General features: G+C 58.4%; 69 protein-coding genes, 2 tRNA genes and 1 pseudogene (2 of these 72 cut by a window edge). 39 read left to right on the top strand and 33 right to left on the bottom strand.

Features of this window, described 5'->3' with window-relative positions; genetic code table 11:
* From M5G18_RS13345 to M5G18_RS13330, 4 genes are all read left to right on the top strand, one after another.
* Nucleotides 1-487: the 3' portion of a 2OG-Fe dioxygenase family protein gene (locus M5G18_RS13345; RefSeq protein ID WP_273897960.1), read on the top strand. Its footprint begins 260 nt before the window's first position; 487 of the gene's 747 nt are visible here — the last part of the coding sequence; the start codon falls outside the window, past its left edge; the stop codon is at nucleotides 485-487.
* Nucleotides 488-566: 79 nt separating this feature from the next.
* Nucleotides 567-944, top strand: coding sequence for a GNAT family N-acetyltransferase (locus M5G18_RS13340; protein ID WP_007952618.1), 378 nt, complete (start codon nucleotides 567-569; stop codon nucleotides 942-944).
* Complete coding sequence (locus M5G18_RS13335; RefSeq protein WP_085608636.1) at nucleotides 941-1,657, top strand: AzlC family ABC transporter permease; 717 nt, start codon at nucleotides 941-943, stop codon at nucleotides 1,655-1,657. Before M5G18_RS13340 ends, M5G18_RS13335 begins: the two co-directional genes overlap by 4 nt.
* Entirely contained in the window at nucleotides 1,636-1,953 is a 318-nt protein-coding gene (locus M5G18_RS13330) for an AzlD domain-containing protein (RefSeq protein ID WP_007952614.1), read from the top strand. The genes M5G18_RS13335 and M5G18_RS13330 overlap by 22 nt, the downstream gene beginning before the upstream one ends.
* On the opposite strand, the gene M5G18_RS13325 is transcribed toward M5G18_RS13330, so the two are convergent.
* Nucleotides 1,870-2,796, bottom strand: a complete 927-nt coding sequence (locus M5G18_RS13325) for a LysR family transcriptional regulator (protein ID WP_085712740.1) — start codon at nucleotides 2,794-2,796, stop codon at nucleotides 1,870-1,872. The two genes, M5G18_RS13330 and M5G18_RS13325, sit on opposite strands and share 84 nt — an antisense overlap.
* A gap of 378 nt (nucleotides 2,797-3,174) precedes the next feature.
* On the opposite strand from M5G18_RS13325, the gene M5G18_RS13320 reads away from it, so the two are divergent.
* Genes M5G18_RS13320 through M5G18_RS13310 form a run of 3 tightly spaced genes read left to right on the top strand, consistent with a single transcriptional unit; the run spans nucleotide 3,175 to nucleotide 4,778 of the window.
* A complete protein-coding gene (locus M5G18_RS13320) occupies nucleotides 3,175-3,393 on the top strand; it encodes a tautomerase family protein (RefSeq protein WP_007952610.1) in 219 nt (72 codons plus the stop codon).
* Entirely contained in the window at nucleotides 3,390-4,034 is a 645-nt protein-coding gene (locus tag M5G18_RS13315) for a DsbA family oxidoreductase (RefSeq protein ID WP_273897964.1), read from the top strand. Before M5G18_RS13320 ends, M5G18_RS13315 begins: the two co-directional genes overlap by 4 nt.
* Before the next feature lie 33 nt (nucleotides 4,035-4,067).
* Complete coding sequence (locus M5G18_RS13310; RefSeq protein WP_273897965.1) at nucleotides 4,068-4,778, top strand: SDR family NAD(P)-dependent oxidoreductase; 711 nt, start codon at nucleotides 4,068-4,070, stop codon at nucleotides 4,776-4,778.
* Between the two features lie 58 nt (nucleotides 4,779-4,836).
* Here M5G18_RS13310 and M5G18_RS13305 read toward each other — a convergent pair whose 3' ends face one another.
* On the bottom strand, nucleotides 4,837-5,103 hold the full coding sequence (locus M5G18_RS13305) for a DUF3077 domain-containing protein (protein ID WP_273897966.1): 267 nt from the start codon (nucleotides 5,101-5,103) through the stop codon (nucleotides 4,837-4,839).
* A 456-nt stretch (nucleotides 5,104-5,559) separates the two neighbouring features.
* On the opposite strand from M5G18_RS13305, the gene M5G18_RS13300 reads away from it, so the two are divergent.
* From M5G18_RS13300 to M5G18_RS13290, 3 genes and pseudogenes are all read left to right on the top strand, one after another.
* Nucleotides 5,560-5,742 carry a type II toxin-antitoxin system HicA family toxin gene (locus M5G18_RS13300; RefSeq protein WP_064384144.1) on the top strand — a complete coding sequence of 61 codons (183 nt, stop codon included), beginning with the start codon at nucleotides 5,560-5,562 and terminating at the stop codon, nucleotides 5,740-5,742.
* 31 nt (nucleotides 5,743-5,773) lie between these two features.
* The gene (locus M5G18_RS13295; protein ID WP_273897969.1) at nucleotides 5,774-6,199 is read left to right on the top strand and encodes a type II toxin-antitoxin system HicB family antitoxin; all 426 of its coding nucleotides are present in this window, start codon (nucleotides 5,774-5,776) and stop codon (nucleotides 6,197-6,199) included.
* A 48-nt stretch (nucleotides 6,200-6,247) separates the two neighbouring features.
* Nucleotides 6,248-6,397, top strand: a pseudogene (locus M5G18_RS13290) (helix-turn-helix domain-containing protein); the annotation flags it as partial.
* A 15-nt stretch (nucleotides 6,398-6,412) separates the two neighbouring features.
* Here the strand turns inward: M5G18_RS13290 and M5G18_RS13285 are convergent.
* The 12 genes from M5G18_RS13285 to M5G18_RS13225 form a co-directional block, all read right to left on the bottom strand.
* Nucleotides 6,413-7,309, bottom strand: a complete 897-nt coding sequence (locus tag M5G18_RS13285) for an AbiTii domain-containing protein (RefSeq protein WP_273897971.1) — start codon at nucleotides 7,307-7,309, stop codon at nucleotides 6,413-6,415.
* A 358-nt stretch (nucleotides 7,310-7,667) separates the two neighbouring features.
* Nucleotides 7,668-8,588, bottom strand: a complete 921-nt coding sequence (locus M5G18_RS13280; protein WP_273897972.1) for a hypothetical protein — start codon at nucleotides 8,586-8,588, stop codon at nucleotides 7,668-7,670.
* Nucleotides 8,551-9,186 carry a hypothetical protein gene (locus M5G18_RS13275; RefSeq protein WP_273897974.1) on the bottom strand — a complete coding sequence of 212 codons (636 nt, stop codon included), beginning with the start codon at nucleotides 9,184-9,186 and terminating at the stop codon, nucleotides 8,551-8,553. Before M5G18_RS13275 ends, M5G18_RS13280 begins: the two co-directional genes overlap by 38 nt.
* A 104-nt stretch (nucleotides 9,187-9,290) precedes the next feature.
* A complete protein-coding gene (locus M5G18_RS13270) occupies nucleotides 9,291-10,091 on the bottom strand; it encodes a TIGR04255 family protein (protein WP_273897977.1) in 801 nt (266 codons plus the stop codon).
* A gap of 266 nt (nucleotides 10,092-10,357) precedes the next feature.
* A complete protein-coding gene (locus M5G18_RS13265) occupies nucleotides 10,358-11,521 on the bottom strand; it encodes a site-specific integrase (protein ID WP_273897978.1) in 1,164 nt (387 codons plus the stop codon).
* A gap of 281 nt (nucleotides 11,522-11,802) precedes the next feature.
* Nucleotides 11,803-12,015, bottom strand: a complete 213-nt coding sequence (locus tag M5G18_RS13255; RefSeq protein ID WP_273897981.1) for a hypothetical protein — start codon at nucleotides 12,013-12,015, stop codon at nucleotides 11,803-11,805.
* Nucleotides 12,012-12,275 (bottom strand): hypothetical protein, encoded by a 264-nt coding sequence (locus tag M5G18_RS13250; protein ID WP_273926130.1) that lies wholly within the window; start codon nucleotides 12,273-12,275, stop codon nucleotides 12,012-12,014. The genes M5G18_RS13255 and M5G18_RS13250 overlap by 4 nt, the downstream gene beginning before the upstream one ends.
* A 58-nt stretch (nucleotides 12,276-12,333) precedes the next feature.
* On the bottom strand, nucleotides 12,334-15,027 hold the full coding sequence (locus M5G18_RS13245) for a toprim domain-containing protein (RefSeq protein ID WP_273926128.1): 2,694 nt from the start codon (nucleotides 15,025-15,027) through the stop codon (nucleotides 12,334-12,336).
* Nucleotides 15,024-15,275 (bottom strand): hypothetical protein, encoded by a 252-nt coding sequence (locus tag M5G18_RS13240; RefSeq protein WP_102685915.1) that lies wholly within the window; start codon nucleotides 15,273-15,275, stop codon nucleotides 15,024-15,026. The genes M5G18_RS13245 and M5G18_RS13240 overlap by 4 nt, the downstream gene beginning before the upstream one ends.
* A 76-nt stretch (nucleotides 15,276-15,351) precedes the next feature.
* Nucleotides 15,352-15,717, bottom strand: a complete 366-nt coding sequence (locus M5G18_RS13235) for a hypothetical protein (RefSeq protein WP_273897986.1) — start codon at nucleotides 15,715-15,717, stop codon at nucleotides 15,352-15,354.
* Nucleotides 15,714-16,187 (bottom strand): YmfL family putative regulatory protein, encoded by a 474-nt coding sequence (locus M5G18_RS13230; RefSeq protein WP_273897987.1) that lies wholly within the window; start codon nucleotides 16,185-16,187, stop codon nucleotides 15,714-15,716. The genes M5G18_RS13235 and M5G18_RS13230 overlap by 4 nt, the downstream gene beginning before the upstream one ends.
* 29 nt (nucleotides 16,188-16,216) lie before the next feature.
* Nucleotides 16,217-16,417: a DNA-binding protein gene (locus tag M5G18_RS13225; protein WP_273897988.1), complete on the bottom strand. Its 201-nt coding sequence runs from the start codon at nucleotides 16,415-16,417 to the stop codon at nucleotides 16,217-16,219.
* A gap of 180 nt (nucleotides 16,418-16,597) precedes the next feature.
* On the opposite strand from M5G18_RS13225, the gene M5G18_RS13220 reads away from it, so the two are divergent.
* Together M5G18_RS13220 and M5G18_RS13215 are read left to right on the top strand one after the other, a co-directional pair.
* The gene (locus M5G18_RS13220) at nucleotides 16,598-16,870 is read left to right on the top strand and encodes a transcriptional regulator (RefSeq protein WP_273898039.1); all 273 of its coding nucleotides are present in this window, start codon (nucleotides 16,598-16,600) and stop codon (nucleotides 16,868-16,870) included.
* Nucleotides 16,871-16,972: 102 nt separating this feature from the next.
* On the top strand, nucleotides 16,973-17,158 hold the full coding sequence (locus M5G18_RS13215; protein ID WP_273897989.1) for a hypothetical protein: 186 nt from the start codon (nucleotides 16,973-16,975) through the stop codon (nucleotides 17,156-17,158).
* 56 nt (nucleotides 17,159-17,214) lie between these two features.
* Here the strand turns inward: M5G18_RS13215 and M5G18_RS13210 are convergent, their stop codons facing one another.
* From M5G18_RS13210 to M5G18_RS13200, 3 genes are all read right to left on the bottom strand, one after another.
* Nucleotides 17,215-17,472, bottom strand: coding sequence for an ogr/Delta-like zinc finger family protein (locus tag M5G18_RS13210; protein WP_047293252.1), 258 nt, complete (start codon nucleotides 17,470-17,472; stop codon nucleotides 17,215-17,217).
* A gap of 75 nt (nucleotides 17,473-17,547) precedes the next feature.
* Nucleotides 17,548-18,417: a phage portal protein gene (locus M5G18_RS13205; protein WP_273898040.1), complete on the bottom strand. Its 870-nt coding sequence runs from the start codon at nucleotides 18,415-18,417 to the stop codon at nucleotides 17,548-17,550.
* Nucleotides 18,329-20,371: a terminase large subunit domain-containing protein gene (locus tag M5G18_RS13200; RefSeq protein ID WP_273897994.1), complete on the bottom strand. Its 2,043-nt coding sequence runs from the start codon at nucleotides 20,369-20,371 to the stop codon at nucleotides 18,329-18,331. Before M5G18_RS13200 ends, M5G18_RS13205 begins: the two co-directional genes overlap by 89 nt.
* A gap of 162 nt (nucleotides 20,372-20,533) precedes the next feature.
* On the opposite strand from M5G18_RS13200, the gene M5G18_RS13195 reads away from it, so the two are divergent.
* The 25 genes from M5G18_RS13195 to M5G18_RS13075 all read left to right on the top strand — a co-directional run bounded on the left by M5G18_RS13195 (nucleotide 20,534) and on the right by M5G18_RS13075 (nucleotide 38,481).
* Nucleotides 20,534-21,457, top strand: coding sequence for a GPO family capsid scaffolding protein (locus M5G18_RS13195; RefSeq protein WP_273897995.1), 924 nt, complete (start codon nucleotides 20,534-20,536; stop codon nucleotides 21,455-21,457).
* Nucleotides 21,458-21,459: 2 nt separating this feature from the next.
* Nucleotides 21,460-22,482 carry a phage major capsid protein, P2 family gene (locus tag M5G18_RS13190; RefSeq protein ID WP_273897996.1) on the top strand — a complete coding sequence of 341 codons (1,023 nt, stop codon included), beginning with the start codon at nucleotides 21,460-21,462 and terminating at the stop codon, nucleotides 22,480-22,482.
* Nucleotides 22,479-23,198 carry a phage terminase small subunit gene (gene gpM / locus M5G18_RS13185; protein WP_273897998.1) on the top strand — a complete coding sequence of 240 codons (720 nt, stop codon included), beginning with the start codon at nucleotides 22,479-22,481 and terminating at the stop codon, nucleotides 23,196-23,198. Before M5G18_RS13190 ends, gpM begins: the two co-directional genes overlap by 4 nt.
* Nucleotides 23,199-23,296: 98 nt before the next feature.
* On the top strand, nucleotides 23,297-23,758 hold the full coding sequence (locus M5G18_RS13180) for a head completion/stabilization protein (protein ID WP_025111119.1): 462 nt from the start codon (nucleotides 23,297-23,299) through the stop codon (nucleotides 23,756-23,758).
* A complete protein-coding gene (locus M5G18_RS13175) occupies nucleotides 23,755-24,207 on the top strand; it encodes a phage tail protein (protein ID WP_273898003.1) in 453 nt (150 codons plus the stop codon). The genes M5G18_RS13180 and M5G18_RS13175 overlap by 4 nt, the downstream gene beginning before the upstream one ends.
* Entirely contained in the window at nucleotides 24,194-24,877 is a 684-nt protein-coding gene (locus M5G18_RS13170; RefSeq protein WP_273898004.1) for a phage virion morphogenesis protein, read from the top strand. The genes M5G18_RS13175 and M5G18_RS13170 overlap by 14 nt, the downstream gene beginning before the upstream one ends.
* Nucleotides 24,878-24,888: 11 nt before the next feature.
* A complete protein-coding gene (locus M5G18_RS13165; protein WP_273898006.1) occupies nucleotides 24,889-26,004 on the top strand; it encodes a DUF2586 domain-containing protein in 1,116 nt (371 codons plus the stop codon).
* Nucleotides 26,005-26,010: 6 nt separating this feature from the next.
* Nucleotides 26,011-26,463: a phage protein gene (locus M5G18_RS13160; protein ID WP_025111123.1), complete on the top strand. Its 453-nt coding sequence runs from the start codon at nucleotides 26,011-26,013 to the stop codon at nucleotides 26,461-26,463.
* Nucleotides 26,463-26,675: a TraR/DksA C4-type zinc finger protein gene (locus M5G18_RS13155; protein WP_102685930.1), complete on the top strand. Its 213-nt coding sequence runs from the start codon at nucleotides 26,463-26,465 to the stop codon at nucleotides 26,673-26,675. Before M5G18_RS13160 ends, M5G18_RS13155 begins: the two co-directional genes overlap by 1 nt.
* On the top strand, nucleotides 26,672-26,968 hold the full coding sequence (locus M5G18_RS13150; RefSeq protein ID WP_025111125.1) for a hypothetical protein: 297 nt from the start codon (nucleotides 26,672-26,674) through the stop codon (nucleotides 26,966-26,968). Before M5G18_RS13155 ends, M5G18_RS13150 begins: the two co-directional genes overlap by 4 nt.
* Nucleotides 26,965-27,498, top strand: coding sequence for a lysozyme (locus M5G18_RS13145; protein WP_273898012.1), 534 nt, complete (start codon nucleotides 26,965-26,967; stop codon nucleotides 27,496-27,498). The genes M5G18_RS13150 and M5G18_RS13145 overlap by 4 nt, the downstream gene beginning before the upstream one ends.
* The gene (locus M5G18_RS13140; RefSeq protein ID WP_273898014.1) at nucleotides 27,498-28,013 is read left to right on the top strand and encodes a lysis system i-spanin subunit Rz; all 516 of its coding nucleotides are present in this window, start codon (nucleotides 27,498-27,500) and stop codon (nucleotides 28,011-28,013) included. Before M5G18_RS13145 ends, M5G18_RS13140 begins: the two co-directional genes overlap by 1 nt.
* A complete protein-coding gene (locus M5G18_RS13135) occupies nucleotides 28,010-28,300 on the top strand; it encodes a putative phage tail assembly chaperone (protein WP_273898016.1) in 291 nt (96 codons plus the stop codon). Before M5G18_RS13140 ends, M5G18_RS13135 begins: the two co-directional genes overlap by 4 nt.
* Nucleotides 28,301-28,323: 23 nt before the next feature.
* The gene (locus M5G18_RS13130; RefSeq protein WP_039013052.1) at nucleotides 28,324-28,464 is read left to right on the top strand and encodes a DUF6890 family protein; all 141 of its coding nucleotides are present in this window, start codon (nucleotides 28,324-28,326) and stop codon (nucleotides 28,462-28,464) included.
* Between the two features lie 5 nt (nucleotides 28,465-28,469).
* Nucleotides 28,470-30,455, top strand: a complete 1,986-nt coding sequence (locus M5G18_RS13125; protein ID WP_273898020.1) for a phage tail tape measure protein — start codon at nucleotides 28,470-28,472, stop codon at nucleotides 30,453-30,455.
* Nucleotides 30,452-30,769: a DUF2590 family protein gene (locus M5G18_RS13120; RefSeq protein WP_273898021.1), complete on the top strand. Its 318-nt coding sequence runs from the start codon at nucleotides 30,452-30,454 to the stop codon at nucleotides 30,767-30,769. The genes M5G18_RS13125 and M5G18_RS13120 overlap by 4 nt, the downstream gene beginning before the upstream one ends.
* On the top strand, nucleotides 30,766-31,938 hold the full coding sequence (locus tag M5G18_RS13115; RefSeq protein WP_273898022.1) for a baseplate J/gp47 family protein: 1,173 nt from the start codon (nucleotides 30,766-30,768) through the stop codon (nucleotides 31,936-31,938). Before M5G18_RS13120 ends, M5G18_RS13115 begins: the two co-directional genes overlap by 4 nt.
* On the top strand, nucleotides 31,935-32,459 hold the full coding sequence (locus M5G18_RS13110; RefSeq protein WP_085649253.1) for a phage tail protein: 525 nt from the start codon (nucleotides 31,935-31,937) through the stop codon (nucleotides 32,457-32,459). The genes M5G18_RS13115 and M5G18_RS13110 overlap by 4 nt, the downstream gene beginning before the upstream one ends.
* A 9-nt stretch (nucleotides 32,460-32,468) precedes the next feature.
* Nucleotides 32,469-34,166, top strand: coding sequence for a phage tail-collar fiber domain-containing protein (locus M5G18_RS13105; protein ID WP_273898028.1), 1,698 nt, complete (start codon nucleotides 32,469-32,471; stop codon nucleotides 34,164-34,166).
* A gap of 8 nt (nucleotides 34,167-34,174) precedes the next feature.
* Nucleotides 34,175-34,882: a DUF4376 domain-containing protein gene (locus M5G18_RS13100; RefSeq protein ID WP_273898030.1), complete on the top strand. Its 708-nt coding sequence runs from the start codon at nucleotides 34,175-34,177 to the stop codon at nucleotides 34,880-34,882.
* On the top strand, nucleotides 34,879-35,802 hold the full coding sequence (locus tag M5G18_RS13095; RefSeq protein ID WP_273898032.1) for a hypothetical protein: 924 nt from the start codon (nucleotides 34,879-34,881) through the stop codon (nucleotides 35,800-35,802). The genes M5G18_RS13100 and M5G18_RS13095 overlap by 4 nt, the downstream gene beginning before the upstream one ends.
* A complete protein-coding gene (locus M5G18_RS13090; protein WP_273898033.1) occupies nucleotides 35,799-36,344 on the top strand; it encodes a baseplate complex protein in 546 nt (181 codons plus the stop codon). The genes M5G18_RS13095 and M5G18_RS13090 overlap by 4 nt, the downstream gene beginning before the upstream one ends.
* Complete coding sequence (locus tag M5G18_RS13085) at nucleotides 36,341-37,045, top strand: hypothetical protein (RefSeq protein ID WP_273898034.1); 705 nt, start codon at nucleotides 36,341-36,343, stop codon at nucleotides 37,043-37,045. Before M5G18_RS13090 ends, M5G18_RS13085 begins: the two co-directional genes overlap by 4 nt.
* Nucleotides 37,018-37,989, top strand: a complete 972-nt coding sequence (locus M5G18_RS13080) for a hypothetical protein (RefSeq protein WP_273898035.1) — start codon at nucleotides 37,018-37,020, stop codon at nucleotides 37,987-37,989. The genes M5G18_RS13085 and M5G18_RS13080 overlap by 28 nt, the downstream gene beginning before the upstream one ends.
* 273 nt (nucleotides 37,990-38,262) lie before the next feature.
* Entirely contained in the window at nucleotides 38,263-38,481 is a 219-nt protein-coding gene (locus M5G18_RS13075) for a hypothetical protein (protein WP_273898036.1), read from the top strand.
* A gap of 428 nt (nucleotides 38,482-38,909) precedes the next feature.
* Here the strand turns inward: M5G18_RS13075 and M5G18_RS13070 are convergent, their stop codons facing one another.
* The 10 genes from M5G18_RS13070 to M5G18_RS13025 form a co-directional block, all read right to left on the bottom strand.
* The gene (locus tag M5G18_RS13070) at nucleotides 38,910-39,281 is read right to left on the bottom strand and encodes a hypothetical protein (RefSeq protein ID WP_273898037.1); all 372 of its coding nucleotides are present in this window, start codon (nucleotides 39,279-39,281) and stop codon (nucleotides 38,910-38,912) included.
* A gap of 446 nt (nucleotides 39,282-39,727) precedes the next feature.
* A complete protein-coding gene (locus tag M5G18_RS13065; RefSeq protein WP_273900142.1) occupies nucleotides 39,728-40,174 on the bottom strand; it encodes a hypothetical protein in 447 nt (148 codons plus the stop codon).
* A complete protein-coding gene (locus M5G18_RS13060; protein ID WP_273900141.1) occupies nucleotides 40,171-40,674 on the bottom strand; it encodes a hypothetical protein in 504 nt (167 codons plus the stop codon). The genes M5G18_RS13065 and M5G18_RS13060 overlap by 4 nt, the downstream gene beginning before the upstream one ends.
* A 128-nt stretch (nucleotides 40,675-40,802) precedes the next feature.
* Nucleotides 40,803-40,878: transfer RNA gene (locus tag M5G18_RS13055), tRNA-Thr, on the bottom strand.
* Nucleotides 40,879-40,953: 75 nt separating this feature from the next.
* Nucleotides 40,954-41,790: an FkbM family methyltransferase gene (locus M5G18_RS13050; RefSeq protein ID WP_273900140.1), complete on the bottom strand. Its 837-nt coding sequence runs from the start codon at nucleotides 41,788-41,790 to the stop codon at nucleotides 40,954-40,956.
* Between the two features lie 344 nt (nucleotides 41,791-42,134).
* On the bottom strand, nucleotides 42,135-43,370 hold the full coding sequence (locus M5G18_RS13045) for a methyltransferase (RefSeq protein ID WP_273900139.1): 1,236 nt from the start codon (nucleotides 43,368-43,370) through the stop codon (nucleotides 42,135-42,137).
* On the bottom strand, nucleotides 43,351-44,040 hold the full coding sequence (locus M5G18_RS13040; protein WP_007952568.1) for an ABC transporter permease: 690 nt from the start codon (nucleotides 44,038-44,040) through the stop codon (nucleotides 43,351-43,353). The genes M5G18_RS13045 and M5G18_RS13040 overlap by 20 nt, the downstream gene beginning before the upstream one ends.
* Nucleotides 44,037-44,732, bottom strand: a complete 696-nt coding sequence (locus M5G18_RS13035; RefSeq protein WP_007952567.1) for an ABC transporter permease — start codon at nucleotides 44,730-44,732, stop codon at nucleotides 44,037-44,039. The genes M5G18_RS13040 and M5G18_RS13035 overlap by 4 nt, the downstream gene beginning before the upstream one ends.
* A gap of 78 nt (nucleotides 44,733-44,810) precedes the next feature.
* Nucleotides 44,811-45,560 (bottom strand): ABC transporter substrate-binding protein, encoded by a 750-nt coding sequence (locus M5G18_RS13030; protein WP_039764659.1) that lies wholly within the window; start codon nucleotides 45,558-45,560, stop codon nucleotides 44,811-44,813.
* A gap of 13 nt (nucleotides 45,561-45,573) precedes the next feature.
* Entirely contained in the window at nucleotides 45,574-46,347 is a 774-nt protein-coding gene (locus M5G18_RS13025) for an ABC transporter ATP-binding protein (RefSeq protein ID WP_007897462.1), read from the bottom strand.
* 552 nt (nucleotides 46,348-46,899) lie between these two features.
* On the opposite strand from M5G18_RS13025, the gene gabP reads away from it, so the two are divergent.
* Entirely contained in the window at nucleotides 46,900-48,291 is a 1,392-nt protein-coding gene (gene gabP, locus M5G18_RS13020) for a GABA permease (RefSeq protein WP_273900138.1), read from the top strand.
* A 70-nt stretch (nucleotides 48,292-48,361) separates the two neighbouring features.
* Here the strand turns inward: gabP and M5G18_RS13015 are convergent, their stop codons facing one another.
* Genes M5G18_RS13015 through M5G18_RS13005 form a run of 3 tightly spaced genes read right to left on the bottom strand, consistent with a single transcriptional unit; the run spans nucleotide 48,362 to nucleotide 50,208 of the window.
* Entirely contained in the window at nucleotides 48,362-48,814 is a 453-nt protein-coding gene (locus M5G18_RS13015; protein ID WP_273900137.1) for a hypothetical protein, read from the bottom strand.
* A 6-nt stretch (nucleotides 48,815-48,820) separates the two neighbouring features.
* Complete coding sequence (locus tag M5G18_RS13010) at nucleotides 48,821-49,234, bottom strand: hypothetical protein (RefSeq protein ID WP_273900136.1); 414 nt, start codon at nucleotides 49,232-49,234, stop codon at nucleotides 48,821-48,823.
* A gap of 20 nt (nucleotides 49,235-49,254) precedes the next feature.
* Nucleotides 49,255-50,208, bottom strand: a complete 954-nt coding sequence (locus tag M5G18_RS13005) for an alpha/beta hydrolase family protein (RefSeq protein WP_273900135.1) — start codon at nucleotides 50,206-50,208, stop codon at nucleotides 49,255-49,257.
* Nucleotides 50,209-50,473: 265 nt separating this feature from the next.
* Between M5G18_RS13005 and M5G18_RS13000 the strand changes: the two genes are divergently transcribed.
* Nucleotides 50,474-50,923, top strand: a complete 450-nt coding sequence (locus M5G18_RS13000) for a hypothetical protein (protein WP_011332012.1) — start codon at nucleotides 50,474-50,476, stop codon at nucleotides 50,921-50,923.
* A 5-nt stretch (nucleotides 50,924-50,928) separates the two neighbouring features.
* Here the strand turns inward: M5G18_RS13000 and M5G18_RS12995 are convergent, their stop codons facing one another.
* From M5G18_RS12995 to M5G18_RS12985, 3 genes are all read right to left on the bottom strand, one after another.
* Nucleotides 50,929-51,258, bottom strand: a complete 330-nt coding sequence (locus tag M5G18_RS12995) for a hypothetical protein (protein ID WP_273900134.1) — start codon at nucleotides 51,256-51,258, stop codon at nucleotides 50,929-50,931.
* Nucleotides 51,259-51,394: 136 nt separating this feature from the next.
* Nucleotides 51,395-51,470, bottom strand: a tRNA-Phe gene (locus M5G18_RS12990).
* 103 nt (nucleotides 51,471-51,573) lie between these two features.
* A protein-coding gene (locus tag M5G18_RS12985) for an oxidative damage protection protein (RefSeq protein ID WP_007952551.1) crosses the window boundary here: on the bottom strand, nucleotides 51,574-51,731 show its 3' portion. 115 nt of this gene lie beyond the right edge of the window; 158 of the gene's 273 nt are visible here — the last part of the coding sequence; its start codon lies beyond the right edge, outside the window; its stop codon occupies nucleotides 51,574-51,576.

Genomic DNA, 51,731 nt, shown 5'->3' with positions numbered 1-51,731 from the left:
AAACAATGCCTACGTGGGCGGCGTTGTGCGGCACTTCCAGGACTTCTCCGATGAAGTGATTACTTCGCCGGTGATGCGCAGCCTGATCGACACCGATTTCGAAGTGTACAAAAGCGTGTTGCCGGAAGAGCTGCACGATGAAATCTGGCAGTGCCAGATCCATCAGATCCGCATCGAGATCAAACCCGGCAAACAACTGGAAATCACTCCGGAAGGGATTCACTGCGACGGTTATCCGTTCAGCGGCGTGCACTTCTGGGGCCGCAACAATGTCGAGGGTGCGGAGAGTCGTCTGTACGACATCCACGAGCATCAACTGGCGTCGACCACCTACCAGGAAATCCTCGACACCACTTACTTCCTCGACCGCGACATGCGCCACTACGTGACCCCGGCACGCAACACCCATACCCATGCCATGGCGTACCGGCAGATCCTGGCAATTTCTTTCTCGCGGCCCGGGACCGCTTTCGACATTGTTCGCTAATCAGATTGCCCAAATCGACGGCGTCGAATGCTCGACGCCGGTGGTGCTGCGGCGCGCGACGGCCAAGGACGCGCAGCGCATGGAGCGTTTCTTCCGCCAGTTCGACGAAGTGTCGTTCTGCGAATGGCAGGACGCCAAATGCCTGCGCGGCGTGCTGATCCAGAAAACCACCACGGCGTATCTGGCCTTCGATGTTGAAGGCGAAATCGTCGGCGCGGTGCTGGGTGGCATGCTGGGCAGTCGCGGCACCATCAACCATCTGGCGGTCAGCCTGCGCTATCGCAGCCAGGGTGTCGGCCAGCGACTGGTGGAAGCGGCGTCGGCCGACATGAAACGCGTCGGTGTGCTGCGGATGTTTCTGTTCGTCGACGATGCTAACCTCGCGGGCAAGCGTTTCTGGACGGCCCAGGGTTTTTGCGAACCTCACGGCGAGCGGACATTTGAGAGGGATCTATGAATGAAACATCCGGCAGTGCGCCGCTGATGGTCGACCGTCAGCCATCGCGCACCTTTGCCGAAGCCAGCCCGGTGGTGGCCGGTTACTTCACCGTGTCGTTCGTGTTCGGGCTGATGGCCGTCAACGCCGGGCTGCCGCTGTGGCTTCCGGTGGCAATGTGTCTGTTCGTGTATGCGGGGGCTTCGCAATTCGCTGCGCTGGCGCTGATCAGCAGCGGGGCGTCGCTGACCACCATCGTGCTGACCACGTTTCTGATCAATGCGCGGCACATGCTGATGTCGGTCTACATGGCCAAAGCCCTGCGGGCGCTGGGCCTGAGCCGCATGGAGCGCTGGTGTTACGCCGGCGGCCTGACCGATGAATCGTTCGCCTTCCACAGCGTCAAGCTGGGCACCGGGGCGCCGGTGAATATCCGATATCTGATCGGCTTCAACCTGTTCTGCCACACCTCCTGGGTGATCGGCGGATTGCTCGGCGCCCTGTGCGCGCAGTACGCGTCGCACCTGATCAAATACCAGCTCGATTACGCGCTGACCGCGATGATGCTCTACGTGCTGGTCTCACTGTGCAACACCCGCAACAAACTCATCGCCGCTCTGGCTGCAGTCGTCTGCATGGGCGCACTGAGTCTGGTGGGCAGCTCGCCATTCAACGTTTTCATCGCCACGTTTGTGGGCTGCGGAGTGGGTGTATGCCTGACCAAACGTTCCTGATTCTGGTGGTCGCGCTGATGATGGCCGTGACCTTCCTGCCACGGGCCTTGCCGTTGCAGGTCAACACCGAGCACTGGCCGCCCTTCGTCGCTCGGGCGCTGGAATACCTGCCGGTGGCGATCGTCGCTGCGATCAGCCTGACACCCTTGTTGATCAAGGATCAGCACATACAGCTCGATCGCCCGGAGTTCTATGCAGCGATTCCGACGCTGTTATGTGCGTATTTCAGCAAAAACCTCTTTCTCAGTGTGGCGGTTGGGACGGCTGCGTACATTGCGCTCGGCTCGTTCATGTAGCGGCAGATCGACCACGTCGTTCAACGCCTGGCCGGACAGATCCGGATTGTTCACCGCCAGGCGCACTTCGAGGAAATCCTCGAACCCGGGGAAAATCGTAAGGCCGTTCTTCTGCGCGGCCTCGCGGGAGACCATGCCGACCGCGTCCATCTGGGTGATGAGCGACAGGGTCAGCGTTTCGCTGCAGGAGTAGATCGTCCGCTGACTGTTCTCGTGATTGCCCAGCCCGGCGTCGAGAAAACGCAAAAAGCTGTGGGAATACGGACAATCTTCTGCGGGACGCACCTGAAACTTGTTACCAAGCAACGTCAGCGGATCGTTCTCCTGACCGCAATGTGCACCGACCACCTGCACCTGCACTTCAGGCAGGACAATGCTCGGCAGACCCGGACGCTGCGGGCCGATCAGCACCGCAAGGTCAAAGTCCTCGTTCTTCAGCTTGCTGAGGTTTTCCATCGACTCGGCGTAGCTGAATTCCATCTGGTAGTCGGGAAACACATCGATCAGGCGTCCGATCAATCGCCGGTTGAAGTCCGGGTCCAGCGTGGTGTTCAACGCCACTTTCAACGTGCGCTGTCCCGGCACCTTCAGCGCCTCGACTTTCTCTTCCATCTGCCGCGTGGCAATCAGCACTCGGTCCATATAGGGCGTCAGCTCCGTGCCTTGCGGCGTCAGCGTCAGCCCCTTGTTGGATCGTCTAAACAAGCGGAAACCGAACTGCTCTTCGACCTTGTTCAGCTGTGCGGCCAGGGCCTGCACGGTGAGGCACGAATGCTCGGCTGCGGCCGACAACGAGCCGGTCTGCACGATGCGCATGAGGTTGCGTAAGGTTCTGCTATCCATGGGTAATGCCCTCTGAAGTGGGCTGGGTATTGTTGTGTACGTGACGGCCTGAACGGCGCCATTTGCCGGCTATATTCCTGTACCTGAGCATAGTTGTCGCGCAATTAGTAGCGAATTGATGTCCCCGCCGATGGCTGGAGGCTGACACAGGATCGGGGTTTTTGGTGACGTGGGGGTGATTGGGGTCAAAAAAAGTGCACGGTTTGGGTGCGTCTGCGGATTTTTCAAAGGAATTTTGGCGCGATTTTTACAGGCGATTCATTACACCACCTCACAAATGAAGTACCCCACCCCTACTTTTTCCTCTCCCACCGCACGCCTACATTGAGCTCCAACACCTGACCATCATCCCGAGGGCAGGTCACTGGAGTCGTCGTCATGCCATTTGTCAGCGTACGCATCACCCGCGACGGTGTTACCCGTGAGCAGAAAGCTCAGGTGATCGCCGAAATCACTGAAACCCTGGAACGTGTCCTCAACAAACGCCCGGACCTGACCCACATCGTGATCGAAGAAGTCGACACCGATAACTGGGGCTACGCCGGCATCACCACCACCGAATACCGCCGACAACTGGCGGAACGGGGCCAGTCATGACCCCGACCGTGACCATCGATTTCGTCTCCGACGTGGTGTGCCCCTGGTGCGCACTCGGGGCGACAGCGCTGGAGCAGGCGATCGGCAATCTGGCCGGCGAGGTTTCGGTGGAGCTGACCTACAAGCCCTTCGAACTCAACCCGGACATGCCCGCCGAAGGTGAACCGGCGGTGCAGCACCTGATGCGCAAATACGGCCGCACCGCCGAAGACGTCGCCGCCGGCAAGAAGATGCAGATCGAACGCGGCAAGGCCATCGGTTTCGAGTTCGACCTGGAGAAGCGCACGCATTTCCACAACACCTTCGACGCCCATCGTCTGCTGATGTGGGCGGCGCAGGACGGGCGGCAAGTCGCACTGAAAAAGATCCTGCTGCGCGCTTACTTCCGCGACGGCGACAACCCCAACGATCACCCGACGTTGATCCGTCTGGCGACTGAAGCGGGACTGGATGCGGCGAGGGCCCGCAAGGTGCTGGCCAACGACGAATTCGCCAGCGAAGTGCGGCAACTGCAGTCGTTTCACCGGCTGCACGGGATCAACTCGGTGCCCGCGCTGATCCTGAACGGCAAGCACCTGGTGTCCGGTTCGCAATCGGTCGAGTACTACGAACAAATGCTGAAACAACTGGCTGCGGCCTGATTCAACACCTACTTATTGATTGAGGATTTCATCATGAGCAACTCGAAAAAAACCGTCGTTATCACCGGTGCTTCCCAAGGTCTGGGCGAAGGTATGGTCAAGGCCTTCCGTGAACTGGGCTACAACATCGTCGCCACCTCGCGCTCGATCAAGCCATCGAACGACCCGCAGATCCTGACCATCGCCGGCGACATCGGCGATCCGGCCACCGCACAGCGCGTGATCAGCGAAAGCGTGGCACGCTTCGGCCGCATCGACACCCTGGTCAACAACGCCGGCATCTTCGTCGCCAAACCGTTCACCGCCTACACCCCGGAAGACTACGCGGCGGTGCTGTCGGTCAACCTCAACGGCTTCTTCTACATCACCCAACTGGCCATCGCCGAGATGGAAAAACAGGGCAAGGGCCACGTGGTCAACATCACCACCAGCCTGGTCGACCACGCCATCGACGGCGTGCCCTCGGTCCTCGCGTCGCTGACCAAGGGCGGCCTTAACGCCGCCACCAAATCCCTGGCCATTGAATACGCCAAACGCGGAATCCGGGTGAACGCGGTATCGCCGGGCATCATCAAAACGCCGATGCATGGCGAGGAAACCCACGCGGCACTGGGCGCGCTGCATCCGGTTGGGCACATGGGGGAGATCGACGATATCGCGCAGGCGGTGGTGTATCTCGATAACGCGAATTTTGTGACTGGCGAGATTCTGCATGTGGATGGCGGGCAGAGCGCTGGGCACTGATTGATGTGGTAATACAAAGCCCTTGCAGCGATGCGAGGGCTTTTTTGTGGGCGACGGTTTATGGATCGGGACTCAACACTTTGACCGCGTCATCGACCAGCGCCTTGCTCAACTCCTGCAAATATTGCGAGGCGCAGGCGTGGAGTTCCGGGTCGTTGGCGGCGGAAGTATCTGACGTAAGCAGTTTGGAAATGTGCAGCAGATGGGACGCGTGGGAGAGGGCGGTGACGACCGGGACGCCGGGGTTGGTGCGGAAGAGGGCGTGGTTTGACTGGAAGAAGAAATGGGTGAGGCCGAGGGTTTTCAGATCGTGGGGATGGGTCATGGCTTCACCTACCGTTTGCTGGTTGGTGGAACGGGCAGACTTTGGACGGATCGATGCTAATCATTTGTGAAACTCCCTGTATCAAATGAGGGCTGCCAATTCGTTCTCAGGCGAAAGGGTGGCAGCTATGCGCAGGCTGAGAAACCGGAGATACAGGAACCCGGCAGGCCCGAAGACCTCCCACGCACAGCCGCCATTGCACGGAAATGCAGGCACAAAAAAACGCCGGCAAACGTGGGTTGGGGCGCTGGTGCGCCTGCATCTTACGCGGGTTCTCAGGCCCGGTCGCTGAATTGGCAGCGACGGGATTGACGGTAGCGTGGGGGAGGGTTGGGCGCAATCGTGGCCAGGTGGTGGCGGAGGCTGGCGATGTTCCAGATGTGCGGTGCAACAGTTATGTTGCATGCGCAACAGATATGTTGCACATTCGCTCCACCGAAACAGCGAGTGATGCACATGAAGTACAGCGAGTTTCGGCGATGGTTGAAAGCTCAAGGCGTCGAGTTCCAAACCGGCAAGGGCAGCCATTTCAAGGTTTCTTTGAATGGCAGATCAACTGTCTTTCCCGACCACGGAGCCAAGGAGATGGGCGAAGGGTTGAGAAAATCGATAATCAAACAGCTGGGCCTCAAGGATTGAGGCCCAGCTGTACCCCAAGAGAGGAAACGTGATGTTCGAATATGCGTTGGAAGTCCACGAGGAGCCGAGCAGTGTCTGGTTGTCCTGCGCAGAAATTCCAGAGATGCACGCCGCTGGCGACACCCTTGAGGAAGCACTCGACGGCGCCATTGATGCAATGGAGACGGCTCTGTCGATTTACGTAGATGATCGCCGGTTGATTCCAACAGGTGATGCGGGAGAGCAGGATAGTGACGCGGTGTTGCGTCTGCCTGCACTGACTGCGGCAAAGGTTGGGTTGTGGAATACGCTTTTGGAGTCTGGAGTCAGCAAGGCTGAGCTTGCACGTCGCTTGGGAGTGCAACGACCCCAGGTAGATCGGTTAGTCGATTTCCTGCATCACTCCAAGATCGAGAATGTCGAGCGTGCGTTGCAGCAGCTTGGGCGCCGGATTTTGCTTTCGGTTGAGGCTGCGTAGTTTTATCAGCTGAGCGTTGGAGAAAAGTAATTGAATGATGAGATAGCGATGGTCGATGAACTGGAGCAGTTTCAGAAGGACTTGCTGGACTCCGTACGTCAGATGAAGTCTAAGGCTTCGCGCGTTACGGAGAAGTCGCTCTCCGCGAAGGCTGAAGGACGGGGCAAGACTAGCGGATTACAAAGTGCTTCCGCCCAGTTTAGCCCCGTAGTATCAGGAAGGAAGTGAAGCAAGAAGAGCAGGCAGGAGCGGCAAATATTCTGCAGCGATATTTCCTGCTGCTCCTTCGAGGACTGTTTTGACGGAGTTCAGACACTCCCGAATCATCCCGATTTTTGGCGTTGGAGCTTTCAACAAGCTGCGGATCGTCTCTAAATCGCTTTGGAGCTGGTCGCGATCTGTCGAGTTGCTTAGCTGGCCTAGGGCGGGCAGCAGCTTTTCAACGAAGGCCGATATCCCGCTGAAATCGGCGGAATGTGTATAGGTTTGGGTCGAGGCGGTTGTTCCCTGTTGAAGCTGGGAGCCCGACATATTTTCGATATTGATGCTGTAGGAAATGTTACTCGCTGCCGTTTTTTCTGTCGGTGTGAATGTCATGCCTTCTCCGAGGATGCCTTGCCTTTCCAGTTCAAGTGCGAAGTCGAGAATCTTGTTGCGGACCGTAGCAATGATGCCGTGAATGACCGTAACTCCTACTTCAAGAGCAGGCTCAAAGCGACCGTCTATACCGTTCATGATTTGTTCGGCAATTTTTGCAGGGTACATAAAGAGTATGGACTGCCCTGCGTCCTTGTCAGCGAACTGACAAAGTTCTCCCATTGGCTGATGAAGATGACGCTCACTCAGCATTTTCTGCGCTTGAGCACCCCTGACTTCGAGCGGCATCCAGCCTGTATACGGATTACGACAAACGGGACTTCCGACAATATGGCGATATTCGGGAATTGAACCGCGCGTTGGGTAGCCGCTCAATTCGTGTTCTAACCACTGGTCGATAGTGGTGACACCTAATTTTATCGAGACCACCCTAGCCTTTCTAAGCAGGCTAAGAATTGAAACGCCTTCTTCATTTAACGCGTCTGACTGAAGCTCATGAACAAGACTGGTCATGCCTGCATCCTCTTTTGAAGAAGGTAGGTTGCCATAGAGTTTGCGGGATATGACGAAACGATGTACGGAATCGCTACTTGAGTGCGGGTATGAGGAGGATTTGTAATTTACGTCGAATTTTACGTAAGGCAGAAACAACAAAGCCCCTGCATTTCTGCAGGGGCTTTGTTTTGTATGGTGCCGGCACCAGGAATCGAACCCGGGACCTACTGATTACAAGTCATCTGTTCATTCCTTATAAATCAAGGAGTTAAGCGGATTCCTATTACGTAGCAGGCATTGGTTGGAGTAATGCCTGCAGTGGTGCGGGGCTCGCTCTTACGCTGTCCAAAATGCTTTCCGGCAGGTAATTTCAGACCTAATCGCCGGATAAAGAAAGAAAATCGTTTAGCGTGTACCTGATACTCGTCTTAATCTCAAGAAGCGAGGTGTCTGCGATGTTTCGCCCAGTTACGCCAGCTGGCCTAATTGTTAGGCCGCAGCGCCCGGCTACATCTGCACGCGATAATTTTTCATCTCCAGAAACCTTCGTGCTGATCTTGTCTTCGAACAATGACTTTTTGAGAGCAGCTACAATCGGCTCAGGGTCTTCATCTTCATCGGTCACAAGCGAGATTTCAAGAAAGTATGGCGGTGGCATCAGGCCTAGGTTACCAGTCCACTCTTCTTCACTTGCAGAACTGATATTTAAATAAATACCGTAAAGTTTGTTGGTCCGCATTAGCTTGCCATCCAACACGTCTTGAATCTTGCTGTCTTTCAAAATCGAATTGAATTCGTCAGGTAGGGTCACGCGCGTATAGCTGCGTGCAATCCATCCGGCAAAATTATCTAACCACTGTGTATTCGCCCAGTCTGGACTATCTCTGCTTGAATCTACTACTTCGTAATCTGGGCTACCGATGGATGCCAACTCGGCTCGGTTTAACCAGATGCGCTTTTGGATGTCTACTTCAAAATAGACTGTGGAGCCGTTACCTATTGCTTCCACGTGGAGCGTACGGGGGTTACTTCCCCTAGAGTACGACTTCTCGAGCTTCTGAATCAACTGAGCGGAAATCAGCTCTACAACTGGGATCTTGCAGAAATCTGGGTTGTACAAATTGCAAGTTTGTGAGGCGACGATCCACCAACCTTCACCTGAGTCTTCAGTGGACGGGGCTTGTAGTCTCTTTTCGGAGACTACAGAGCCTTGCCACCATCCGGCACTCTTAATCGAGGTTGCCAAATCTATATCGTAGTTAGCCAAGATCTGCGACCCGATCAATGTCAGAAGCATGAGCATTACCTAAATGGGTTCTGCTCATCTTTTCTTGAACTACTAGCCTCGGCAAAAGCTCGTCGAGCTTAGAGGAAGCGGCAAAAATTTTCCCTTCATCATCCAAGGTTTCATCGGAGATAACATCCATAAAAGACTTTCCATTTATGGGCGTTAGCCATACTCCTTTCAAGCGCATCAGATTGGCTTTGTCTTCATTGGCCTCTATGATCGCAGCTATTACATTCAGGCGATTGCTGTTCGCGCTTCGAGGGGCCGTGCCGTCGAGCCAGTCATAGACAGACTTTCTTGTAACTCCAAAAAACTGTGAAATTTGAGTTATCGAAAGCCCTAGCTTCGCTTGGAAAGTCTCTAGTTGTGTTTTAAAAGTAACGTCTGCGATATCTGCTTTTTCATTCGTTAAATCCTTGCCTACTTCAATAGCACTGCTGTCCAAGGTGATGGACTCGTTGCCGTCTATAGTTAATACAAGGCGAGGTGGTTCTTTGACGTATCCAGTTAAACCTGCGGGAAAACTACGATCGATCAACTCTCCCATAAGCGACTGTATAGAAGCATATGTTTTAGGTATCAGGCCGAGTGAGCGCTGTTCGCTCATTCTAATTCTCATAGAGGAAGCGGAACTAGAAAAAGAGCGGCCTGCACTCATCATGCTGATAGGCATTGAGTGTTGTTGAATCACTGGTTCTGCGTTACAAAGCATTAGGATTCTCCTTTCCAAACCTTAAACGCATGATCGCTAAACATTTCAGTATGTCTAAAGAAGTTATTAGCAACGGTGTGAAGTTTACGTAGTTCGAAGATGATCGTTTCCTTTGCTAACTTTTCAGCGCTTGGGAACATGGTCACCGCATCCATGTCGACTAGAAGCTCTTCAGGCTTTAGTTGCTCAAGTTTAAGTGGTGCTTCAATGCCATTAAATATTGCTAAAACAGGTATCGCATCCTGTGGTACAGGAAGCGCGCCAGGCATGTTTAGAACATTGACTCTTATCCTGTGGTTATCGCAGGAATATTCATTGAAGAACTGGCCGCCGAGGGTGTTGTAATTTTCAATGCTCGGGGCTAAAAACTTCTCTGAAATGTAGTGAGAGCTTTTTTCGCCTTGTTTTGGTTTTACATGGTCAATAAATCTTACGCCCATGTTCAAAACATTCATAAACTTCATATGCGTGAGAAGAGTGGATAGAACTCTGTCTATCTTTGCTTCAAAGTCATCGTAATGATGATATTTGGGGCAAAATATCAATAGCTGATCTTTCGTTATTTGGACGCCATAACTTTTGTCCAGCGAGATAAGCATCCATGCCTCACTGCTGAACATCGCAGTTGGCATACCCTCAGGAGCTTCTACCTCGATGCGATGCATTAGAGGTAGGACGTCTCTCAAATCGTTCTGGATTTCGTCGATTCTCTTGCCCAGAACGGGCCAAGGAGTGAACCTTACGGAGGCGAAAACCATAGTGAGCGGAGAATTTTTGAGGATGCCAGTACGGGTGGTCATTGTGTGCAATCCGAACCTAGGAAAGGTGCTTGGTAGTGAAACTATACACCAAAGTAAACATTTTTTTGTAAATCTCGTGAACCGTTTTAGGTGGCCGGCATGAGCTTTTCCCCCAACATCGGCTTAACGCTGGATTGGCGGTGATGATAGTAAATTGCTCAGAAATCGCTATGAGTAGCTAAAAAAAATCAACAAAATCATGGCCTTGGAAATATGTTAGCCACTTTGATTGGAGAGCCTAGCAATCAAGAGGGCTTTTTTTACTGTTAAGTTTGCGTTACACAATCGGCGGCCGGGGCGACGATAGGAACACTTAAGTCATATATGTCCATCATTTTGGGGTCACGATGGCCGCTAGCTTCTTGTTTTTCAGCTCGAGTCCCTGAGGTGTCGGTGATGCCACGACGCTTCAAATCGTGAAGCGCAAATCGATCCTCCGGGTCAATGTTTCCTTCCGTCATCGCAAGAGTGATGAAGCGTTGCCAAGCAGTATCAAGGCTTGTCTTTCTAAGCGGCCCTCCGTGACTAGCCACGATAATGAAACGCTTCGATGGTGCAATGGGAATCGCTGTCTTCCGACGCTCCCAAGTCCTCGCACGTAAAGCCTTGGCACCCTCCCACACCGCACGCAGACGAGGTGTCCAGCGTACGATGTTGTCGCGGCTGCCTTTGCGACGATTAGTCAGGATGCCCTCGTTCAATTCGTTTGCGTCGGTGAGGGTGACCACCTCGATGCCGCGCAAGCGACAAAGGTAGGCGAGCTCCATAACGCTGGCCAGATACTCTGGGCAGCCGCCTGGCTCATTGCGTGCCAAGCGTCCGCGGGCTGTTGCAAGATCGATCAGAACATCCATCACGCTTTGTCTTGGCAGTCGGCGCTGTTTCCGCTCAATCGGTGCCTCGATGCCAAATGCCGGATTCACTTCCAGAAATCCGCGGTTGCGTCCCCACTGCAGAACGCGGCGCAGATAGCGCAGGGCGTGTGCAGCTTTCGACGGAGTGCCCTCGTCCGCGAGCCGATCGACAATACGTTGTACTAGGGCGGCAGTGAACTTCTTCACTGCTAGTTCGCCCAGCGGTTTACCCAATTTAGTGGGGATGCTCAGCAACACGTCGCGCGAGTAGCAGTAGTCGTCGTGAGTCTTCGGCGAGAGCTTCTTGTAACGGTCACTCGAGTGGAATTGTTCGCAGATGTAGCGAAGGGTGCCTCGGTCTACGTTGGACGTCTCGTCCATGATCCGGTGTAGTTCTGCCAGGGAAACGTCTGCGGGCGCGACGTTCTTGCGGCGCTGTTTACCAGTCTCGTCATAGTGGAGGGTGTACCAAACCCCACTGCCTCGATGGTCGAAGTAAATGGCCGCCGGGAGGGCGGCCTGATCGACATGGCCAGGGATGTGGGGATTGTGCTTTCGCTTCCTCGCTCGCCTCATAATATGTCGGACTCGTACCTTTCAGCGCTGGGCGACGAGACGCCGCCGGCATGGTTAATCAGATCGAGAGTTGTCCAAGGTCCTGTTCTGCCACGGAACAACCTCACGCCCTGGTCGATTAGTGACCGTTCGACATCCGAGCGACGTTGGTAGCCGGTTATTTGCTGCAGATCTTGAAAGGTCAAAATACCTGTTGTTGCTTGGCTCACGGTACAACCCTCAGACCTGGAAGCGTAGTAGAAAACACTGCCTTTGATTCTGGTCTTGCTTGTTCACGGCGTTTAAACATAACGGTGTTCCTTTGCTTTTCTGATTGCAGCCTTTTCAGCCATTACAGCGGCCCATTCCTCAGTCTTTCGATGCTGGCGAATACGGCTGCATTTTTGATGTTTTCGGGTAGATCTGGCCTTGCCGCAGATGTCGCAGATGTTTGGCAGATCCAATCGTTTGCTGGCCATCGCCGGCCGCTCCCGAAGGGTTTTGCCATCGTTCATAAACTTGCCCTCGACGACGCATGGCTGGCCAGAAGTTGGGCGACTATGGCTGCTTCGCCCGCATCAATATCGCCCTGCTGTTTGGCGAAGGTGGCCAAGCACTCAAGGCGGATCCGCGCTTCGTCTGTTTTGGTGATCTGGTAATCGAACAAAGCTGTGCCGACTATCCGGATCGCCATTAGGTGCCGGGCTGATTGAGTGTCGACGTCGCCCTGTGTGTTAGCCTTTGAATCGCTACCGCTGTAGTGCTTTGCTTTCATCGTGTTGCCCTCAGTGGTGGTAGGTGTCGAGGGGCTGCAACCCCTCGGCACCACTTCGTTAAGCGCTCTGGAAAATCCAGCAGCGCACGGTTTTCGGTTTGTCTGCAGCGTCCAACTCCCATGCAGAGCAAACGGTTCTGTTTGTCTCCACGAACTTCGGGCACTTGCTGGTTTTCAGGTGGCGTTTCAGCTCGGTCATGTCTGGTACTTTCTGGCGTTTCTCTGCGGCTTCTTTGGCGAAGTCGTTGAGGTTCACCGCAATCAAGCTGTCATTGCGTGAGTGGTTGAGTCCGCCGGCAGCGCTGTTTAGGTATTCGTACAGTTCCCAAAACTCGACGACGACGGGGTGATCAGCATTGATGGCCAACTGGCGATCCTTGGCCATGTTCTGGATCTCGGCGTGTGTGGCTTCCAGCTGGTGCTTTTTCAGAGGCACGACGTGTACCAGTGCGTCTACGAGCGCGTGCAACTGGGCATGATTCTTTGCGATCCGGACGGTGCGAATCTCAGGGAGGGCCAGCAATGTCTGTTCGTAGGTCGGAACCTTCGAGCGGATGGTCTCCATCACGGCGGACTCCGACGTGGTTGCCTTGAGCAGAAACCCGCTCACACGGTCGACGGGCATACGCTCAAGTTTTTCAACCAGCAGCTTGGTTTGCGGGGTCTGCCCGTCTTTCGTCATGGCGATGTGCACCAGGCGCTGCAGGATCGGTTCAGAAGCGTTCACCGCGTGGTTCTGCCCGATGACCACTGCACCACGGAAGGGCGGTTCTCGTGTGTCGTTACCGTTGTTCTTTACACCGGTTGAGCGAACGCTGCGGCCGTTGTAGGCGGTCTTCAGTTCGTCCCAGTCATATTGGCGGGTCTGGCTTCCATCTGATTTTTCACGCTCAGATTCAATCAACACCACCGGCAGATTCCCGACCTGGGCAAAGTTTCGTGCCCGAGCAACGGGGGTGCCCTTAGTGGGGTCGAAACCTTCGTAGTCGAGGCGCCCGCACAACTTCCAGAGGAATTCGATCAGAGTGGATTTACCGGCGCCTGGCTCACCGATAATTTCCATGAAGGGGTAACTCTTTTGGTGCTGCCGGATCTGCTCAGCGAACAAAGAGCCGAACCAGAAAGCGAGGGCGACCAGTCCTTTGGCACCGAAGCATTGCCAAATGATGTCGAGCCATTCCGTGTCGAACTTCTCCAGGTCAGTGTTCAGGTTCAAGGTCACGGACTGGCTGAGCGTTTTAATGCTCAATCGATCCATGTCGAAGAAATCTTCTTCGTTCAGTTTGAAGATTTTCCCGTCGCGTACCGCCACGTCGCCGTACACATAAGCGCCGTGTTCGCGGGTGTAGCCCGTGAAGTCGATGGTTTGAACGGTCTTGAGGGCGTCGGTTTGTTCCTCAATGAACGCGTCCAACTGTTGAGTTGTGCCGGTGAACATTCCGCCCGGAGCAATGCCCAACAGACGCTTTTTGAACTCGGCTGATGACGCGATCTGAGCGCTGGTGAACGTGTTTTTGATCGGTGCGGCGTCGTGTGCAAAAGTGATCCGGAAGTAGTACCAGGACTCGTCGGTAAGTTTGTTTTCCTGGTAGTACAGGGCTTTCGGATTGCAGGTAGCGATGCGCTGCAGCGCACCGCACTGCTGCATGGCTTTCGCCCGCATCTGTTTATTGTTCAGCTGCTGATCGTCGTGGTGCTCACTTTCCTCCAGTTCCTGAATGGCCTTGTTGTATTTCTCCAGATCAAGCTTGAACCAATACAGGCGATTGCCGAACTCCAGATGGAATTCGCTCCGACGCTTCCAATCGAACATCACCAGTGCTTTTTCGGTGGCGTTCTCAGCAATCAGCAGGGCGCCGTGATGCCGCGCAATTGTCATGTCTTTTTCAAACTGGGCGTCGCGCTTGTCGCCTTCGTCCAGGAATTGCCATCGCTGGTGAAGGTCGTTCCAATCCACCTTCCGGTTGTCCCGCTGAGGGATCTGCGCGGCCTCACAGGTAAACCCCAACTCACGGGCCATGCGAACCCAACGCTTGGTGTAGGCGTGTGCGCCTGGTTCGTTGTCCAGCGCCCAGACGAGCTTTGGCAGATTGCCCGGGCGCGCAGTGACCAACGCCTGCAGAGAGTCAGCCGGGAATGCATTTGATGACATGGCGGATACGGCGGAAATCCCGTGATGCACCAGGGCAATGGCGTCGAAGATGCCTTCCACGATCCAGAGTTCTTTTGCTTCAAGCAGATCAACACAGGGCGGACACCACCACACACCCTTGTAACTATCACCTGGGGCGAAGCGAGCTTTCATCTTGCCGAAGCGCGCCGGCTTATCGATGAGGCGTTCCCAGTAGCCGCCTTTCTCCAAAGCGAAACGCACCGTGGCACTGCCGGCGTTATGCTGGGACGAGTAGTAGGTTTCTTGTGTGAACCAGCCCGCGACCAACTCAATGTTGAATCCTCGACCAAATTCTAAATATGCCCGAGCTGTGGCTGTTGGAGCGTTGTCCGTCGCCGGCGCTCGCTTGCTCCAGTCTTCGAACAAATCGTCGTAGATTTCTTTGACGTGCATGGTGTGGCCGCACTTTTCAGGCCGGCCGCAAATGACCAGCCATGGCGTGTCGTGGCGCGAATACAGCTCTTTCTTTCTGCACTTCGGACACTCGCCGCCGCGCATGTAAACGGTTCCCGAGCGGTGTTTCAGGCCGTAATCGAATTCCAGGCGCTTCAGGACGTCGTCGCGGAGATCATCTCTCATGGTTTTTTCACTGTTTTGAGGCTTTGAGTCAGGGCACCGGCGAGGGCGCCGATCAGATGTTTTCGAGCGGCCATTACGGGATCGTTCGTGAGAATCGACCCATGGCGCAGGCCTTCGGGAATGAAGCGGTATTGGTCTGCGTACCAAAGGTCATTGAGGCTGAGACGGTACTGTTCACGCAGGTTGGCCAAGAGCGCTTGAGCCTGATCTGGCGGCAGTTTTGCGTTGATGTTCAGAGCGTTTTCCATCGTCAAACCTCAATTTCGGGCGCAGCTCACCCAAACCCACGGGAATGGGGGATCGGGAGGAATTGTTGGTTGGGTGTTACGGAGTGGTGATGCGGAAACGCCCGTTGTCCGGTGCGTTCAGGATTCGCTCATAGATCAGGCTGACGGGGATGGCCCACACCTCACCAGTGCCTGTATCGTTGATAACGGTGTGTGTAGGCGTGCTGGTCAGAACATCCAGACGCTGCCGATCGCTTACTGCAGACAGATCGCTATAGGCCAGGTGAACCATTTTTTCGGCGGTAGGAGTCAGCACGTCAAAGTCCGCAACCAGGTGCTGGACTGCGCGTTTCAACAGCTGCTGGTCGTCGCTGAGGTGTTCGCATTGGTGACGCTCAAGAAAAAGCAGCGCAGTAGCTTTGAGCATGTCCTGATGATCCTGTACTGCGTTCATGTTGCTCATTGGGCTTTCCCTTCGCGGTAGAGGGCGATCGCCGCCAATACTTCGGCGTGACGCGCAGCCAGATGCAGGTTGTTGGCGTCCAGAATCAATTCGGCTTCCTCCTCACTGATTGATCCGTCTTCAAGTGCTTGAGCAATAGCCTGGTCAACGCAACCCCGTTTCGCTGCCACCTGCAAGGAGCGCGCATAAAGTTCAACGTTATCCAGTGATTCCGGGTCGGCGATTGGAATGAAGCGTCCCCCGTACATCGAGGCGACGTAGTTCGCCAAGTGGTATGTGCCGCTTTCCTGCTCGAGCATGAATATCTGCACATCACTGAGGGGCGAGCATCCAGCGTTTTCGTAGGCATGGTTATCGAACTTTTTGAGCTTCATTCCCAAGCGGTTTGCTGCAGCCTCGCGGCCACCGGCGTAGGTTCGAATAATCTCGCTGGTAACTTCCCTGCGGGTATCTAGGATCAGACTTTTCATCTTCTACTTTTCCCTGTTGAGCCGTGGCACTACTGTTCAATTTCGCCGTCTTTGATTCCAAGCAGTACCGCGGCGCGATGTGCCTCCCCACGGCGACCTTTTTTGCGACCGGCTAAAAGGTCGCTGACCAAATTCTTATTCAGTCCATGTTTTCGACTGAACTCGGCAATGCTTATCCCCTTGCGATCAAGCGCCTCGCGGGCTTGCTCGGCTGTAACAGTGGCGGGCATAGTGTTCGCTCGTGTGCGTTCGTGTAGATTCGTGTTTGTACGGCGCCGATTATGACCAGTTTATTTGTCCTGTAAAGGGGCTAGAGTTTGAAAAATTTGTCAGCGGGAGAAATCTCGGAGGTGAGTGCGGGCGAATGCTTGCGCGAAGAAAGAGTTCGACTCGGCCTCAAACAAGAGGAAATGGCTCAAATAGGCGGCGTAACTCGAAACACTCAGGGAAGCTACGAACGAGACGAGCGTCGCCCCGATACGGGCTATTTGAAAGCCTTGAATGCCGTGGGTCTTGACGTTCTTTACGTCATCACAGGCGAACGAACTCCCGCCCCTGTGGGGGGCTTGAGCGAGGATGAGGAAATACTGATTAAGCGTTATCGGAGCATGCCGGCCGAAGACCAAAAATCTGTGCGTCGCTTTCTGCAAGCGATCGCGGATGACGTCGCCAAACAAAAATAAAGTTGGAAATGCGTTGTAGTGCATTTGAGCCCGCTCCCTTTTACAGCTTTTCGCAGCCCCGATAACGTCGATCCAGCAATGCACTTTTATGGAGTAGTGAGCATGTTGGATCGCGCGGTAACAGGTAATGAACACTTCCAAACTGGCGAGTTGGAATGGGATGCGCTTTCGAAAATCGAACGTCGTCTGGTGGCACTTTATCGTCAGCTAACCGAGGAAGATCGAAAACAATTACGGCGCCTCACTGAGGCGTTAGCCACGGTTCCCGAAGAGTCGGCAGTCGCCTGACCTCTGATTGATTTCGCTGTAACCGATCGCCGGCAATTGGGTCGGCGGTTTGTGCATCACGCCACCGCCTGCGATCCCAACTGCTCGAAAAGCTCCCGCTGCTTTGCCCGGGGCAACTCGCGAAACCGATCGATCAACATGCGTTCGAAGGTCTGCGAAGACGGACTGAGCGTGTGTGAGAACGTCAGGTTCGACACCCATGTATGCCCGCACCTCGCGTCCAGGCATTGGCAATACAGCTTCACGAACTCCGTTGTTACCTCTTCCCGTGAAGCAATTCGGCCCTTGTGGCCGCACTTGCAAACAACTCTCATAGTGTCCCTCCCCAGGGGCAGCTGATCGCCAACATATTGCCACAATTTGTAGTGGCATTCGCTCCAAAAGGTGTTTCATGCAGTGGCATCCACTGCATCTTGTGCAGGTTTCCAGCTAAAGCGCCTGTCTTCGCGTAACCGGTCATTGAGCTGATCGAACAGCTGGCAAATCGGTCGAATCTCATTGCTGGTGTACACGCGATCGATCTTTTCAATGTCGCCAAACCCGCCGGTGTTCTCCGGGATTATGCCGGCCAGCGCGGGGTTCATCCGCCAGGCCGCGATGACATCGTTTCGGGTGATGTTCTTCACTTTCTCCAGCTCGTCTTTCGCCTGGAAGTCACCCACGGGGATGATCTGAATCGCGTTCTCTTTGCCGTTGGGGATGTTGACGAACATTGAGCGGAAGTTGCCCACACCTTTGCTGGCGCTGATTTGGGCGCGCAGCTCGTCTTCGTCCTCTTCGGTCAGGTCGGGATCGTTGGTGTAGAAGATGTAGCCGGCGTGCGCGCCGTTGCTGTAGTAGCGCCGGCGGAAGAGGGTGGCGGCCTCATTCAGCAGCAACGCCTGCAGGCCGCCCAGGTAGTCCGGAATCCCGTAAATGTTCTGTTCCACGTCGTAGTCCAGGACGTGGGAGATTTCGCGCGCCTCGAACTCCATTTCCTTGTTGTCCGGCAGCAGCATCACGTAGCCGCCGTCGACCTTCACGCGCATGTTGATCGCCGGCAGGTGCTGCAGCTCCAGCACCTGGCCGAATGCGTTGGTGTCGTTGTAGAAGTACGCTTCACCAAACACCATGTAGTCCAGTCCGGCGCGTCCCATCGTCTCCGTGCTGCAGCCCGCCGAGGCGATGAACTCACGCAGCAACAGGTTGCGCTTGAATTTCGGAATGGCGCCGTGGTGCGCGTTGGCGCGCAACAGCTTGGCCAGGCCAGCCCGTGACACCGGCGGTTTGTAGATCTTGCCGTCGTCGCTGGGAAACACACCCACGTACTCGCCGATGTTGCCGGACAGCACCTGCTCCGGCTCCCCGAACGTAAACGAGCGCATTGGCTGTTGCTGTGGTTGGGCTACGTGGTGCTTTCTGCGTTTGCGGTTGGCCATGGCTGTTCTGGTTACTCGTGACGTAGCGGCTACGGCGCCGCTTGTTGGTGTTCAAAGGTTCGTTGGACAGGGCGTGCATCACCGCCCAGGCTATGTCGGCGTGACCGGTGGCTTCGGTACGGGATGCGCTGTAGGTGATCTGGCCGCTGTTGGTGGCACCGCGCTTGATGGTCAGGAACGCCTGGGCGATGTCCGTCCAACCGGCGTCCCACTCGATACGACTGCCTTGAATCGTGTCCTGGGCTTTCAACACCAGGGCGTTTTTCGCCTCAAGGCTGTAATGAATCGGTGTGGCCTTGGCGTAGAAGTCGCGCACCAGGTCGAACACGCCGTAACCCACGCCGGTGACATCGATGCCGATGTGCTGCACGTTAAAGCGCTCGGTCAGCTTCTTGACCTGCGCGGCCTGGTAGGTGAACGAGTGGCCCCGCCAGCTGTGCTTTTCCAGAATCCGGAACTTCGCCCCGGGTTCGAGCGGCGGCGCGATGACCACGCAGGTGGCGTCGTCGCGCGTGCGGCTCGGGTCGTAGCCCAGCCAGACCGGGCTGTTGCCGAACGGGCGCTCCAGATCCGGGTTGTAGTCCTCCCACAACGACAGATCCGAGTAGCAGCGCTCCAGATCCTTGAGGCTGAATGCGCTTTGGGTGCTGTCGATGAACTTGCAGTAGAACAGCTGCTGGAATTTGTCTTCGTCGTACTCCAGCTGCAGCTGTTCCAGGTCGAACAGATCGCAGCCGCCGGCGATCGCATCGTCCAGGGTGATCGTCTTGCGCCACTGACCGTCCGGACACAGCGCGCCCTGCGTGTAAGCCGCCTCGCTCGGCCATTCGCCGCCGGCCTTTTTGCCGCGCTTGCTGTTACGGAATTCGTCGCCCGACCAGAACGGATACGCCTGGTGCGACACAGCGCTGGGCGTCGAGAAATAGGTTTTGCGCCATTTCTTGTGGGTGCCCATGGCGCTGGCGACGGTGCTGAGCTTTTCGAAGTCGCGAATCCAGAAGTATTCGTCGACGTAGACGTGCCCGTGGTAGCCCTGGGCGGTGCTGCTGTTGGTGCTGAGGAAACGCAGCTCGGCGCCGTTGCTCAAGGTGATCGGGTTGCCGGTCAGCTCGATGCCGAACCACTGCTGGGCAAACTGGATGATGTAGCTGCGGAAAATCTCGGATTGCGATCGGCTGGCCGACAGGAACACCTGGTTGTCACCGCTCAACACGGCATCCATGAACGCTTCGCCGGCGAAGTAGTAGGTCAGACCGACCTGACGGCTCTTTAGAATGTTCCGGACACGGCGGGTAAGTGGGTTCTGTTTCGCCTCGAACAGCTCTTTCTGGTAGCCGTACATTTTCGAGATGAACTTATCCAGGAAGTCCACTTCGGTAAGGCCGCTGATATCGTTCTTCGCTTTTTTCTCGCGCTTCTTGCCGCCGCCCTCGCCACGTTCACGGCGTTGACCTTGTGGACGCTCGCGAGGCCCGTCTGGACGATCTGACGGCTCAGTCGGCGCGGGTTTCGCTGCCAGTTTTTTTAAACGCTCCAGCAGGCTTGTTAGCCGCTCCAACTCTTTCAGCTCGGCATCAGTCAGCGGATCGATCTTTTCTAGAATCAGGGTGATTCGTCGGTTGACGGCGCTCAACGGTTCTTCGTCCGTCAGCATCTCGTCCCAGCAGCCTTGGCGAATCCAGTAGTAGACGATGCGGATGTTAGGCAGCTTCAAATGCGCTTGGATTTCCTTCACCGAACAGCGGCGCAGGTATAGGCGTTTTGCGGCTTCTTTGACTTCGGTCGGGTAGTTCATGTGCCGCAGTCTATGCGGCGAAAACGCTGGAAACGCGGGGTTAAATCCCGGCATTCGCCTATATCCGGAAAATAGGAGAACGCCGAAAACCAACCGTTTGTTTGGGGCAAATCGGCTCCCTATCGTGGCGGCTCATTCAACGATTGAGCGCAGTTACCGACCATGCCCCGTTCCCTTGTCTCCTACTGGAAACGTGTTGCCACCAGCGGCCCGACCGTCGATGGCCGCGAGATCCTGCCCCAGGAACTGCGCGACATCGCCGAGACCTACACGCCTGCCAAATACACGGCGGTGATCTGGTGCGACCACGAACGCTGGCCGGGTTCCCACGGCACCGTTTTTGCCGTGCGCTTGGTTGAAGAGGGCGAGGATCTGGAACCTGGCCAGATCGCGCTGGAAGCTCAGTTGAAACCGAACGATCGCCTTCTGTACCTCAACGACCAGGGCCAGAAGCTGTTCAGCAGCATTGAAATCACCCCGAATTTCGCCGGCAGCGGAAAGGCCTATCTGACTGGCCTGGCGGTGACAGATTCGCCGGCGAGCCTCGGCACGCAAGAGCTGTATTTCTCCAATCGCACCAGCCGCGCCGCGTACTACGCCGCCTCGCAAGAACTCGGCCCCCTGCGCGAAACCGAGCCGCAGGGCGAGATCGGGCGCCTTGCCGCCATGTTCACCCGCCTGTTCAAGCGTTTCGGCATTGAAGACACGCCCACCGAAACCACCCCGCAAACCCCAACCGAGAGCAAACCCCCAATGGATGAAGCTACCGCAACGGCCTTGAAAGCCCTGCTGGCCCAGCTGCTGGTCGTCGCTGCCGGCATTCAGGCCGTGATCGAGCCTGCAGCCGAAGACGCACCGGAACCCGACCAGGCCCCGATCGATGACGTGAGTACGGCTGTCGACGAGATCGTCACCACTGCCGAGGAACAGCGCGAATTCAAGCGCAACGGTGGCGGCAACAAGGCAGTGCTTGCAGCGCTGACCAGCCTGCAGAAGCAATTCACTGCGCTGCAGAACACCCCGACCGGACGTCAGTTGCCGCGCAATTCCGGCCCGACTGACAAATCCAAACCACGGGTACTCTGACCATGGCTGCTCATTCCCTGAGCGCCTATGGCGCGAAAATGTACGCCGAGCTGCAACTTGCTCTCGCCGAAACCTACGGCGTTGACCTGGCCAGCAAGCAATTCAGCGTGGAGCCGTCAGTAGCCCAAGAGCTTAACGACGCCATCACGGCAAAATCGGACTTCCTCTCGCGTATCAACGTCATCGGCGTGAGCGAGATCAAGGGTCAAAAGGTTTTCCTGGGCGTATCCGGCCCGGTGACTGGTCGCACCAACACCAAGACCACCGACCGCGAGGCAAAAGATGCGTCCGCGCTCGATGACAGCACCTACGAACTGTCGTCGACCGAATCGGACGTGGGCCTGCCCTACGCGAAGATCGATGCCTGGGCCAAATTCCCGGACTTCCACAAACGCTATTCCGATGCTGTGCAGAAGCAAATCGCCCTGGATCGCATCATGGTCGGTTTCCACGGCACCCACGCGGCAGCACAGACCGACATCGGCGCCTATCCGATGCTGCAGGACGTGAACAAAGGCTGGCTACAGCAACTGCGCGAACAGGCGCCGCAGCAGGTACTCAAGGAAGGCAAGACGCCTGGCAAGGTCACCATGGGGCCGAACGGTGATTACGCCAACCTCGACGCCCTGGTGCACGACACCAAGCAAATGGTGGACGAACGCCTGCGCGACGGCGGCGACCTGGTGGCGATCATCGGCACCGACCTGCTGGCCGCTGACAAGGCCAAGCTGTACGCCAAGCAGGGCGACACCCCGACCGAGAAAGAACGCATCGAGGACGCCCAGGTCATTGCCACCTACGGCGGTCTGCCGAGCTTTAGCGTTCCGTTCTTCCCGGTCAACGGTGTGCTGGTCACCAGTTGGGACAACCTGTCGCTGTACTTCCAGGACACCAGCTGGCGCAAGCAAACCGTGGACAACCCGAAACGCTCCCGTGTCGAGGATTACAACAGCCGAAACGAGGGCTACGTGATCGAGCAGCTGGAGAAAATCGCCCTGACCGAAAACGTCGAGCTGGTCGCATGAGCCTGGCCCTTGCCCACAAGCGCCGCACTTTGGCCCTGGGTAGCGCTGCAGTGATTGCCGCTGCAGCGGCACCGCTGGCGTATTCGCCGGCGGAAGCCTTGAGCAGTCCGGCCAATGCCAAAAAGCATCTGCAGTTGCAGGAGGCGGCAATGGCTCAAGACCTGGAGCGCCTGAGCGCGATCAAGGGACTGGCCGGACGCCAGGCACTCAAGCGTGAGGAACTGCTGCCCAAATACCAGGACTTCATCCAGCGCTACATGGATTCGGGCCTGGTAATGCAGAACCCCGTCCTGGTGCAGGTGATGGTCTGGCTGTTCGACACCGAGCAATTCGAAGACGGTCTGGAACTGGCGGACTTCGCGATCGAGCAGGGGCAGGAAATGCCGGAGCGCTTCAAGCGTGACGTGCAGACCTTCGTCGCCGACGCGGTGATCGACTGGGCTTTCCGTGAGTACAACGCGGAGCGCAGCCCGGAGCCGTACCTGACCAACCTGCTGCCGCGTGTCGACGGTGAATGGGATCTGCCCGAACAGATCCCGAGCAAGTTCCACAAGCTGATCGGCATGCGCGCCATGGAGGCTGAGCAGTGGGATACCGCGCTCAAGCACCTGGAGCGCTCCACCGAGCTGTACGCGAAAGCCGGCAACGAAACGCGCATTGCGAAGTGCCGCAAAGCGATCGCCAAACAAACACCCGCCGTCAACGGCGCCCAATAACCGACTACCCCCCCAGCGGGGAACTGTGGACGTGTGTCTGCCATTCATGGACAGCCCCACGAAAAACAGTCTCCCCGCCCTAATTCGAGCGGTCAGCAATGAGCTTTTCCGGGAAACCCACCACCATCGTGGAACAGGCGATCGAGAACGACGGCTTCTGGCCGAACCTCTCCGTGGCCGAGTTCCAGAAGGGCTATCGCCTTCCGGCGGAGTTCCTGGGCGACCTGCTGACCGACGCCTTGTTTATCGCGATGGCCGAGGTCAATACCGACCTGGCCAAGCTCAAAACCAGCTGGCTTGCAGCAGGCATCGTCGCCGTGGAAACAGCCGATCCGATGCTGCTGCCTGAGCGTGCATTCAAAGCCAAGCTGTACAAGCGCGCCGTTTATTGCCGCGCCAAGGCCAGCGCCCTGCAGCAGTTCGCGACCGTGACCCGCCGCGAGAGCGCCGAGAACACCGGTAAGGAAGCGCCGGAGCGTGAAGACACGTTTCTGGCATTCAGTCAGCAGGCTGTGCGCGCCCTGCAGGGCCGTGGGCGCATCACGGCGAAGTTGCTATGACCAAGCTGCAGGCGTTGACCGCCTACCTACTGGAACGCCGCCTGGTCGAGCCTGAACAGCTCGACAGCTGGACGGAGCAGGTCAAGCTGTCGCTGATCTGGAAACCCGACGTCGACGGCATGCACTTTGCCGATATGCACTATCGCGCCGTGATCGTCCTGGAGCGATTCGCGGCCCATCCCGCCCGCATGATGGCCCTGGTGGGCAGTTGGCTGGAGAACTACGACTCCGATCGAGACCGCCATGAACTGCCGGCGCCGGAATTCGCCGTGGAGCCCCTGGACAGCGATCTGTTCGACGTGGAAGTAACGCTGGAATTCGTCGAGCCGCAGTATCTCTCAGAAGATCCGGGCGGCGAGATTCAGGCCTTCGGCAAGACCTGGGCGTTCGTTCCATTTGATCTTTGGATCGCCGAGCGCGGCGAGGTGGCCACCAATGGCGGGGCGTAGCACGTTCGAACTCGACGTGCGCGGACGCTTGGGCGTGCGCGAGCAACTGGCGTTGCTAAGCCTGCCGCCGCAGTTGCGCCGGCGTTTGCTGAACCAGGTGACCAAGCGTGTGCGGACGATGAGCCGCAAGCGTCAGCGTGCCCAGCAGAACCTGGACGGTTCGGCGTTCGCCCCGCGTCAGGGCGACGGCAAAGGCAAAAAGAAGATGGAAGCCGGCCTGGCCAAGCTGATGGTGGTCACCCGCGTGAGCGCTGATGAAGCGGAACTGGGCTGGAAAAACGCTCTGACCCGATGGGTCGCCGCCCAGCAGCACTACGGCGTCAGCGAGCGCCGCACCGCCGCGCAGATGCGCCGCTGGAACAAAACCCCGCCGGGTCTAGCCGCGACCGAGAAACAGGCCAAGCGCTTGCGTCGGTTGGGTTTTCGCGTGCGCCAGGCCGGCAAAAAGACCCTGACCAGGCCGTCAGTGGCGTGGATTCAAGAGCATGTGAATTACGCCAAGGCCGGTTTGCTGATTCGCATCCTGGACGACCAGCGCAGCGAGTCTTCGGGTGCGCAGAGCTGGGAAATCACGCTCCCGAAACGCCAGTTCATCGGCGCCGAAACCGAACGCGACACCGACCTGCTGATTAGCCAGGTGTTGCAACAAATCCTAACTTCACCACGCTAACGAGGCACTGCATGGCACTCGGTCAAGTCACCGTCGACAATCTCAACTTGGGCCAAGGGCCTGTGAGCGAGATTGAGCGTTACTTTCTGTTCATCGGCCCCGCCGGCAAGAACGTCGGCCAGATCCTCCCGCTGAACACGGACAGCGATCTGGACGCTGAACTGGGCGTTCCGGCCAGCGACCTGAAAACCCAAATCACGGCTGCCCGTCTCAACGGTGGCCAGCGCTGGGCGTGTGTCGCGGCTCCGATCGGCGCCGAGGGCAAATGGGACGAGGCGTTGGAGAAAGCCCAGCAGCAGGGCTCCTCCGTCGAAGCCGTGGTGATTACCAAGCCGGTGACCGCTGCCGCCGAGCTGTCGGCGATGCATGACGCGGCGATCGCCCTGAACAACACCTACGGACGCCGCGTGTTCGTAATGGCGTCCGCACCTGGTATCACCGCCGAACAGAACTGGGCGCAGTACGTCAGCGAACGCAAAGCGCTGTTGGCCAACCTGGCCGCGCCGCGTGTGCTGGTCGTACCGCAGCTGCACGGCAATGACCTGGGCGTGCTGGCCGGTCGCCTGGCCAACGCATCAGTGAGCATCGCTGACAGCCCGATGCGCGTGGCCACCGGTGCCGTGCTGGGCCTCGGCCCTGTTCCGATCGATGGCGAAAAAGTCCCGCTGACCTCGGCTGTGCGCAGCGAGTTGGATCGGGCGCGCTACTCGGTTTCGCAGACCTATCCCGACTACCCGGGCGTGTACTGGGGCGACGGCAACATGCTGGACACCGCCGGCAGTGACTTTCAGGTCGTGGAATACCTGCGCATCACCGACAAGGCCGCTCGGCAGATCCGACCGCTGCTGATTCGTCGCGTCGCCGATCGCCGCTTGAACAACACCCCCAACAGCATGGCGGTCAACACCAACCAGTTGATGGCGCCGCTGCGCGCCATGGCCAAGTCCACCACGTTTGCGGGCCAGGTGTTCCCCGGCGACATCGAGCCGCCGAAGGACGGCGACCTGGTGCTGACCTGGCTGACCAAAACCAAGGTCGCGGCCTACATCAAGCTCAAACCCCACAACTGCCCGAAAGACCTCACGGCGAACATCGCCCTGGATCTTTCCACTGACCAAACGGAGTAACGCCCCATGGCGAAGATTGGCGGCAAAAACTTTGACGTGAGCCTGGGCGATATCGCGCTGCACGTCGAAAGCTGCACTTTGGATATCACCGACAACTCAGCAGTGGCCCAAACCCGGGGCGTGCCAGACGGCACTGTGGACGGTGACGTGGCCGCTGCCGGCGAATTCGAGCTGGATACCACCAACTTCAATCTGCTGATCGACGCGGCGCGATCGGCGGGCAGCTTCCGAGGCCTCAAACCCTTCGACGCGGTGTTCTTCGCCAAGGCCGGCGAAGACGAGGAACTACGGGTGGAAGCCTTCGGATGCAAGGTGAAGCTCTCCAGCCTGCTGGCGATCGATCCGAAGGGCGGCGAGAAGAGCAAACACAAGGTTCCGTTCGACGTGACCAGCCCGGATTTCATCCACATCAACGGCGTGCCGTACCTGGCTGCGACCGAGATTGAGGGGCTGCGCTGATGGTGGACTGGTTCGACCGTGCCCAGGAGCTGGAGCAACGCCAACGTGACCAGGCGATCAAGGCCCAGTTGAGCAAGCCCGTGCCGGTCGGGCCGAGCCTGACCCATTGCCAAGACTGCGACAAACCAATCCCGCCGGCGCGCCAGGCGCACGGTGGCATAACCCGGTGCGTCCCGTGCCAGACGGACGTCGAGAAGAGTAAACGCCGATGACCACTGAAACTTCGCGTCTGGGAACGCTGGAGCGGCAACTTGCCGTGATCGAGCACCGCATGAACGAGTTTGAAGGTCGTCACGACACTGTGCCGACTCGCGTGACCAAGCTTGAGCAGCAATTCGAAAACATGACTGGCCAGCTCAAGGAACTGAACAAGGGCCAGCAGGCGTTGACCCTTGCGGTCAACGTGATCGGCTCGAAGGTCGGGCGCTTGCTGACGATTCTGACGCTGGTTGGCGCCGTGCTGCAGATGGTCGTGCCGGCACTGCTGCGCGTGTGGTTCCCATGAGCCTGCGCGGGCGGATAGCCGCCGGTTTGATCGCGCTGGCCAGCACGCCGCTGGTGATCTTCCTGGGCACCTGGGAAGGCAACGGCCAGAACACCGTTTACGCGGACAAGCTCGCTGGCGGACTTCCCACGGTTTGCAAAGGCATCACCCGGTTTACGAGCCCGTACCCGGTCGTAGTCGGCGACTACTGGTCACCCGCCAAATGCGCCGAGGTGGAGCAGCTGGTGATCCGCAAAACGCAGCTGCGGCTGGCCGAGTGCATCACAAACCCGAAGGTGGGCCAGAACACGTTCGACGCACTGACCAGTCACGGCCACAACTTCGGCGTGACCAGCACCTGCGCCAGTCGAGCAGTCGCGCTTATCAACGCCGGTCGCATCGCCGAGGGCTGTAAAGCGCTGGCTTGGGCGCCGGACGGCAAGACGCCGGTATGGGCCTTTGTGACGGATGCCAAGGGCCAGAAGCGCTTTGTGCCTGGGTTGCACAACCGCCGGCTGGCCGAGTTCCGGCTGTGTGCGGAGGGCTTGTGATGCTGCGCGAAGCCTTGTTCCTGGTCGTGCTGTGCCTGGTCGCCTGGATCGGTTTCGACGCGCTCGAAGGCCAGCGCGACGAAGCCAGGCGCGAGCGCGACAGCGCCAAATGGGAGGCCAGCGGCCTGCGCGAAGCGGCACGCATCAGCGGCGAAATGCTCGCTGAGCGGGACGCGATCGACCAACGAAACACCAAGGAATTGACCGATGCACGCAATGAAAACGAACGCCTGCGCCGCGCTGTTGGCGATGGCTCTGACCGGTTGCTCGTCCGCGCCACCTGTCCCGCCTCCGGATCTGTGTCCGCCACCGCCGGCACCGCCCGCGTGGCTGATGCAGGACGCGCCGAACTCTCAGCAGACGCTCGATCGGATTATTTCACCCTCCGAGATCAACTCGCCAAAAGCCGGCAAATGATCGTCGGACTGCAGCAATACGCCCTGGGCGTTTGCCGGCGATCGCCGGCGCCCCAGGACACCACTTTTCCCAACCTCAAAAAGAGCGATACCCCATGAGCCAACAAAACACCGAAATCACCCTGGAAGTCGGCGAAAACGAATTCACCTTCAACCTGACGCCGGCGGACGTGACCAAGTACTTCAACGCCCTGACCCAAACCAACAAGGTCGCACCGGGCAACAACCTGTTGATGACCACCGTCAAGCAAGAGGAAAAGGCCACGCTGAAACCGCTGCTGGCCAACCCGGTGATGGTGATGCAGCTGGCCGGCGCGTTGCTGGAGGAATACGCGCCCAACGTTGAGGTGATCGTAAAAAAGCGCTCGAGCACGCTGAGCGCCTGAGCGAAAACGGCCTGGGCCAGTTGATGGCCCTGACGAACCGCTGGCTACCTGGTGCCGAACCCACGCCCGAGGCGATGGGGACGGCCAAGTGGCTGGAGGACGAACACTGGAGACGCATGGAATTTGCCGTGGCTAACGGCATCGCCCTTGCGCTGAACGGGTAACGACTTTGGCAGACCGTAGCGCCAGCCTGGCTTTCATTCTCAGCTTGCAGGACAAGGTCACCGCGCCCCTGGGCAAGGTGAAAATGGGCTTTTCCGAGCTTGCCGATCAGAGCGAAAAGCACATCAAGACGATCGGCCTGGGCTTTGGCGGGCTGACGGCGGGCGTGGTCGCCATTCGCGAATCCATGGAACCGGCGCTGGAAGTCAATCGCGCCCTGGGCGATGTCCGATCGCTGGGCGTGGCCGAGGACGCGCTGTCTGCGCTCAATGCCAAGTCGCTGGAGTTCGCCGTGAACTACGGGGAAAACGCCAAGGACTTTGTGGCGTCCGCGTACCTGATCGAGGGCGCCATTAAGGGGCTGGCCGGCAACCAGTTGGCCACCTTCACCAACACCAGCAACCTGTTGGCGAAGGCCACCAAATCCGACGCCGAAACGATGGGCGAGTACGTCGGCACGCTCTACAACCTGCAGAAGTCCCAAGCCGATGCGATGGGGAAGGGCGCGTGGGTGGAAAAACTCGGCGGCCAGACCGCGCTGGCGGTGCAGCTGTTCCGCACCAGCGGCGCGGCCATGAAAGACGCCTTCAAGGAGGCCGGGGCGATCGCCACGACTTCCGGCGTCGACCTGGCTGAACAGATGGCGGTGATCGGCACGCTGAGCAGCACCATGGAGGGCGGCGACGCCGGCGGACGCTATAAGGCGTTTTTCGAAAACATCGGCGCCGCCTCGGAAAAGCTCGGCATGAAGTTCACCGACCAGCAGGAAAAAATGCTGCCGATGATGACCATCCTGGACAAGCTCCAGGGCAAGTTCGGCGATCTGACCAGTGCGTCGGCGGGTGCCAAGCTGATGGAGGCCTTCGGCGGCGAAGGCGCCCAGGTGATCGGTGCGCTGGCCAAGGACACCGATCGGCTGCGCAACGGCATCGAGCAGCTGGGCAAGGTGCGCGGGTTGGAGAACGCCGAGCAGATGGCCCGGGCGATGGTTGACCCGTGGCAACAGTGGGCGTCCCTGGTCGAAGTCATGCGCGTGGTGTTCGGTCAGGTGCTGATCCCGGTGCTGTCGCCGTTCATGGCCAAGATGGTGGACATCGGTAAAACCCTGGTGCGCTGGTCGCAGCTGTTCCCGAACATCACCCGCGTGATCGGCATCACCGCGCTGACGATCATGGGCATCGTCGCCGCGATGTCGGCGCTGACCATGGTGGTGGGCATTGCCCGCATGACCTGGTTGGGAATGCTGACCGTCTGGAAGGTCTTCCAACTGATGGGGCTGCGTACCGTCGCGGTGTTCATCCTGCAGAAGCTGGCCATCCTGGCTTACGTCGCCGTGATCTACACGCTGAGCGCTGGCCTGGCGCTGATTCGCGGCGCCATGATGCTGTGGCAGGGCGCGATCTGGCTGGTCAACGCGGCGCTGCTGGCCAACCCGGTGGTGTGGATCGTGGTCGGGATCGTCGCCCTGGTGGCGATCATTGTGGCGGCGGTCTACTTCTGGAAGGAGTGGACTAGCGCCCTGATGAACACGGCCGCGTTCCAGTTCGTCGCCGACAAGCTGCAGAAACTGTCCGACTGGTTTAACTCCATGGGCGGCTGGTCGGGCATGGCCAAGGCCGCGTGGGACAGCATCGTCGGCATTTTCACCAAGGCCGTTAACGGCGTGATCGAGCTGCTGAACAGCATCCCGGGCGTGAACATCGAAGCGCGCTTCGGCGGTATGCCCGAGGTGCCAGGCGTCGACGCCGCTGCCAGTGCTTCCGACACCGCCAACGCTGCGCAGAAAGCCCAACAGACCATCAATGCGGCCATTCCAAGCCTGTCGCCGGCGCGTCCGTCTGCAGTGCCGCCGGGTGGCCTGCTGACCAGCATTCAGAACAACAACAGCAGCCAGAGCAAGGGCACGCATGTGGAAAACGTGACCATCAACACCGGTAAGCCGATGACCCCGCTGGAGATGGAAAACATGGTCGCCATGGCGGTGGGCGGATGAGCGAGTACGTGGATCTGCTGATCGTCGGCAACGACCTGGTGCTCGATCCATCGCAGCAGCCGTTGCTGGTGGATGACCGCGCCTGCATCGCCCAGGACATCGCCCACATGATCCGCGACAGCGGACTGTTGGTGACGCTGGTGGCCGAGCGCGATCGCCTGCGTCAGCGCGACTGCATCCAGCAGATGGAACTGCTGGTTGAAGAAGATGTGCGCCTGGTGCCGGGAACGGCGCGCATCACTCAGCAGGCGCCAGGTGTGTACCTAGTAACCGCCAAAACCATCAAATTCGGATCGATCGAGGTAAGTCTGTGAGCGTCGATTTTAAAAAGGTGATCGCCGATGCCGGCATCCCGACCACTGAGGCGGCGTTGAAGGCTGAGTGGGAAAAGGAAGTTGAAGCCCAGGGCGCGAAAGTGGCCAACACCAGCAGTTATTCGCCGTTCTGGCGGGTGATGACCGCGCTGGTGACCAAGCCGGTTTTGTGGCTGCTGGATTTCCTGTGCATGACCGTGCTGCCAAACTTCTTCGTGAAAACGGCGGTCGACGCCTGGCTGGATACGCTGGCCTGGGCAGTGAACGTCGAGCGCAAGGGCGCGACCAAGGCCCGGGGAAAACTGCTGTTCACTCGGGCCATTCCGGACGGCGTGCTGGAGATGGAAAAGGGCATCGTGGTGCAGTCTGCCGCGATCAATGGCAACGTCTACAAACTGGTTACCACGGCGCCGGCGACATTCCAGCAGGGCCAGCTGCAGCTGGACGTTCCGGTCGAGGCGATCGAGGCGGGCAGCGGCTTCAACCTGGCACCGGGGTATTACGCGATCCTACCGGTGCCGATCCCTGGCATCGTGCAGGTGGTGAACAAGGACGGCTGGCTGGAATCCCCAGGAGCCGATCCCGAACCGAACGACCAGTTGCGCCTGCGAGTGCGTAACCAGTTCTCGGCGGTCAATCAGTGGCACACCGACGCGGTGTATCGCGCCATGATTTCCGCCTTCCCGGGCGTGCGGCCGGATGGTGTGTATTTCGAACACGGCGCGCCCCGTGGCCCGGGCAGTGCAAACGCCTACATTTTGTTCGAAGCGGGTGTGCCGGCAGACGCCTACCTGCAGCAAATCAATGCGCACATTCGCGACCAGGGCAACCACGGCCACGGCGACGATCTGCTGGCCATGGTCATGCCCGAAGTCCCGGCGACCGTGACGCTGTGGTTGTGGCCCAAGCCCAACTTAGGGGCCGAGCGGATCGCCGCCCTGGTGAAAGAAGTGGAGCTGTTCGTGCGGGCTGCGTTTCGCGAAAGCACCGCGACGGACTACCAGCCGACGCTGACCTATCCGCAATCGCGTTTCAGCTACAGCCGGCTCAGTGAAGAGATTCACCAGCAGTTCGAGGACATCGCGTCCCTGCGGTTTCTACCCGGTCAGGACATCATCAGCGGGCTGAACATTCCGCGCCTGGGCCAGTTGAAGGTGACGGCGCAATGACCAAGCTCAAGTTGCCTTTCTGGCTCGGCGGCACCGAGCTGTCGAAGTTATTGGCCGCTGCACAGTCCTGGTGGGAAACCGTCACCAGCTGGCTACGCTGGCCCTATCTGCAGATCGATCCTGACACCTGCCACTTGGCCATTCTGGAACTGTGGGCCTGGCAGCGTGACGTGACGCGCTTCACCGGTGAACCGGAAGCGCTGTTCCGCCTGCGTGTGAAATTCGCCTTCATCAACTCGGTGGATGCCGGCAGCACTGCCGGCATGAAGCGCATTTTCGAGCGCCTGGGCGTCGGCTACGTCGAGATCGAGGAACGCCAGCCCGGGCGTGACTGGGACGTGGTGCTGCTCAAGTTCAGCAATGCGCAGTTGTCCCTTAATCCGGAGTTGCTGCGTGTGCTGATTCAGCAGTACGGCCGCACCTGCCGGCGCTATGACTTCGTGACCATTACCCCCGTGGGCCTGCAAATCGGCCTGATCGACTTCAACGACGACCAGCAGACGCTGGTCGCCAGCCTGTAGGAGCGCACCGTGAGCGCCAGTATCACTTTGGCCGGCGAAAGCCAGATCGCCCTGAAACAAAGCCAGAAAAAGCCCCTGGTTGTGACGAAATTCATCTTCGCCAACGTGCCCGGGCTTGATCCCGAAACGCCGGTGGATCGCGCCGCTGGCAAGCCGCCGACGGGCCAGATTGTCCAGGTCTACGACATCCCCGAGGAAAACCGGGGATTTGTGAATCCGAACCAAGTTGTCTACAGCGCCCAGCTCGGTTCCGACATCGGCGACTGGGACTTCAACTGGGTCGGCCTCGAGGACGCGGATGGCCTGCTGTTTGCCGTCTCCTACGTCCCGCTGCAGCAGAAGCGCAAGAACATCCCGCCGCTGCAGATCGGCAACAACGTCACTCGCAACTTTCTGGTCGCGTTCGACGGCGCCCAGGCGCTTACCGGCATCACCATCGATGCCAGTACCTGGCAGCATGACTTTACTGTGCGCCTGGCCGGGATTGATGAGCGCGAGCGCCTGAGCAATCGTGAAATGTACGGTCGTGCCTGTTTTTTCGGCAACGCACTGGCGTTTGGAAAGAGCGAAAACGGGTTTCAGTTGGGAGCCGGTACGGCGTACATCGAAGGCATTCGGGTGTCGATGACAACCCCGTGGCCGTTCACCGGTGTCATTCCTGCCGGGACAATCACCCTCGACGTCTGCCTGGAGCGACAGCTGAACGATCGGGTGGCAAAGTGGAAAGTCGTCTACGGCGAGAAGTCCGATTACACCGACTCGGCCGGCGTTCGCCATTACTGCGTGCCGATCGCCTTTTACACATCGCCAACGGCTTTCTGGGACGCACGTCAGCCCGAGTCAGTCTCCGGGCCGCTGATCCAACACTTCGCGGCGCGTGATGGTGATTACGCGAACCTGCGCGCCCGGGGTACGACCAAAGAAGACGTGGATCTGGGCAACCTGCCCAACGCCAAGAGCGATGACCCGACCACCAACAGCAGCGAAATCCTTGCCACCACGGCCGCGTTGAACAAGCTTCAAAAGCAGGTCGGCGAATCGCTGACGGGCATGGTTGCTTCGTTCAGCATGAATAGCCCGCCGTCGGGCTGGTTGGCGTGTAACGGCGCCGCGATTTCGCGCACCGCCTTTGCGGGTTTGTTTGCACGGATCGCCACGCACTACGGTACAGGTGACGGATCGACCACTTTTAACTTACCCGACATGCGCGGCTTGTTCCTAAGAGGTTGGGACGACGGACGTGGTGTAGACCCGAACCGAGCGTTCGGCACCTTCCAGGACATGATGATCCATTCCCACGCGCATACCGCATCGGCTACAGCGGTTGGCGACCACCTGCACTCCGCATGGACAGATGCCCAGGGAGCCCACACCCACGGAGCTTGGACGGACGCACAGGGCAATCATGACCATGGTTTTCGCTTCGTCGACAACGGCGCTGGTGTTTCGATTGGTGCGTCTACGGGTGGGGGGAATTTGGTGACCCTAGAACTGCCCTATGGTCAGGGCGCGGATAACCGTCCCTATCGCACGGATTACCAGGGCAATCACGCACACACCGTGGGCATTGTTTGGGCAGACGCCCACGCGCACAACGTAGGTGTCAACCCCGGTGGGGCGCACACCCACGGCGTGACAGTGGGAGCCGCTGGCGGTACCGAAACCCGGCCGAAGAACGTCGCCCTACTTTTCTGCATCAAGTATTGAGATCGAGCATGACTGAAAAACTCGTCTATCAGACCAACCACCTGGGCATCTTCATTGGTGCGGTGAGGGCTGACGAATCGCCGCTGGAACCCGGTGTGTTTTTGATCCCCGGCGGCTGTGTGGAAACTGCGCCGCCGGCGATCCCAGAACACAAAGCCGCCTGGTGGAATGGTAAAGCCTGGCAGTTGGTGGACTACTTCGGCGGCGTGGCGGTGTACAGCACCGACACCGGCGAGCCGCGAATTCTGGAAGGCTTCGAACCGGTGCCGGCAGGCTTCACCATGAAAAAGCCCGGGCCGAACCAGGTCTGGAAGGACGGGCAATGGGTCGATGACATCGATGCCGTGCTGGCTGCGCTCCAGTACAAAAAGCTTCAGGCGATCAACGCCGAGTGCGCGGCGTACATTGCCGGCGGATTCAACTCCAGCGCCTTGGGCGATGTGTACCGCTATAGCAGTGCAATCGATGACCAGGTGAACCTGAACGGTCAGGTGTTGCTGGGGATGGACGACACCTATCCATGCTACGACGCCGACCAGGTTCTGGCTTTCAGATCGCACACGATCGCCCAACTACAGAAGGTCAGTCATGACCTGGTGCGGTTTCGGCAGGCGGCGCAGCAACAGGCCGAGACGCTGCGTCAGGCGGTGGCGGGCGCGCTGAAAGACAAAGACCTCAAGGCGATGAAAGCCATCACCTGGACGCCGCCGGCATGAGCTGGGCGCCGGTGACGATGCGCTGGCCAGAACAGGCCACGCAATGGATGGGCGGGCTGTCCGCCGCCAAGGATCTTGCCACGGGTGAGTTGGTCAGCACCGCCCAGCGGGTGGCAGGTCTGGAAGGTTTGGCCAGCACCAACCCGGGGCCGGTCGGCGATGCCGCGAAAGGCGCCATTGAAGCCGGTCGGGCTGCGCTGGCTGAACAGTTGGGCCAGGTGCCGGCGTGCCTGGTAGTGACGCCATTCCAGAGCGGCATCGGCCAGGGCACGGGCTACCAGCGTTTCCTGTCGGCGCCAAACGTCCTGGAACACCTGGCCAGAAAGTTGGAAGACGCGACCGACTCCGGGCGTCCGGCGGGGCCGCAATACGCGCTGTCGATTCTGTTCCTGGGCACGCGCCTGGAACAGTTGGCCAGTGGCCTGTCCCGATTCAACGCATTACTGCCGATTCCCGACCTGGTGCGCACGGAGCGGCGCGCCCAGCACCTGATGAAACTTGAGAGCGACAAGTGGGAGATCCCCGGCGCCGGCCCACTCCCGCGCTGGCAGACGCTGCCGCTGGAGCGCTGCACGGTGGTCAAGGCCGCGAAACAGTCCATGGCTGGCCAGTTGGCCGTGCTGGAGGGCTACGCCGCCGACAGTTCGCCGCTGGGCGATCTGGCAGCGCTGGCCGCTCGCAAGGTCGCCCAGCAACAGGGCCGAGATCAACAGCTGGCCGACCTGAAAAACCTACTGGCCGAGGGCAATCCGGATGTCAGCATCTGCGCACGACTGATCGGCCCCGGCAACTCCAGCGAGCTGCGCCAGGAGCTGCTGAGCGGCGACGCACCGGGGCATGAGTGGGTGCAGTGCGCGGGAATGCTGCTGGTCGGCACCAAGGAAGGTCTGAGTTTTGTACAGGAGCTGGTGGGCCTATGACGCTGTTACTCGACGGGCAAAAAGTCCAGGGGAAAAACCTCAAGGTCACCGGCAATCTGCGCATCGAAAGCGGCGACATGTCGGGGCAGACCAGCAACACCGACAAAGCGCACAAGGGGTTCAAGCCCAAGACGCTGGCCGTGTCGCTGATGATCCCGTTTGTTGATCGGGTGCAGTTGACTGACCTGATGCGCATGGCCGAAGCCACGGCCAGCGGCGGGGAGTTGCATCTGTACCGCGTCGTGAACGATACCGCCGAGGCGTTCGGTGTTCGCCAGGTGGAGTTCTCCGAAGGAGTCAGCGCCCGGGAGGCGGACAACCTGAAAGCCTGGCTGGTGCAATTCACCCTCAGCGAGCGCGAATCGAACCCGGAAAAGGTCGAGGGTCGACGCGCCGGCAACAAGGTCGACGCCCAGGGCGCCCCGGGCAGCGCGGTGGGCGAAGGTGGGGGCGGCTCAGGTTCGAGCGACAAGCCGGAACTGACCGGTTTTGAGAAGGTGCTGGGGCGCGTGGACAAGTGGCTGGGGAGTGAGCAGACGTGAAACTGCACAAGGTTCTGTCGATCAATGGCGCGCCTGTTCGCCTGGTCAAGGAGGACGTTCGGCTGGACGCCACCAGTCCAGGGCGGGCGAACTTCACCGTTCAGTCTGCTGAGCCGCTGAAAGGCTTGGTGATGCTGGATATCGGCTACAACGACCGCACGCTGCAGCGCCACTTCATCGGCTATGTCGAGCGTTGCACCGCCGCCAATGCCAAAGAGCAGGTGCTGTTCTGCCGTGAGCTGGCTGCTGTGCTGGCCAACCCGTTGCCGTTGAACCTGCGCCATGTCGATCTGCGCGCAGTGCTGGCTGCCATCAGCGAGCAGACGGGCGTGCGATTTCGCGTTCCCGATCGGCCTTACGCCGGCGTGAAGACGCCGTACTTCTACAGCCTTGCTGCCGGATACCAGGCCATGGACAGCCTGGCCCGCGTGTTCAGTATTCCCGACTTCACCTGGCACCAGCTGGGCAACGGCGAAGTGTTCGCCGGCAGCTGGGCCGACAGTTTTTTTGGCGCCCGGGCGGCGCTGCAGATCCCCACGGAGCTGTTCGACGGCTACCAGGGCAACCAGAGCGCGATGATCGCGGCCCTTCCCGGGTTGCGACCAGGTGCAACGATCAACAACGGCGAGCGCATCACCAGCGTGGCGCTCGCCAATGACCAGATGGCCATCCGATGGAAGACGCAATCCGCCGCGCTGTAGAGCGCCAGTTCCCCGAACTCACTGGTGGTTACCACCTACCACGCTTCGCCCGCGTCATCGCCGTGGCTGATGCTCCGGCTGATGCTGGGATTTGCGACGACTTCCGTCCGCGCTACGCGGTCGACATTGAAGTCCTGGGCGCCGATGACGAGCCAGATCCGGCCATCCCGACGCTTACCGGTGTCCCGCTACCGTTGCCTACGGGGGGCGAGGACATGGGCATTTATGCCTTTCCGGAGGAAGGCACGCGCGTTGTGGTGTGCTTCGCCTACGGCCTGCCGAACAAGCCCTATATTCAATCGATCTTGCCCCACGGTCTGAGCATGCCCAAGGTGCCGAAAGGCGACCAGGTGTGGCAGCACAGTGGCACTGCACAGCAGCGCGTCGACGCGGACGGTAACTGGTTACGCCAGACTGATGGGAAGATCCGGGATCAAGCGATCGAACGCGAGGTTGAAGCCCTGGACAACCGCGAGCAGTTCCAAAGCCACACGCGAGCGGTTGATGACCACTCAACCGAGTCGGTGGGTGGTGTGAAGACGATCGAGGCGCTGGGCGCCCTCAAACTGATGTCGGGCGGATCAGCGAGCTTGGCGGCAGTTGATGATCTGCACCAAGCAACCGGTCGGGATCTGAACCTTGTTGTGGCTCAGAAGCACAATGCCACGGTAGGCGGCGATATGCGGGAGAGGATAGAGGGACTACGCGAAAGTGTGGCCGGTATCGGTCAGCGTATGCAGGCTCCGAAAAGCTGGATCGGGTCTGCAGACTTAAACTTGTTCCAGATCGTGTGTGAGGCGCTGGATCTGCTAAAGGAAATGAATACTCAACTCGCTACGCATACTCATGGGCCGACGCCTCCACCGGGGAACGCTACTGCTTTCATAGCCGCTAGGAATATTGCGAGTCTTCTCGGAACAAATTTGAAATCGATAACACAATAACTGCCTCCCTTTGCGCTAACTGCTTATAGCCAGAAGCTTAGAGTGGATGGGGCGAAAGCAGTCACCTACGAGCGTCCGCTTCTGGCCGAAAGCAGACGCTGGCTGGCTCCGATGATGGATGGAAGCAGTAGCCCGCCTCCCGCCCCAACTGATTGGCTAAAGTCTCAAATCATCTGCGCGGTGTAGCAATTTTTAAGCATGCGGTATCTAAGCCTCTCTGCTGCGGCCGCATGAGCTAGGCTTCGCGAAACCCTTATTTCCAGGATGGATCGCATGCCAAATAACTCATCTTCTAATATCGCCACTGCTGACGCCCTGACATTGCTCCTGCACAACCAGCATGCACTGGCGGCGGCAATCGAGGAGGTTGCCGTTTGGCTTGCATCCAGTGGCGCAGCAGTCGTTGCAGATAACGCTGTGATGGCTATGGAGACCTTAGACACAAATGCAAAAGCGATCACAGATGCGATTATGCGGATACGGCAATCCTAATATCGTCTTTGCAGGCAGCAATCGGCCAAAAGCGGCATCCCGAAAGCGGACACACGGAAAAAACATGATGAAAAAAGCACTTATCCCCCTCCCGCCGACGGGCTTTGTGTCCTTTTTTTGTGCAACACAGCGGGGTGGCGCAAACCCTAGCCCCGCCCAAGGCCGCTGCGGGGTCTGTGGGATGCTTGGCAATTTCACTAAGTGAAAAGAATTGCAGAGAATTGCTATGAGCTTGCATAAAGTGCAGTGGCTGGCAGCAGAGGGTAATGATTGTGAAAGGCCCGGTTTATAAGGGCGATGCGTCGAAAAAGCGAAGGGAATTCAAGTTTTCATTTTCAACGCAGATCGGCAAAAGAGAAGCAGTGCAATCTGCGCTGCATGGCGACGTAAGCGCTTTCAGCCCCCGTCTTGCTTGGGTTGCACCAGTATCAACCGACTGCAGGCTCTTTCACTCCCGCTCCTGCAATGAACTCACTGACTTCGGCGGCATTTAATAGTCGACGATGTTCTGCTTTGACGTGCGAGTGCAGAAGGTCGGTAAGCAGCTTCGCCAGCTTTTGAGCTGTTTCCTCACTCAGCTTTTTGACTGTGCCGGTACGGGCAGAGGGTAGAGCCACTTCGCCTGCGGAAGCTCCGAATGAGTCAAGGAGACCGCTGATATACCCGTTCAAAAACTCTTTTCTGTCGGTCAAGACTTTGCTTTCGGGCGCTTCCTGGTAATCCCAATCCACCCGCCAATATCGACCTTCCTTCGATACTTCAATTATCGGGAGTGCTGGGTTTTTGGTCAGTTGGCGCATGTGTACTCCTGGCAGTTTTGGGGACTGCAGCCAGTCTAAACCGGGAGCGGGAATACGTCATGTAGATGAGATTCAATCTCAGACACAGGGTGGGGTTTTCAAAAAAAGTAATAAAGGTAATACGGCGGGAAAGTGCTCTGGAAGCCCCGGTTTTACTGGGGTTCAGATATCACATGGAAAAGTGATATGAAGTGATATGAAAAGTGATACTTCCGCCAACCCCCCGGTTTCATTGGGTTTCGTGGTTTTGAGATATCACCTTGTAAAAGAGTAATACGATTACTTCGATATTACTCAGATATCACCTTTCCCAAGAAGCGCTACAAGCCTTACGGAGCATGGCTTACAGCGGGTTTTCGACAGGCATATCACTTTTATTACTCTTTTTCCGAGGGGCCACGAATTTTGATCTGGGCCCTTTGCGACGTGCGTAGGCCCAGATGGGTTCAGGAAAGCAATCCATGAGACTTGTTGCTTAAATTGCCCTGATAAGCGGGCATTGGCTGAGGTGGCCCAGCAACCGCTCCGATTTTCACGAGCATAGGGTTCAATGCACGGTTCTGAAAGATGGTGTGATCTTTGCCCCAGTGAAGACTGATGATTCGAGGCTGCAAGGTAGTTCCAGCCGAAATCTGCCCAGGTAAAATCGTGGTATGACCCGCAGCGGTGTAAACGAAAATCCAGTCCCCCGGGTTAACGAATCCTGTGCCGAACCACAGCATTTGATCTTTTACTGGTAGGGGTACTCCCTCAACAGACGGCATGCTGAGCATCAAGCAGTATTCAGCCAAGCTACAGTATTTATGCACGTAGATAGCGATGCGCTCTTGGTTAGGAATACCGTGAAACTGAACCTCTGCGATCTGCAGATCCTGAATAAGTGGGATGATCATGACCTCTTACCTCGCACCAGGTTTATCGAAAGCATGCCCAAACCACACAAGCCAAGTAAAACCGAAATGGTGTAGTGGGATTTATAAAGTTCGATCGCAAAGCCGACTGCAATAGTCCCAAAAAAAGTACATGATTTTTTGATGGTGCCTAGTGTTGAAGCAGAGTCCAAGCGTTCTTCTAACCTCCCATACTTCTCCTTCCAGTCACTGATCTCGGCGTTAGCGCTATCAAGTTTCGCTTGGATTGCATCTACGGATAGACGTGCTTGCGCTTTGTCATAGGAAGCATCGCTGATCATCGCAGCCATGACAGCGGCCATTTGTGGCCCACCAAAGGTTTCTGGATTACCGGTAATCACACCCATGAAGGTGCGCGGTAAGAGATCACCTTCGAGTGGTGGGGGAGTAGGCGCGACATTGCCGGATGAGCCTGGCTGCTGTTCGCCAGAGACACCGTTGTCATCTTCCGCAGGAGGGGGTGCACCAACCGGTAGCTCCATCATCGTTCCCTGAAATGGTTGACTAGGGTTTGCCACGAGATCTGGAGGTAAGCCTCGTGTTGTTACGTGGCTTGTTACGTGTGGAGCAAAAAACAAAGGCCTGCATCGCTGCAAGCCTTTGATTTATATGGTGCCGGCACCAGGAATCGAACCCGGGACCTACTGATTACAAGTCAGTTGCTCTACCATCTGAGCTATACCGGCGTGTGGGCGACGATTATAGCGGCTCGGTTGCTTCTGTAAACCCCTGAATTCAGACTATTTTTGCGCGGGCTCCGATCAGGCTCGGCGCAGGACGTTGCGCAGTTTCTGGATCGCTCGCCAGGCGCGGTTGTTCTGGAGGGCGCGCAGTTGGGCTTCTGCGTGTTCGGCGCGTTGTGTGGCGGCGCTGATTTGCGCCAGGGCGTCGGCTTCGCCGGGGCTGACGGGGTGGGCGAAGGGGTGGCCGAGGCACAGCTGGAAGTTGTCGAGCTGGCAGGGCGGCATGTCGAAGGCGGGTTTGAGGTTCAGGTGTTCGTCGGCCAGGAAGTAGCTGTTGAGGCCGTCGAAGCAGACGTTGGTGTAGCCGGCGTCGGTGATCAGGTGTTCCCAGGTGTGGTCGCGCTCGAACGGGGTTTCGATGAGGATGATCCACGGTCGGAAGCGGCTGAAGTTCATGCCGCGCAGCACGGTTTCTTCGTGGCCTTCGACGTCGATTTTCAGGAAGTGGATTTCGCGGCCGCCTGCGTGCTCTTCGCAGATCGAGGTCAGGGTGCGGGCCTTGACGGTTAGGTTGCGCACGTCGAGGCCAAGGTCGCGGCGCTCCTGGGCGGTGACGGGGTCGGCGGTGGACAGGCCGGTGCCGGGAATGCCGTAGAAGGTCACTTCGCCGGGCTCATCACTGGCGATGCATTGCAGGGTCGTGTCACGCGGGCGTTGTTGGCGCAGGGCGTCGTGGAAGTTCTGCATCGGCTCGACGTTGACGCCGCTCCAGCCGCGATCATAGAACGCCTTGGTCACAGAATCATGGATCGGGTCGTTGGCGCCGACATCGATGTAGAAGCCGTTTTCAAAGAACTTGAGGGCGCGCCACAGGCGGATGTCTTCGAAATTCTGTGCGTAAGAGATGAACGTCACGGTCACTCCCTGTCGGTCAGTTTCTTCTTGTTCGTGCGTGCGCTGCCGGCACGGTGTGAGCCTGTATAGCAAGGGTGGTTGGCCGGCGCAATTTTCCATTGCCCGCGTCCACGATTCGGCGGTTATGTCCTTTTGGTCGAGGGCTTATGCACAACAGGCTTTGAACAGGGCGCGCTTAGGCAGCTTTTTGTGGACGGGTTCTCATTTGAGTCGCAAATCCCTGTTTTGCCGGTTTTTTATTTATGTGAACAAAAAATGACCAGCGCTGTTAATGGCCTGAAACAGCCGTGGATATTGGATCCACGATAAATCCATCAACAGAGTTATCCACAGGCTGTGAAAGATTAAACGCGTTCGGCCAGCAACAGGAAATTGCGCGGTGTGAGCGGCGCCTCGCAGAAGGTGCCCAAGCGTACGACGTATCCCTGTTCGGTGAGGAAAAGTGCCCGGTCCAGATTCAGCCAAAGCTCCAATGGCCGTCGGAATAATCCACGCAGCAATTCCAGGTTGCGAACTTCGGCCAACCGCTGCCAACCGGCGGCTTCCAGTGCGACCCAATCTGGCGAGCCGATTGTGGATAACTCTTTCAACGCTGCCAGATCGCAGCAGTAATCGGCGAACGGTTTGTCCAGCCAGGCGCTGGGCAGAGAAGGCGTTGGCAGGTATTCGTCGACGCCGCGCACTTGCCGTTGCAGGAGGTCGAAGGCCAGTCGCCGGGCCATGGAGGTATCACGCTGACGTCGGACGCGGGCACCGGCGGTGACGGTCTCGCTCATTGGCAGTGAAAGATCTTCCAGCGAGAGCTGTAGGTCTGATCGCGATCCTGCGGAGGACAACGCCTGATACTCAGTGCGACTGATCCGGTTGTAGCAGCACGGTGCAATCGCCAATTGCCGACAGCCAGCTGCGGTGGCCAGATGCATCAGCCGCACATGCAGATCACCACAAGCGTGCAGGGCAACAGGTGTGTGTTCGGGGCTCAGCAATAAAGCGGTGTTCGCCGCGAGTACATCCTGCTCAACATGCAGCGCATGCAGGTGATGACGCTGACTCAGCGCCTGACCGCTGGCAACCAGCGCCGGGTCATATTCCAGACAGGTGAGCTGCTGATCAGCGCCGAGCAGGCGCCGACCCAAATGCCCTTTTCCCGAACACCAATCCAGCCAGTGCTTCGGTTGCGTGGCAAACGACAAGCGGCTGGCGAAGGCTTCGATCTGCTGCCATTTGCGCCCCGGCACATCGACATTAAGACGATGCCCGGCGGCTTCCAGCGAATGCGCAGGCAGTTCACCCACCGCACTCAACTCAAGCGACAACGCCGCCAATGAAGCAAATGGCTCCGGCGCATCCAAGAGTTCGGCAGGTTGGTTGTGGGCGTTTTCCGCATCTTCCAGCGACCGCCTGCGTAGCCACAAGGCCAGCTCCGGGTAGGACGCTTCCCAAGGCAGTTGCAGATGAGTGAACGGGCGGGGTTTCCACAGCGCCTGATGCGTTGTGAGAAATGTATCCAGTGCCGTGAAACGGGCGAGTAGGGCCTCGCCCGTCAACACGTCGGAAGATTCAGCGTCCCTGGCACGCATCGACGCGCAGCCAGCGTTCCAGCAGCTTGAAGCCGCGAACCAGCACGTAAGCCATCACCAGATAGAACACACCGGCAGCGAAGAAGATCTCCACCGGCAAGTAAGTGCGGGCAATGATCGTGCGCGCCATGCCCGTCAGTTCCAGCAAGGTCACGGTGCTGGCCAGGGCGCTGGCCTTGAGCATCAGGATCACTTCGTTGCTGTAGGCCGGCAGGCCGATGCGCGCGGCACGCGGCAGGATGATGTAGAACAGCGCTTTCGGCCGGGACATGCCCAGCGCCCGCGCCGCTTCGATCTCGCCCGGCGGAATCGCCTGGATCGCGCCGCGCAGGATCTCGGCGATGTACGCCGCCGTGTGCAGGGTCATGGTCGCAGTGGCGCACCAGAACGGATCGCGCAGGTACGGCCACATCGAACTGTTACGCACTGCATCGAACTGCGCCAGGCCGTAGTAGACCAGGAACAGCTGAACCAGCAACGGCGTGCCACGGAAAAAGAAGATGTAGGCGTAGGGCAAAGCGCGCACGTACCACAGCTTCGAAGAACGGGCGATGCCCAGCGGAATCGCCAGCAGCAAACCGGCGATCACGGCGATGGCCACCAGTTCCAGGGTCAGCGTCGCGCCCTGAGCAAGCTTTGGCAGCCACTTGATGATGACTTCCCAATTCATTGAGCGCTCCTCGCGAAGCCGCGTGCGGCGCGTTTTTCCAGCAGGTGCATGCCGATCATCGCCAGCACGGTCAGGCACAGGTACATGAGCGCCGCCACCATATAGAAGGTGAATGGCTGCTTGGACACGGTCACGCCGATCTGCGCGTGGCGCATGATTTCTTCCAGGCCGATGACCGACACCAGCGCGGTGTCTTTCATCAGGATCATGAACAGGTTGCCCAGGCCGGGCAGGGCGATGCGCCACATCTGCGGCATGATCAGTCGGGTGAAGATCCGCCATTTCGACAGGCCCAGGGCCACGCCGGCCTCACGGTGGCCTTTGGGAATGGCGAGGATCGCGCCACGGAACACTTCCGTGGCGTAGGCGCCGAAGCACAGGCCCAGCGCAATGACGCCGGCGGCGAAGGCGCTGAGTTCCAGTTCGGGATTGCCGAGGAACTCACCGAGCGCGCGCATGGCGTTGACCGTACCGAAGTAGATCAACAGCACCCAGAGCAATTCCGGGACACCGCGCACCAGGGTCGAATAGGTTCCGCCAAGCCATTGCAGCGGCTTGTACGGGGAAGTCTTGGCCAAGGCGCCGAGCAGACCGAGCACCAGCCCCAGGCACAGGGCCGAGAGTGCCAGTTTGACGGTCATCAGCGCGCCGGCGAAGAGCGCCGGGCCGAATCCGTAGAGGTCGATAATCATGGATTTCTTTTCAAATCGCGGCAGGCAAGGCCGGGGATCGGCGCCGTCATGTAACGGCGCCGATCCGGCAGGTCAGGATCAGTAGATGCTGAACGGGAAGTACTTGTCGTTGATTTTCTTGTAGGTGCCGTCGGCAACGATTTCCTTCAGCGCGGCGTTCAGCTTCTCGCGGATCGGGTCGCCTTTACGTACAGCGATACCGATCTTGTCGCTTTCTTCCACCGGGTCGCCCTTGAATTCGTAGGCTTTGCCGGCGTCGCTTTTCAGCCACTCGTAGTTGACGTATTTGTCGGCGAGGATGCCGTCCAGACGACCGGACGTCAGATCGAGGTAGGCGTTTTCCTGGGTGTCGTACAGCTTGACGGTGATGTCGTCACCGAAGTTGTCTTCCAGGAAAGTACCGGCCAGGGTCGCGCGCTGAGCGCCGATCACCTTGCCTTTCAGCGCAGCCTTGTCGGTCTTGAAGTCGACGTTTTTCGGCGCGATGAATTGCAGCTTGTTGGAGTAGTACGGGTCGGTGAAGTCCACCGCTTGCTTGCGCTCGTCGGTGATCGACATCGAGGAAATCAGGAAGTCGAACTTCTTGGCGTTCAGGGCCGGGATGATGCCGTCCCAGTCCGAGGTAACCACGGAGCATTCAACTTTCATCTTGGCGCACAGAGCGTCGCCGATGTCTTTGTCGAAGCCTACGACGTTGCCGCTGGCGTCTTTGTTGTTGAACGGCGGGTAAGCCGCTTCGATGCCCATCTTCAGGGTCTCGGCCATGGCACCGGCGCTGAACGCGAGGGTGACGGCGGCGGCCAGGAAGACCTTTTTGTAGTTCTGCATGCGGGTAGCTCCGTTAGCGGTTGCTGGACATGAATTGTTTGCAGCGCGCCGAAAGCGGGTTTTCGAACACCTGCTGTGGCGATCCTTGCTCTTCTACCAGGCCCTGGTGGAGGAACACCACTTCGCTGGAGACCTGACGGGCGAAGCCCATTTCATGGGTCACGAGCAGCATGGTGCGGCCTTCTTCGGCCAATGCGCGGATGACATTAAGTACTTCCTGGACCATTTCCGGGTCAAGGGCGGAGGTGGGCTCGTCGAACAGGATCACCTTGGGCTGCATCGCCAGCGTACGGGCAATCGCCGCGCGCTGTTGCTGGCCACCGGATAGTTGCGCCGGATACGCGTGGCGCTTGTCGGCGATGCCGACCTTGGCCAGCAGCGCTTCGGCGACTTCGATGGCTTCGGCCTTGCTCTGGCCGAGCACGCGGCGCGGGGCTTCGATGATGTTGTCGAGCACGCTCATGTGCGGCCACAGATTAAAGTTTTGAAACACAAAACCAATCTCGGAGCGCAGGCGATTGATCTGTTTGCCGTCGGCGGCAACCAGTTCGCCATTCTTGGCGGCCTTGAGCTTGAGTTCTTCCCCGGCGACCAGGATCTGGCCTTGATGCGGGTTTTCCAACAGGTTGATGCAACGCAGGAACGTGGACTTGCCGGAACCGGAGGAACCCAGGATCGAGATCACATCGCCGTCGCGGGCGGTCAGCGAGATGCCTTTCAGCACCTCAAGCTGTCCGTAGCGTTTGTGCAAGTTGCGGATTTCAAGCGCGGGCGTGGCCTCAGCCATGTGCGTTCCTCATATATGTTGCGCTCCTGCTGTTGGTTGGCCTTCCTGGCGAGGCGGCCAAGCTAGCATAGCGTTTCAATGGCAGCCAACAGCGCTACGGGCGGTAAACGGATGGCGTGTGGCAGGTTGTCGCATCGGCGCAGCAGACTGTCGCCCCATCAACAACCGAACGGGTGTTTGAACGTGGATTCCCGTGGGTGTCGCGTAAAAAAAGGCGCGATGTTGCCACCTTTGGCGGGGTGTTGGAAGCGCTAACCGGCCGAACGTTCCTCATTCGCCCTTTTATTGTGCATCCCGTACTTTTTCAGTGTGTTTCTGGTGCGCTGATTCGTTTAGAAAGTGGGTCGCAGGGTAACGCTTTGGCGAAAGGCCAGTATTCTCAAGGACTTGCGATGACTGTCCGGTCGCGCTGAAAACCGCAGGCCAGAAGAGTTTGAAACATTTTGGCGCAATTATTGCGTGCAGAATCTGGAACGCCCCGTTGGTTTCTTTTTACGAGAAGGAAAACCAGACGGGCCGGACTGAATCGCTTTCCTCGCAAAGGTAGTTTCAATGAGCAGTACCCAAAGCTCCAATGGCCTCGAACAGGGGCTCAAACCGCGTCATGTGACCATGCTGTCGATCGCCGGGGTGATCGGTGCAGGTCTGTTCGTAGGCTCCGGCCACGCCATCGCCGCCGCCGGTCCCGCTGTTCTGCTGGCTTACGCCGCTGCTGGCGCGCTGGTTGTGCTGGTGATGCGCATGCTCGGCGAAATGGCTGTGGCCTCGCCTGACACTGGCTCGTTCTCGACTTACGCCGACCGCGCTATCGGTCACTGGGCCGGTTTCACCATCGGCTGGCTGTACTGGTGGTTCTGGGTCTTGGTGATTCCGCTGGAAGCCAACGCCGCCGCAACCATCCTGCACGCGTGGTTCCCGGGCGTGGATATCTGGGCCTTCGCGCTGATCATCACCATGCTGCTGACGGTGACCAACCTGTTCAGCGTGAAAAACTACGGTGAGTTCGAATTCTGGTTCGCCCTGCTCAAAGTCGTGGCGATCATCGGTTTCATCATTCTTGGCGTCGCGGCCATTTTCGGCTTCCTGCCGAACAGCCAGGTCAGCGGCGTGTCGCATATCTTCGACACCCAGGGCTTCCTACCGAACGGCATGGGCGCGGTGCTGGGCGCGATCCTGACCACCATGTTCTCCTTCATGGGTACAGAGATCGTGACCATCGCGGCCGCGGAATCGAAGAACCCGGGCAAGCAGATCTCCAAGGCCACCAACTCGGTGATCTGGCGGATCGGCCTGTTCTACCTCGTTTCGATCTTCATCGTTGTGGCCCTGGTGCCATGGAACGACCCGGTTCTGGCCAGCGTCGGTTCCTACCAGACCGTACTCGAGCGCATGGGCATCCCTAACGCCAAGATGATCGTCGACATCGTGGTACTGGTCGCTGTGACCAGTTGCCTGAACTCGGCGCTGTACACCTCTTCGCGCATGCTGTTCTCCCTCGGCAAGCGTGGCGATGCTCCAGCCATGGCGACCCGCACCAACAAGAGCGGCACTCCTTACTGGGCGGTGATGCTGTCCACCGGCGCGGCGTTCCTGTGCACGTTCGCCAACTACGTGGCCCCGGCTGCGGTGTTCGAGTTCTTGCTGGCCAGCTCCGGCGCGATCGCGCTGCTGGTGTACCTGGTGATCGCGATTTCGCAACTGCGCATGCGTAAACAACGCATGGCTCGCGGCGAAAAAATCGTCTTCAGCATGTGGCTGTTCCCGGGCCTGACCTACGCGGTGATCGCCTTCATCGTGGCGGCCCTGACCATCATGCTGTTCCAGGACGCCCACCGCGTGGAAATCCTCGCGACCGGCCTGCTCAGCCTGCTGGTGGTCGCTGCCGGTCTGCTGGTGGCCCGCCGCCGCAATCTGGAAAAGCGTGGCACAGCGGTTCTGAACTGATCCGCAACACGTAACGCAAAACGGCCGCTGTCAGTGATGACAAGCGGCCGTTTTTGTTACTGCGAGCGGTTTATTCGCTCTTCTCTTCCTGCGCATCCACCGACTGACCGTAGGTGTCCAGCGCAATCCCGAAATCGCTAATGAACTCCGGTTCGCTCAGCCAGGCCTGAGCGGTCTCGCGATCCATGCCGTCGGCCCACATGCGGTAGTCGATCAGCATGTCGGCGGCCAGGTGAGTGGCGGCCATGCCTTCGTTCTCGGCGTTTTCCATGTCCAGCAGATCAGGATGATCGACGATGATGAACGCCAGTTCGCGGAGCAGCGTCAGCAGCATTTCGTTGCGGCTGACGGCTTCGGCGTCGCGCATCTTGCTGAACATCGCCAGAGTGTATTCCGGGATCGGCTCGGCCAGGTGACCGAGGTCATCGTCCTGCGCCAGAGGTTCGCGACCGACCATGCGGATCTGCTTGGCTTTGGCCTTGGCGCGTTTGGCGCGTTTCTGTTGCTTGTTCAGGGATGCCATGGGAACTCAGTTTTTCTGTTGGGTTTGTGCGGCGATTGCGTCGGACGCGGCCACATAGTCTTTCTGGAAGTCCGGCGATTCGATCCACGCCAAAGCGCCGGCCTCGTCGGTCTCGGTGGACCACTGCCGGTACTCGATCAGCGCGGCGAGGATGAAGTCCATTGCGCCTTCTTCGCCTTCCTGCTCGTACACCAGCTCCAGCAGCGGGTCTTCGAGGAACGCGGTGCACAGGGCCTGCTGGCTGATCTTTTCGGCGTCGATCATTTTCTTGAACAGTTCGGTCAGGTCCACCGATTCGAAATCGATGCGGTCGTCGTTCGGGTCCAGCTCGACCGGCGCTTCCGCATGTTTGGTGCGGTTCTGCTTGGCCTTGGTCTTGGCCCGGGCGGCGCGTTTTTGCTGCTTGTTGGCGGAAGCCATGGTGTGTGTTCCGTGGTGCGTTAAAGGGCTTGGCTGCGTGGGATTGTGCGCCCCGGCGTGTCGGAAGCCAGTTCGCCGGTCTGCAGCCAGGTCAGAGCGATGGGCCATAGTGTGGCTTGGTATGCGCTGCGAAAAAAGGCGAAATGTCCGACTTGCTGTTCACCGATGTCCTGCGGCTCGATTCGCAGGTGGGTCTTTTGCGCGTTGTTGAAGTAAGCGAGCAGGCGTTCGATGGCGGGAATCGTGCCGTAGGGGTCGTCGCTGATGCTGATTGCCAGGGCGTTGGCCCGAACGTTGGCGAAAGGTAATTCGGCCATCGCTTTACCGCTCGGACGCCGCTCATAACGCGCGGCAGGCGTGCTCCAGTCGCGAACCACGCCGGCGGGCGTGTCTTCCAGCCAGCCAAGTCGTTTGCCCGGAAAGTAGCCACACAACAGCGTGACCAATGGCATCAGCAGATGCCATTTGCCGAACATCCGCCAGCGGTGCTCGGGCGCGTAATCGCGCCAGTAGGCGAACTGCGCGCCGACCGTCACCAGTCGTCGGATTATCTTTCCGGACGCCCCCAGGCCTGCTGCACAGCCACCGAAGCTGTGCCCGACCACATCGATCGGCTGACCAGGAAACTCCCGCTGTGCGCGTTTGAGCATCGCCTCGAAATCCAGCGCGCCCCAATCCGTCCACGAAGCCTGCAAATGCCTCATCGACTTCGGCCGCGACTCGCCAATACCCCGGTAGTCGTAAATGATCACGTCGAAGCCGTTGGCGAACAGGTACGCCGCGAAGCGCGAGTAGTGACGGCAGCGCACGGACGTGGCGGCATTGATGATCACCACCGGGCGCAGTGGATCCGGAGAGGCGTGACGCCAGGTGAAGCCGCCGAGCAGATAGCCGTCGGCGGCGGGCTCGTGGAAGGGCTCGCTTTCAATGTCGGATGCTTGGCCAAGTGGAAGTGGCGCACTTTGTAGGTTCATGGGTTTCGAGCCTGGCTAGGACGGGTCGAGAATGAACTTCACGCGGGATGTAACGCAATGACTTGGTACGCAGTGCGTACCGGATTTACGGTTCGATTAGGCGTTCGCCAATTCGTGACGCAGTGCGTCATGAATTGACTGAGAAATACTTCAGTAGTCCTTTTCGCATTCAAAACAACTCCCAATCGTTCTAAAACCCACCCCGCGAGACAAAATCTAAAAAGAGGTAACGATTGGGTTCCGCGAGAGCCCGGGAGTCGCCCTCATGAAACGCGTTCTTTCATTCGTGCTGCCCGTTGCCGCTGCGGCGGTGCTGCTGTTTCCGATCATGGCGCAGGCTGCAAGTCTGGAGCCGATCGATAGTTCCGCTGTGCAGGTTCAACAGCAAGAGCAAAACGGTGTTCGCTATCTGGCCGGCGGGATTGGTGAAGATGAGTCGAAAGCCATTCAGCAGTCCGCGGGTTACAACCTGCACATGACGTTCGCCGTCGGCATGCAAAACCAGTACACCGCCGATGTCGACGTGATGATTCAGAAAGCCCCCGGCCAGACCGTGCTGACGCTGAATCAGACCGGGCCATTGGTCTACGTGCAGTTACCGCCCGGCAAGTACACGGTCGTCGCGACCCGCAATGGTGAAACGCGCCGGGATGCGGCGGAAATTGGCGGCGGTGCGGCGCGCAATCTGGTGTTCCACTGGAACGACAACAGCTAGTGGCGTTACCGGTCGCGCCGGGATGGCGCGACCTTTGCCGTGCGGCCCAGCCAGATCAATACCCATGCGGCGCCTGACAGGAAGAGGGCGAGGAGGCAATGCGCGGCGACGGCAAACCAGAAGCTGGCGGGTTGTGTGGTCAACGAATACACGGCGAAGCGTTTGCCGCGTGCCATGTTGCCGATGCGTCCCTGAATCAGGCCGTCCACGGTTTCATAGGCGATCAGGCCGATACACAGGATCAGCACCAGGCCGAGCGCGATCATCAACCAGTCGATACGTTTTACGGGTGGCGCGGGATGGGGCAGGGGGATGCGGGTTCTTTTCTGGTTCATCGCGGGGATGACCCTCTTCCGTAAGGGTTGAGCAACCTATCGCGAATTCCGGCCTGCAAGCAGGGCGGGATCGGGCCGTGATCAAATCGCAGGCATAAAAAAACCCTGAATCTTGCGATTCAGGGTTTTCGGTATTTGGTGCCCAGAGACGGAATCGAACCGCCGACACGGGGATTTTCAATCCCCTGCTCTACCGACTGAGCTATCTGGGCAACGGGGCGCATTAAAAGGGTTTTTCGGATTTACGTCAACGACTTTTTTAAAATTTCTTAAATTAATTCCGTCGCTTACGATCCGAGCCCCAATTTTGCGGGTTTACTCTGCGGGCGGAACGTAGCCTTCGGCCTGAGCGTATTCCTCGCCGGAGAAGTACTTGTCCATTTCGCCCTGAAGAAATTTGCGGTCTTCGGCGTTCATCATGTTCAGGCGTTTTTCGTTGATAAGCAGGGTCTGGTGTTTCTGCCAGTCAGCCC

Source organism: Pseudomonas aphyarum, from assembly GCF_028657055.1.
Classification (GTDB): domain Bacteria; phylum Pseudomonadota; class Gammaproteobacteria; order Pseudomonadales; family Pseudomonadaceae; genus Aquipseudomonas; species Aquipseudomonas aphyarum.
The sequence above is the reverse complement of the archived record's forward strand: the minus strand, read 5'-3'. Positions and strand labels throughout refer to the sequence as shown.

Excerpts from the sequence above, each read along its gene's own strand:
- M5G18_RS13340 (WP_007952618.1), top strand. The coding sequence starts at position 567 with ATGGAGCGTTTCTTCCGCCAGTTCGACGAAGTGTCGTTCTGCGAATGG.
- M5G18_RS13335 (WP_085608636.1), top strand. The coding sequence starts at position 941 with ATGAATGAAACATCCGGCAGTGCGCCGCTGATGGTCGACCGTCAGCCA.
- M5G18_RS13330 (WP_007952614.1), top strand. The coding sequence starts at position 1,636 with ATGCCTGACCAAACGTTCCTGATTCTGGTGGTCGCGCTGATGATGGCC.
- M5G18_RS13325 (WP_085712740.1), bottom strand. The coding sequence starts at position 2,796 with ATGGATAGCAGAACCTTACGCAACCTCATGCGCATCGTGCAGACCGGC.
- M5G18_RS13320 (WP_007952610.1), top strand. The coding sequence starts at position 3,175 with ATGCCATTTGTCAGCGTACGCATCACCCGCGACGGTGTTACCCGTGAG.
- M5G18_RS13315 (WP_273897964.1), top strand. The coding sequence starts at position 3,390 with ATGACCCCGACCGTGACCATCGATTTCGTCTCCGACGTGGTGTGCCCC.
- M5G18_RS13310 (WP_273897965.1), top strand. The coding sequence starts at position 4,068 with ATGAGCAACTCGAAAAAAACCGTCGTTATCACCGGTGCTTCCCAAGGT.
- M5G18_RS13305 (WP_273897966.1), bottom strand. The coding sequence starts at position 5,103 with ATGACCCATCCCCACGATCTGAAAACCCTCGGCCTCACCCATTTCTTC.
- M5G18_RS13300 (WP_064384144.1), top strand. The coding sequence starts at position 5,560 with ATGAAGTACAGCGAGTTTCGGCGATGGTTGAAAGCTCAAGGCGTCGAG.
- M5G18_RS13295 (WP_273897969.1), top strand. The coding sequence starts at position 5,774 with ATGTTCGAATATGCGTTGGAAGTCCACGAGGAGCCGAGCAGTGTCTGG.
- M5G18_RS13285 (WP_273897971.1), bottom strand. The coding sequence starts at position 7,309 with ATGACCAGTCTTGTTCATGAGCTTCAGTCAGACGCGTTAAATGAAGAA.
- M5G18_RS13280 (WP_273897972.1), bottom strand. The coding sequence starts at position 8,588 with ATGCTTCTGACATTGATCGGGTCGCAGATCTTGGCTAACTACGATATA.
- M5G18_RS13275 (WP_273897974.1), bottom strand. The coding sequence starts at position 9,186 with ATGAGCGAACAGCGCTCACTCGGCCTGATACCTAAAACATATGCTTCT.
- M5G18_RS13270 (WP_273897977.1), bottom strand. The coding sequence starts at position 10,091 with ATGACCACCCGTACTGGCATCCTCAAAAATTCTCCGCTCACTATGGTT.
- M5G18_RS13265 (WP_273897978.1), bottom strand. The coding sequence starts at position 11,521 with ATGAGGCGAGCGAGGAAGCGAAAGCACAATCCCCACATCCCTGGCCAT.
- M5G18_RS13255 (WP_273897981.1), bottom strand. The coding sequence starts at position 12,015 with ATGAACGATGGCAAAACCCTTCGGGAGCGGCCGGCGATGGCCAGCAAA.
- M5G18_RS13250 (WP_273926130.1), bottom strand. The coding sequence starts at position 12,275 with ATGAAAGCAAAGCACTACAGCGGTAGCGATTCAAAGGCTAACACACAG.
- M5G18_RS13245 (WP_273926128.1), bottom strand. The coding sequence starts at position 15,027 with ATGAGAGATGATCTCCGCGACGACGTCCTGAAGCGCCTGGAATTCGAT.
- M5G18_RS13240 (WP_102685915.1), bottom strand. The coding sequence starts at position 15,275 with ATGGAAAACGCTCTGAACATCAACGCAAAACTGCCGCCAGATCAGGCT.
- M5G18_RS13235 (WP_273897986.1), bottom strand. The coding sequence starts at position 15,717 with ATGAGCAACATGAACGCAGTACAGGATCATCAGGACATGCTCAAAGCT.
- M5G18_RS13230 (WP_273897987.1), bottom strand. The coding sequence starts at position 16,187 with ATGAAAAGTCTGATCCTAGATACCCGCAGGGAAGTTACCAGCGAGATT.
- M5G18_RS13225 (WP_273897988.1), bottom strand. The coding sequence starts at position 16,417 with ATGCCCGCCACTGTTACAGCCGAGCAAGCCCGCGAGGCGCTTGATCGC.
- M5G18_RS13220 (WP_273898039.1), top strand. The coding sequence starts at position 16,598 with ATGGCTCAAATAGGCGGCGTAACTCGAAACACTCAGGGAAGCTACGAA.
- M5G18_RS13215 (WP_273897989.1), top strand. The coding sequence starts at position 16,973 with ATGTTGGATCGCGCGGTAACAGGTAATGAACACTTCCAAACTGGCGAG.
- M5G18_RS13210 (WP_047293252.1), bottom strand. The coding sequence starts at position 17,472 with ATGAGAGTTGTTTGCAAGTGCGGCCACAAGGGCCGAATTGCTTCACGG.
- M5G18_RS13200 (WP_273897994.1), bottom strand. The coding sequence starts at position 20,371 with ATGAACTACCCGACCGAAGTCAAAGAAGCCGCAAAACGCCTATACCTG.
- M5G18_RS13195 (WP_273897995.1), top strand. The coding sequence starts at position 20,534 with ATGCCCCGTTCCCTTGTCTCCTACTGGAAACGTGTTGCCACCAGCGGC.
- M5G18_RS13190 (WP_273897996.1), top strand. The coding sequence starts at position 21,460 with ATGGCTGCTCATTCCCTGAGCGCCTATGGCGCGAAAATGTACGCCGAG.
- gpM (WP_273897998.1), top strand. The coding sequence starts at position 22,479 with ATGAGCCTGGCCCTTGCCCACAAGCGCCGCACTTTGGCCCTGGGTAGC.
- M5G18_RS13180 (WP_025111119.1), top strand. The coding sequence starts at position 23,297 with ATGAGCTTTTCCGGGAAACCCACCACCATCGTGGAACAGGCGATCGAG.
- M5G18_RS13175 (WP_273898003.1), top strand. The coding sequence starts at position 23,755 with ATGACCAAGCTGCAGGCGTTGACCGCCTACCTACTGGAACGCCGCCTG.
- M5G18_RS13170 (WP_273898004.1), top strand. The coding sequence starts at position 24,194 with ATGGCGGGGCGTAGCACGTTCGAACTCGACGTGCGCGGACGCTTGGGC.
- M5G18_RS13165 (WP_273898006.1), top strand. The coding sequence starts at position 24,889 with ATGGCACTCGGTCAAGTCACCGTCGACAATCTCAACTTGGGCCAAGGG.
- M5G18_RS13160 (WP_025111123.1), top strand. The coding sequence starts at position 26,011 with ATGGCGAAGATTGGCGGCAAAAACTTTGACGTGAGCCTGGGCGATATC.
- M5G18_RS13155 (WP_102685930.1), top strand. The coding sequence starts at position 26,463 with ATGGTGGACTGGTTCGACCGTGCCCAGGAGCTGGAGCAACGCCAACGT.
- M5G18_RS13150 (WP_025111125.1), top strand. The coding sequence starts at position 26,672 with ATGACCACTGAAACTTCGCGTCTGGGAACGCTGGAGCGGCAACTTGCC.
- M5G18_RS13145 (WP_273898012.1), top strand. The coding sequence starts at position 26,965 with ATGAGCCTGCGCGGGCGGATAGCCGCCGGTTTGATCGCGCTGGCCAGC.
- M5G18_RS13140 (WP_273898014.1), top strand. The coding sequence starts at position 27,498 with ATGCTGCGCGAAGCCTTGTTCCTGGTCGTGCTGTGCCTGGTCGCCTGG.
- M5G18_RS13135 (WP_273898016.1), top strand. The coding sequence starts at position 28,010 with ATGAGCCAACAAAACACCGAAATCACCCTGGAAGTCGGCGAAAACGAA.
- M5G18_RS13130 (WP_039013052.1), top strand. The coding sequence starts at position 28,324 with ATGGCCCTGACGAACCGCTGGCTACCTGGTGCCGAACCCACGCCCGAG.
- M5G18_RS13120 (WP_273898021.1), top strand. The coding sequence starts at position 30,452 with ATGAGCGAGTACGTGGATCTGCTGATCGTCGGCAACGACCTGGTGCTC.
- M5G18_RS13110 (WP_085649253.1), top strand. The coding sequence starts at position 31,935 with ATGACCAAGCTCAAGTTGCCTTTCTGGCTCGGCGGCACCGAGCTGTCG.
- M5G18_RS13100 (WP_273898030.1), top strand. The coding sequence starts at position 34,175 with ATGACTGAAAAACTCGTCTATCAGACCAACCACCTGGGCATCTTCATT.
- M5G18_RS13095 (WP_273898032.1), top strand. The coding sequence starts at position 34,879 with ATGAGCTGGGCGCCGGTGACGATGCGCTGGCCAGAACAGGCCACGCAA.
- M5G18_RS13090 (WP_273898033.1), top strand. The coding sequence starts at position 35,799 with ATGACGCTGTTACTCGACGGGCAAAAAGTCCAGGGGAAAAACCTCAAG.
- M5G18_RS13080 (WP_273898035.1), top strand. The coding sequence starts at position 37,018 with ATGGAAGACGCAATCCGCCGCGCTGTAGAGCGCCAGTTCCCCGAACTC.
- M5G18_RS13075 (WP_273898036.1), top strand. The coding sequence starts at position 38,263 with ATGCCAAATAACTCATCTTCTAATATCGCCACTGCTGACGCCCTGACA.
- M5G18_RS13070 (WP_273898037.1), bottom strand. The coding sequence starts at position 39,281 with ATGCGCCAACTGACCAAAAACCCAGCACTCCCGATAATTGAAGTATCG.
- M5G18_RS13065 (WP_273900142.1), bottom strand. The coding sequence starts at position 40,174 with ATGATCATCCCACTTATTCAGGATCTGCAGATCGCAGAGGTTCAGTTT.
- M5G18_RS13060 (WP_273900141.1), bottom strand. The coding sequence starts at position 40,674 with ATGGAGCTACCGGTTGGTGCACCCCCTCCTGCGGAAGATGACAACGGT.
- M5G18_RS13045 (WP_273900139.1), bottom strand. The coding sequence starts at position 43,370 with ATGCGTGCCAGGGACGCTGAATCTTCCGACGTGTTGACGGGCGAGGCC.
- M5G18_RS13040 (WP_007952568.1), bottom strand. The coding sequence starts at position 44,040 with ATGAATTGGGAAGTCATCATCAAGTGGCTGCCAAAGCTTGCTCAGGGC.
- M5G18_RS13035 (WP_007952567.1), bottom strand. The coding sequence starts at position 44,732 with ATGATTATCGACCTCTACGGATTCGGCCCGGCGCTCTTCGCCGGCGCG.
- M5G18_RS13030 (WP_039764659.1), bottom strand. The coding sequence starts at position 45,560 with ATGCAGAACTACAAAAAGGTCTTCCTGGCCGCCGCCGTCACCCTCGCG.
- M5G18_RS13025 (WP_007897462.1), bottom strand. The coding sequence starts at position 46,347 with ATGGCTGAGGCCACGCCCGCGCTTGAAATCCGCAACTTGCACAAACGC.
- gabP (WP_273900138.1), top strand. The coding sequence starts at position 46,900 with ATGAGCAGTACCCAAAGCTCCAATGGCCTCGAACAGGGGCTCAAACCG.
- M5G18_RS13015 (WP_273900137.1), bottom strand. The coding sequence starts at position 48,814 with ATGGCATCCCTGAACAAGCAACAGAAACGCGCCAAACGCGCCAAGGCC.
- M5G18_RS13010 (WP_273900136.1), bottom strand. The coding sequence starts at position 49,234 with ATGGCTTCCGCCAACAAGCAGCAAAAACGCGCCGCCCGGGCCAAGACC.
- M5G18_RS13005 (WP_273900135.1), bottom strand. The coding sequence starts at position 50,208 with ATGAACCTACAAAGTGCGCCACTTCCACTTGGCCAAGCATCCGACATT.
- M5G18_RS13000 (WP_011332012.1), top strand. The coding sequence starts at position 50,474 with ATGAAACGCGTTCTTTCATTCGTGCTGCCCGTTGCCGCTGCGGCGGTG.
- M5G18_RS12995 (WP_273900134.1), bottom strand. The coding sequence starts at position 51,258 with ATGAACCAGAAAAGAACCCGCATCCCCCTGCCCCATCCCGCGCCACCC.